This is a genomic window from Corynebacterium sp. HMSC28B08 (assembly GCF_001806865.1).
GTDB lineage: Bacteria > Actinomycetota > Actinomycetes > Mycobacteriales > Mycobacteriaceae > Corynebacterium > Corynebacterium auriscanis.
Genome location: NZ_KV786170.1, coordinates 1 through 42,478, shown reverse-complemented (window position 1 = coordinate 42,478; position 42,478 = coordinate 1). Strand labels below are relative to the sequence as shown.

Below are 42,478 nucleotides of genomic sequence, written 5' to 3'. Positions count from 1 at the left end.
CCGAAGATGTTGCATTCACCGCCTGACCCTTCCGTGCCAATTTGTCGGAGTTCTGCTGCACATTTGTGCGAGCTGCGGTGGGACGGTGCTGGGATGGGGTGATGTGCGGTTGCGCGGTGCTGCGGTGGGGCGACGGGGCAGTGCGGCGATGCTGCGGCGGAACGGCTGGGCGGCAGAGCGGCTGGGCGATGCGCGGTGGGGCTGGGCAGTGAGGCAATCCTGCGGTGGGTTCCGGGAACAGCCACGATGAGGGAGCAGCGGGGTAGAACAGAAACCGTGTCCGCCCTTCAAGGTGCACAGAACGCATACACGTGCTAGAAATCGAGAACAGATCGGTTCAAAGAGGGGGAATCGGGGGATTTTCGCATGCAGACGCAATCGCCACCTACGCTGCCCAAGGACAAGCAGCCGTTTATTAAGTTTTTGATGCCTGCAATCATGCTGATTGCCGTGGCGGGAATGATCGCCGCCATGGTGATGAGTGGGGCAGGGCGCAGCCCGATGACGTTCATCTTCCCGCTGATGCTGCTGGGCAGCATGGCCATGATGTTTCAGCCGGGACAGAATGTGGATGAAATCCGGCGGTCGTTCCACCGGCACATCGATGCGCTCAGCGATACGATTCAGCGCAAACGCCGGGACCAGCTGCGTTCCATGGAAGCAGTTCATCCGAACCCGGCGGCACTGTGGACGTTTCTCGCTCACGACGAAGTTTCGCAGGCACCACCGGGAGTGGTTCGGCTCGGTGTCGCCGTCCAGGCACCAGAGGATCCACTGGACATACCGGTAACCGCCCCGCCGGAGGATCTGGAACCTGTCAGTGCCATGAGCTTGCGCGACCTGGCCATTCGATCCGCGACTATCGAAGCGCCTGTGGCGGTGGACCTGGCAAGTTTTCAGTGCGTGGTCATCGTGGGGGACGGCGCGCCGGGGTTAGCTCGCGCCATGCAAGCGCAACTTGCGATGCAGGACCCAACCCAGGTGGGGATTACTGGACCGCACGATGAATGGTTGCCACATGATGGCCCGAAGCGCACTCATTTCGTTACTGGTGGCCATCCGGTGACGATGGGAGCGGTAGTGATCGAGCCATCCACGGAATGGGTCAGTGCCGCCAAAGCGCAAGGGCTGCTGTTGAAGGTGGACCCAGACCGGGTGATGCATGCGTGGACGGTTGATGGGTGGGCGCCCTTCGGTGTGGCGGATGCGCTCTCGGATGTGGAGCTAGCTCGGGTTTGTCGGGCGCGGGCAACGGTGAAGGGCAATACGTCACTACTGGAATTGCCCGGCGGCGACTTGCGGGCCCCGATCGGGTTTTCGTCCTCGCCGGTGTACTTGGACATCAAGGAAGCTGCGCTGGGTGGTATCGGACCTCATGGGTTGTGCATCGGCGCCACAGGTAGTGGGAAATCTGAATTATTGAAATCAGTAGTAGTCAGCTTCGCCCATCAACATTCGGCCGAAGAGTTAAACTTTATTTTGGTGGACTTCAAAGGTGGCGCGTCCTTCCTCGGGTTGGAACGTCTGCCCCACACCAGCGCGGTGATCACTAACCTCGCGGACGAGGCCGGGTTGGTCGACCGCATGCAAGACAGCTTGTTGGGGGAGATGCACCGTCGCCAGGAGCGCTTGCGGCAGGCCAACATGACTACCGCAGCGGAATTCAACCGGGCCTTTCCCGGCAAAATGCCGGCACTGTTCATCGTTGTGGACGAATTCTCGGAGCTGCTGCATGCCCGCCCGGAATTCGCGGAAGTGTTTGCCGCCATCGGGCGCCTAGGACGAAGTTTGCGTATGCACTTGCTTTTAGCCAGCCAGCGCTTGGAGGAAGGACGGTTGCGGGGGTTGGAATCGCACCTCAGCTATCGCATCGCGCTGCGCACGTTTTCCGCCGTGGAATCGCGGTCGCTGATCGGTTCCACTGCCGCCTATGAATTACCCAGTCAGCCGGGCGCGGCCATCTTGGCTGCGCAGGATCAAATTCGGTTCCAATCTGCGTATGTATCGGGCCCCGAGCTCCCTCGCGATCAGCGGTTGGTGCGCAAGTTGGGCACCACGGTGGAAGCCGAAACAACAACGCTGCAGTTGGTTGTGGATCGTCTAGCCGGGCCGAACCACAATCCCGTGTGGCTGCCGCCGCTGCCGGAGCAGCTCCCCGCCCCGGACATCATGGCGCCGGTGGAGCCTTTGGTTGCCCGAATCGCGCTGGAAGATCTGCCTTTTGAGGGCCAACAGTTGACCTACGATGTTGACCTCACTCGTCGTCATTGGGCCGTGGTTGGGCAACCACGTACGGGAAAGACCAATACTGTGCGAGCGATTGTCTTGGGTGCGGTGTGGAGTACCCCCGGACTGGCGGTGTACGTTTTCGATCCTGGCGGAGGGTTGCGGCACTTGCAACGATTACCGCAGGTGGCAGCGGTTGTCGGTACTGACGGTGTAGCGCGACTCTTCGATGAACTCGAACAGACCACCGGCCCGCGGTTGTTGATTATCGATGGGGTGGACCTTCTCGGTGACGAAGAGTATCGCCTGATCCAACTGGCCACCACCGGATTGGAACGGGACTTGCACGTGGTAGTCACCTCTTTGCGGTGGAACCTGCGGCCCTCTTTGCGCGATGTGCTTACTGGGCATGTGGAGCTGCGGATGACACCCCTTGATGCAGAATTTCGCGACGCCCAAAAATCTCTCCCCGACGTTCCCGGCAGGGGCGTAGGACACCGTGGCAAGCACATCCACATTGCCTTAACCACGGGCCAGGATGTGGAGCACATTCGAAAAGTCACCGCAGAACGGGGCGAACCAGAGCTTCGCATGCGTGTTCTGCCGCCGGTTTTGGATCACCACTCCCTCGGGGATGATCGCGCATTTGCCCAAGGCGGACCGCGGTTGGATCCAGTCCGGTGGAATTACCGCGAATTCCCGCACCTGGTGGTGGTGGGGCAAGCTGGCAGCGGAACGACCACTGCGCTGCGCACCATTATTCGCACACTGGAATCGGCTGATGTAGAGATCCTCATCACGGATACCCGTCGGGGCTTGTTGGGCATACCGGGATATGCCGTGCCGGAACACTTCCGCACCAGATTGGGCGAGTGGATTGACGTACTCACGGCCCGCATCCCCAGTGCTGATGTCACACCCCAACAACTGCGCGAACGCTCGTGGTGGACCGGCCCGGAATTGTTTGTAGTTGTCGATGATGCAGACAGTGATCCCGGCTTGGACGCGCTCGTGGATTTGTTGCCCTTCGCTGCTGATATTGGCCTGCACCTGGTGCTAGGGCGCCGCAGTGGGCAGATTCAACGTGCGGCATTCAGCCCTGTCATGGAGGCCACGAGGGATCAGACTGCATGGGTCGTGCTCTCGGCCCCGCGCGATGACGGGCCTATCGCCGGCGTGCGAACCACCAAGCGCTTACCGGGCAGAGCCATGTTTGTGCATTCCGAAACTTGGGAGATCCACGTGGCCCAGGTGGCGGATTCACCTGAAAATAGTGACCTCCCCCACGCTCCCGCCACCATTCCCAACGCCATCGAGGTTCCATTGTGACCAGCGCAATCCAATCCGCATCTGCCAATCACCAGCCACAGTCCCGAGAGTGGAGCATCCTCGCACAGGCCTTGGCCCTCCAGGAATCCGGAATTCTCGTCCAAGGCATGAGCGTGACTGACCTATCCACGGGGTTTTGCGTGGAGGGGCCGGCGGAAGCGATGTCCCCGGACTACCTTCTTGCGAACAGCAACGCTGGCTCTGGAAAGCACTCCCTTGGGGAGGATGTAGCGCTGTGGGGTACGAACATTAGTGTGGCGCGACTTGGGGAGCTGACGGTTCTGCTGGATGAGGTTGTCCAACAGCGCGAGGCAAACCCAGATGCTGCTAGCGTGAATCCTGCAACGCCCCGCGAGACTTTTCCGTGGGGTATTGGTCTGAATACAGTCGACATCCTGGTGGCAGGAGTGCACGCGCAGATTGTCGCGGCGTATTTGCGAGTCATGGGGTATCGGGCGCGGATGGTGAATGAAAACGAGGCGCTGCGCGTCGCGACGGATCGCACCGCTTCGCCTCATACGGCTGGTCTTAACCAGCATCTGGCTAGCCGACGGCCGGATCAGGGGCATTCCAAGGATCTTGAGGGATCCGACGCGCCCGAATCGCCCGGGATGCTCAAAGCAGTTATTGCCGTCGCTTTGGCGGTTGTGATCGTCGGCGTGGGGGTGGTCGCAACCGTGTTCGCCACGGGGCGCGACACGTTAAAGGTGGATGCGGGTGGGGACAGCGGGGCGTCGGATAAAGAAAAGCAATTAGGTAACAACGAGGAATCCGGCCCACCCCCTTCTATTGGTACGACGCCCAGCTCCGACCCACCACGGCAGCCCTTTGGCGAAGGTAAAGAACCAGGAGAGAAGGGGCCGGGGCGAAGCGCGGGGCAGTTTTCCGATCCGCACAAAATGGGCAGCGGGGAGGAGCGCCGGGCCACTCGCGCGGACGTGCCGATCGCCGTTGGAGTGCCAGGGTGGAAACGCGCGGGTGCGACAAAAGGTCGGGAGGAATACCGCTCGAACGACGCAGGGATGCGCGTTTTGATTGCGGCGAAACCTACGCCGTTGCAGCGGCAGGCGGACTTGGATCAGGCTGTACTGAAGGCGCTAGAAAAGGCTGAGGGTGTGCGAGTCGTGCAACAATCCCCGGTGGTGTACGAGGAGCGCTATCCAGGGTCGGTCACGCAGTGGCATGTGGTGTTGCGAGCGGGGCACCAGATGTCGGTGGGATGTCAGGTGAAGGAGCGCTCGCGTACGAGGGGTGAGCAGTGCAAACGCATCGTTAGTTCCGCGCATCCAGAGTGACAGTCAAGTGGTAGGGCAGGCTGTGTTGGCGCGTGGGGTGGCCGAAGGTGTTGGCGCGTGGGGTGGCCGAAGGTGTTGGCGTGTGGGGTGGCAGAAGGTGCTGGCGAGTGGGGTGGCAGAAGGTGTTAGTGAGGTGGTGCGGGTGGAGGAGGCGGCGAGAGGTTAAAAGATTTTGCGGCACGCTGAACCTTTTTGGCGGATGGTGGGTCTAATAGGTTGATGTCGGAAAGCCGCCGACATTGGACGCTCAGCCCACGGCATCAAGACCACGGTGTCAAGACCACGGCATCAAAACCACGGTGTTAAGACCATGGTGATAAGTCCAGGGCCGTGAGGCTGAGTTAGCAAGACCAGGGCCGCAAGGCTGAGTTAGCAAGACCAGGGCCGTAAGGCTGAGACAGCAACATCAAGACAAAGGGGAGGGGAGCTCGATGAGCTTTCGGACAGACGTTGCCACAATGCACAAGGCAGCGACCAATGTGGACGACACGAACAATGAAGTACAGATTGAATTGAAGCGCCTGCGCGGTGTGGTTCAGGGCACGACTGGTTCATGGAAAGGCGATGCCCAAGGTGCGTTCCACAACATGATGGAGCGTTGGGATACCAGCGCCCGGGACCTCAGCGAGGCTCTACGCAGCATCGCCGACAACATTCGCCACAACGCTGGCTCGTTCAGCACCACCGATTCCGAAAACGCGGACTCCATGCACTAATTGCATGGGGTCTTATCTCTAACATCACCAACTGGGGGAACAGTGATCCACTACAACTTTGCACAGATCGACCAAACGTCCATGGACATCAAGCGCTCCAGCGCCAATATCAACCGTTCGCTGGAAACCTTGAAGAAAGGCCTGCAGCCCATGGTCGCGGAGTGGGAAGGTGAATCCGCAGATGCGTACAAGGCTGCACAGGCGCGCTGGGACCGCAGCGCTGCAGAGCTAAACCGTATCTTGGAAGAGGTTTCCCGCAAGGTCACCCAATCCAACGACCGCATGCGCCACATCAACCGCAGCGCCGCCAACAGCTGGTCCTAGACTGACCATTGTAGCGAGAAGGTTTCGCCGGAAGTTTGGATGCACCCGCTTGGCGCCCCACGCCGGGGTTGGCAAGCGGGTTTTTCCTTGCCAATGGGGGAGCTACGCATAGCTGACCCGAGACACAGGAAACTCCAAGTTTTACATTTTCATGCATAATATGCATTAAAAATCCCAGTCTGACAGTCTGATTATTCAGCGGTGTCGCACAGCGTACCGTCAGGGGGCTCGCCATAGGGGGTAAATTCCACTGCGGGGGGCTGGGAATGTCCGTATCGTCGTTTCTTGTACGGCAAAGGCGTAACGGCTCGGCAAGCTCACCATTGCACTGAGTCGGTATTCCCCGCCCACCACTGGAATCATTTGAGGTTCCAACCACCCAGTGGGGGATGCTGCCATCACCAACGAGTCGTACGCCTTGCATAACCAGACACAACAATGCGCCTGCTGATTCATTCAGGAGCGGGCACGAAAGGAAGTTAGCTATGAGCAACATCAAAGATCTGTTCAACGCAACCGCATACGACAACACCGGCGACAAGCTGGGCTCCGTCAAGGAAGTTTTCGTCGACGACAACTCCGGCCAGCCAACCTTCGTAGAGGTTAACCACGGCCTGTTCGGCATGAACTCCTCCTTGGTACCACTGCGTGGACACAAGTTTGATGGCAAGGACTTGAACCTGGCTTTCGCTAAGGACCGCATCAAGGATGCTCCTAACCTGGACGCTGATCAGGCTCTGACCCCAGATCAGCAGAACGAGGTTCTGCGCCACTACGGTGTTGACGGCCTGGAGGACCAGACCCGTTACGAGGGTGTTCAGGGCTCCCGGACCGAGCGGGACCGCGGTGTTCACACCGAGGGTGCTGAGTTCGCTGGTCGCGACCGCGCTGACCTGAACGACCGCGATCGCGTAGCCACCAACGACGGTGAGATGATCCGTTCCGAGGAGCAGCTGGACGTTAGCAAGGAGCGCGTTGCAACGGGCGAGGCTCGCCTGCGTAAGTACGTCGTGACCGATTCCGAGACCGTTGAGGTTCCAGTAACCCGCGAAGAGGTTCGCGTTGAGCGCACCCCAATTAACGCTGACGACGCTGCGAACCACAACGCCCGCATCGGCGAGGAAGAGGCTTCCGTCACCCTTCACGAGGAGCGCGTAGACGTTTCCAAGAACACCGTTCCAGTGGAGAAGGTTAACCTGGGCAAGCAGCAGGTTACCGAGACCGAGCGCCACACCGAGGAACTGCGCAAGGAGCGCATCGACGTTGACGGTGTAGAGGGCGTTGATCCTCGCGACGAGCGTCGCTAAAAACCACGCCCCTTACCTCAACTCGCCGAACGCGGGTTGCATAGTAAAGGCATCGGTTAAACCATCCCCAACCTTGGGTTCTGCCCGAGGTTGGGGATTTTGGTATTCCCGAGACGATCAACTAGAGTTATTCAGGTTGTGAACTAGATTCTTGTAGCGGGTCACCACCGGCCGCCGCTACACACCGTAGGCGGGCTCAGCGGGGCGTCGGGTAAAAAGAAAAACCGACAAGCCGCAGCGAAAGGGCCCACTAGACCACGTGACAACACTGGCTGGCAGTTCCAAGACAAGACTTTTAAGGAGTCCAACGTGACGACTTTCCACCCAAAGAGCGGTGACATTACCCGTAAGTGGTACGTCATCGACGCCACGGACGTGGTCCTAGGCCGTCTTGCTGTTACCGCAGCTGACCTGCTGCGCGGCAAGAAGAAGCCTTACTACGCTCCCAACGTTGACTGCGGCGACAACGTCATCATCATCAACGCTGACAAGGTGCACATCTCCTCCAACAAGCGCGAGCGCGAGATGCGTTACCGCCACTCCGGTTACCCCGGTGGCCTGAAGACCATGTCCCTGGGCCGCTCCTTGGAGCTGCACCCAGAGCGCGTGATCGAGGAAGCTGTTCGAGGCATGATGCCGTCCAACAAGCTGTCCAACGCTTCCGTTAAGAAGCTTCGCGTCTACGCAGGTTCCGAGCACCCATTCGAGGACAAGAAGCCTGAGACCTACGAGATCAAGCAGGTGGCACAGTAATGACTGAGTACAACGAGAACAACGTAGAGAACTACGAGGGCGAGTACGCAGCTACCGACGCGGTTAACGAAGAGTTCGTTGCCACCATCGGTGACTCCGTTGCAGCTGAATCCGAGAACGAGGCTGCAGAGGCCGCACCGGCCCCAGTATTCGACGGCCCAATCCAGACTGTTGGTCGCCGCAAGGAGGCAGTCGTTCGCGTCCGCCTCGTTGCTGGTTCCGGCGAGTTCAAGTGCAACGGCCGCACCCTCGAGGAGTACTTCCCCAACAAGCTGCACCAGCAGCTGATCAAGGCTCCACTGGTGCTGCTGGAGCGCGAAGGCCAGTTCGACATCCAGGCTAACCTGCAGGGCGGTGGCCCTTCCGGTCAGGCTGGTGCGATGCGTCTGGCTATCGCCCGTGCGCTGAACAAGTACAACCCAGAAGAGCGCTCCGAGCTGAAGAAGGCTGGCTTCCTCACTCGTGACGCCCGTGCTGTTGAGCGCAAGAAGGCCGGTCTGCACAAGGCCCGTCGCGCACCTCAGTACTCCAAGCGTTAAACCAACGCTTACGGTTGCACTCGCTGGTTTCCTTTTATATCGACGCCACGCGTTGCAGCTGCCACGCAATGCCCCGTTCGGCCGGTTGTGCCGGGTGGGGCTTTGTTTGTGTTTCGGGGCGGGAGTGACAATTGGCGTGTCGGGGAGGGCTGCCAAGGTGAGTCGGGGCTGGGAAAGTTAGAATGCTTAACCATGGGAAAACTGTTCGGAACTGATGGGGTCCGCGGCCTGGCTAACGAAAAGCTGACCGCCCCGCTCGCAATGAAGCTGGGGGCTGCTGCCGCCTGCGTACTGGTTAATAAGGAAGGCGTAGGGCAGAGGCGACCTACTGCGGTGATTGGCCGCGACCCCCGCGTATCCGGTGAAATGTTGGAGGCGGCCATGGCAGCGGGGATGGCTAGCCAGGGCGTGAATGTGCTCCAAGTTGGTGTGCTGCCAACCCCGGCCGTCGCGTTTCTCACCGATGATTTCGGGGCTGACATGGGCGTGATGATTTCCGCCTCCCACAACCCCATGCCAGATAACGGCATCAAGTTCTTTTCTGCCGGCGGTCACAAGCTGGACGATCAGATGGAAGAAGCCATCGAAGAAATGATGTTGGATTTGCCCGAAACCGGACCAACCGGTGCGGCGATTGGCCGTGTACTGGATGAATCCGCAGAGGCCCTCGAACGTTACTTGGCCCATTTGCGTACCGCCGTGACCACTCCGCTAGACGGCATTCGCGTGGTGGTGGACTGCGCAAACGGTGCGGCTTTTAAGGCCGCGCCGGAGGCCTACCGCCAAGCGGGTGCCGATGTTGTAGCCATTCACAATGCGCCGAACTCCTACAACATCAACGAAGGCGTGGGCTCTACCCACATCGAGGTTATCCAGCAGGCTGTGATCGAGCACCAGGCGGATTTGGGTTTGGCTCATGACGGTGACGCGGATCGTTGCTTGGCCGTGGATTCCGAAGGCAACGTGGTTGATGGCGATCAGATCATGGCGATCTTGGCTATCGCGATGAAAGAAGATGGCGAGCTGAAAAAGAACACGCTGGTTGCAACCGTCATGTCTAACCTGGGATTGAAACTGGCGATGAAAGAAGCCGGTATTGAAATGCGAGAGACCAAGGTGGGTGATCGCTACGTGTTGGCAGAGCTGCGCTCTAGCGATCTTTCCCTGGGTGGTGAGCAGTCCGGGCACGTGGTTATCCCAGAACACAGTACGACGGGCGACGGCACTCTCACTGGTTTGACGTTGATGGCTCGAATGGCGCGTACGGGCAAAACTGTGAAGGAACTGGCCTCGGTGATGACAGTGTTGCCACAAACCCTGATCAACGTGCCGGTAGAAAACAAAGCCGAAGTCCTTGGCAATGACGCTGTGAAGCAGGCGATTGCCGGAGCCAATGAAGAACTCGGTGATACCGGCCGCGTGCTTTTACGTCCCTCCGGTACTGAGGAACTCTTCCGCGTGATGGTGGAAGCCAAGGATGCAGCTACGGCACGCAAAATTGCGGGTTCACTGGCTGCTGTGGTGGCACAGGTGTAGAGCTCGCTTCCCCTTCCTGTGGCTGCCGGAGAAGCCGGGGGAATCGTGTGCTGTCTCCGTCGTGGAGGCACAGGCTTAAAGTTAGATTCCCTGTGGGATGAACCTTCGGGCCGACTGTGCAGTCTAATGACTGTGTAGTCGGCCTTTTGGCTTCCGTATGCGGGGAAACAAACGGGGGAGAGGAACAAGTTGTGAATACAACGGGATCATTAACGACCGATCCGGTAACAGCGCTGGAAGGAGCGCGGAAACTGGAAATAGCGCAGCAACAATGGGCGCGGGCTCTGCAGCATATGCGGCCAACGGCATCAATAGAAGCGTTCGGTAGTGGTTATGGACATTTCGGTGCGAAGATTGTCGGGATGGCCACCAAGGCTCACGAAGTTCGGGAAGCTCACGCTCATCGTTTGATGGAAGGTGCACGGGCTGGTCGCGCGCTTATCAACGCCATTCATGGAGCGGATACTAATTCCGCGGATGACTTGGCTCCGGTTATGAAGGGGCGGTAACCCGGGATGAGCATGCAAGGACAAGCTCGGTTAACCATGGCAGTGAACACTCTGGGGTCTCTCGGGGCACCAGTTGAAGCTACCGTGCCCGCAGTACGGATGTCCGATGGGATGGACACCGTGGCAATTCGTCGGGGTTTGGGGCTCGGAAGCTCTCAGGGGCTAGGGGGCCGCAAGGTTGGCAAAGGGGGCACACTGTCAACACTGTTTGGAATTCTCGATGGGATCGGTGCAGTCTCCTCGATCGCGGCTTTTCTTCAGGGGATAGGGGATGGAAAACCGCAGGAATCCATCGATGCTGGTGGTCAAGAACAACACCGGCATGAAGAAGACGTGGAAGCCAGCAAAAAATGCGCTGGTCAAGCCCTCGATGTGATTGATCAGGCCCATGAAAAATGTGCAGGTGCAGCGGAATCCGTTGTGGACAAGGTTTTACTCTTCCTGAAGTTTGGTTTAGTTTTCGGTGGCTCCCCGCAGTTTGCAGCCCTTTTGCAGGTCATCTTGCGCGCAGCTGCGTCATTCGTCGATACCCTCGTGAGGGGACGAAATCTGACCGTGGATGGGTGCATGAAAACGCTGTGCCAGGATATGGAAAAACCCGCTTTGCCCGGTAACTCAAATAAACCATTGCATCAAGGCGGCGAGTCCGATGAGCACATTCCGGGGGCGGGTTCAAAGGGCTCCGATGAGGCTGGGGAGTGCCAGCACACTACTCCGCTAACGAAGACAAATGATTCACTGTGCGAGCCTCCGCCGGTGAAACCGGCGGGGACGTACAATCCACCGGTGCAGACACCCCAACCGATGCAAACACCCCAACCGGTGGAGCCGTCCTGCCCAGAGAAGGAACACTCGAGGGTGACGGTGCACACCGCGGGCGGAATTCAGACTGCAGTGCAACCGCCTGCTATTCCACCGCAACAGGTGCCGAATATTCTGTGCGGCCATTCGGGCGCGGGATCAGCCCAGTGGCACGGGTTTTTCCGCCTGCTGGTGGACCTGCTTTGTCCTTCGACGGATGGGACGGGAGTCCATGCACCGCACCCGCCAACAGAACCATCGGGGGTTACGCAGCCACCGCCGGACAAGGTGGCTCCACCATGTCCGCCGGCCGGGGCCGAGTCCGAGTGTGACCGGGTGCAACCCGAGCCAGCGGGGCACAAGGATGAGTGTCCTGAGGACAAGCCCAAGCCGCCAGTAACACCCGAGCCGGCGGGGCACAAGGATGAGTGCCCCACTGAGAAACCGTCATCCGAGAAGCCTTCCGCACCACCCATCAACGATAAAGCTCCGTCCGATGGCTACCACGGTTTTGATAAGACCCAGCATCCGTCGTACCCAGGGAGCACAGGTGAAGCCAGCGCAGGATCCGGACATCCCGGTGGTGTGGTTGTGGATAATCCATCGGCGGACAAATCTCCGTCCCCAGTCGCGCCCGCACCGAAGCCCGATCCAAGCCTCGGATTTGAAAACGCTCCGGGTTCTGAGCACACACCCGAGTCCAAGCCCGAACCGGCGCATAAGCCGGATCCCGTGCCCGAGCAGACCCAGAAAACTGAACCAGCACCCAAATCGGTCAATCCGCCTGCACCGTCTACGCCAGAATCGTGGTCACCAGATATATGGGTTAGCGCCGGAGTGAGCGCTGAGGTTCAAGCCGCGGGAAACGATATCTCGCTAGAACTGGCGGGGGCGGCTGAGTTTGGCGTCGATATTGAAAGGAGTGGAGCGTGGTGAAAACAAATAGCTACCAGCAGTTCCTAGACGACTATTTGGCAGAGGTTGCTGCGGCCGCGGTGCAGTTTGAAGATGTGCTGAAAGAGCAAACGAAGGCGCTGCAGCGGCTCAATGATGAACAGCGCCACGACGGGGACCGAGCACCTCATCACAACGGGGACCGAGCACCTCGCCACGACGGGGACCACTCCTTTGGCCTAGCCGTCGAGCGCAACGGCAGGCCCGCCAACGTGGTTTCTCTTGACCATCGCCACGAGGGGACAGGAGCCCGCCACCGCCCCAACATCTTCGACTAAAGCAAATGCAGCGTGTTTCACATCGAAATACGCTGCATTAAAGGGAGGGCTTCTGACGAGATTAAAGGGAAGGCTTCTGACGAGGAATTTAAAGCAGAGCCTTCAGCTGCTTTTGCAGATCCGCATTCTCCGGCAAACGGGAGAACAGCTCATGCTGAGTCGCAGTTTGCGTTCCCTTGAGTTTCACATTCGTCTCGCGGAACTCCTGGTACTTCTTGGAATCCTCCGCCAGAACGAAACCAGTCATCAACGCGCGAACCAAATCCTGCTTGGAGAATTCCAAGCTGGCGGTGCCGTACAAGAACTTGCGCAATACCTTCTCGTGGAAACCATCATGTGTGGCGCCCTCAATCTCGCGGTAAATTACGTCGCCTTCCCACTGCGCAGCCATGCGGGCCGCGTTACCCGATGGCACGTTAGTCAGCGCGCCGGGCTCAAGAACCAGGCCGGGAGCGCTGACACTCTTGGCGGCCTCATATGGGCTAGGGCTGGCATCGGATGGGTAGATAGCCATAACGCCCTTAAGAGTGGGGGTGCGCTGGGACTGGGCAACTTTGTCATAAGGACGGCTCGTTGCCGCCAACACAGCGGCAGATGCACCCATGCCGTGGCCAGCGAGGAACAAGTTGTTGGGCTGGACAACCACATTTCCGTTGCCCAGGCGCACACCGGCCAAAATCTGCAATGCAGTTTCCAAGTCCGAAGCAAAGCCGCGGTGGTTGGGAACCCAGCCCTTCTCCGTGTCCGGTGCAGCGACTGCAATGCCCCAGCTAGCAAGGTGGCGCAACGTAGCGTGGTAGGCATCTACGCCCAAGCGCCAGTCATGCCCGAAAGCTACACCGGGAATGCCCTTACCTTCGGCAGGGGTGTATACCTTGCCGGGAATACCAGCGAAATTAAGGTCGCCGATGAGAACGCGGTGCGGCCCGCGCTTCCCGAGAGTCGGAATGAGGTTTTTCAACTTGTCAGCCACGGTTAACCAGCCTACAAGAACCCTGGCGACGGGGTGCAACGAAGTCGCACGTTTCATTAGATAAGTTGGCAATCTTCTGGTAACTGGACAGTGTTGTAAAATGCGAACTTATGTGTGCAATCGTTGGCTATGTAGGTAAGGCGGATGCCCTCAAAATCGGGCTGGACGCGCTTGAGCGAATGGAATACCGCGGTTACGATTCCGCAGGTATTGCCGTCGTCGAACAAGGAGAAATTCACCTCGAGAAGAAAGAAGGCAAAATTGCCAATCTTCTCAAAAAATTGGATGAAGTAGGCCGTGAGGAATTCTCCGGCACCACCTGCATTGGACACACGCGCTGGGCCACTCACGGTCGTCCGAATGACGTCAATGCACACCCCCACCGTTCCTACGATGGCAAAGCCGCCATCGTTCACAATGGCATCATCGAAAACTTCGCAGCGCTGCGTGCCGAGGTGGAATCCCACGACATCGAGATGGCATCCGAAACGGATTCGGAAGTCGCCGCCCACCTGCTGGCTCTCGCCTACAACGAAGGTGAGACCAAGGGCGATTTCCAAGCTTCTGCCTTGGCAGTCCTCGACCGCCTTGAAGGCGCATTCACGGTGCTGTTCACCCACTCCGATCATCCAGGCACCATCATTGCCGGTCGCCGCTCCACCCCACTGATCGTGGGCGTGGGTGAAGGCGAAATGTTCATCGGATCTGACGTCGCAGCCTTCATCGACCGCACCAAGAACGCGGTGGAACTGGGCCAGGACAATGCCGTGGTTATCACCGAAGGTGGTTACGACGTTTACGACTTCAAGGGCAACCCCGTTGAGGGCAAGCCTTTCACCATCGATTGGGATCTCGAGGCTGCGCAAAAGAACGGCTTCGATTCCTTCATGATGAAGGAAATTCACGAGCAGCCCGATGCCGTCCGCGACACCTTGGCCGGACACTTCGTTGACGGCCGCATTGTGCTGGACGAACAGCGCCTGTCGGATGATGACCTCCGCAACGTGGATAAGGTCTTCGTTGTCGCCTGTGGCTCCGCGTACCACTCCGGTTTGCTGGCGAAGTACGCCATCGAGCACTGGGTGCGTGTGCCGGTCGAAATCGAGGTGGCCTCCGAATTCCGCTACCGCGATCCCGTGCTGGATCGCTCCACCCTAGTGCTGGCGATTTCCCAGTCCGGTGAAACGGCCGACACGCTGGAAGCTGTTCGCCACGCCCGCAAGCAGGGCGCTCGCGTGCTCGCAGTCTGTAACACCAACGGCTCGCAGATCCCACGTGAATCCGATGCTGTCCTGTACACTCACGCTGGCCCGGAGATCGGGGTGGCGTCGACCAAGGCCTTCCTAGCCCAGGTGGCCGCCAACTATGTCGTGGGCCTGGCGCTGGCACAAGCTCGCGGCACTAAGTACCCAGATGAGATCGCAGAGATCTACGAGGCGCTGGAATCCATGCCGGAGAAGATCGCGGAAACCCTGGAGCTGCGCGAGCAGATCGCGGGTTTGGCGGACGAGCTCGGCGCGGTGCGCACCATGCTATTCCTAGGGCGCCACGTGGGCTTCCCCGTTGCACTGGAAGGTGCGCTGAAGCTTAAGGAGCTGGCCTACATCCACGCAGAAGGCTTCGCTGCCGGCGAGCTGAAGCACGGTCCGATCGCCCTGATCGAGGATGACCTGCCTGTGGTCGTGGTGGTTCCTTCCGCTGTAGGCCGTCCGGTCCTGCACTCCAAGATCGTTTCCAACATTCAGGAAATCCGCGCCCGCGGTGCCAAGACGATCGTCATCGCCGAAGAAGGCGATGATGCCGTGAAACCATTCGCCAACTGGTTGTTGGAGATCCCGCAGTCGGGTACGTTGTTGCAGCCGATTCTGTCTACGGTCCCGCTACAGTTCTTGGCAGCCGATATCGCCCGCAAGTGCGGAAACGAGGATATCGATAAGCCACGAAACTTGGCGAAATCCGTCACGGTGGAATAGTTTGTTTTGCATGGAAAACATGCGACGTAAACTCTTCTCGGTGGTGATGGCAGCGACTGTCACTGCCGCCACCATCAACGCCGTTCAACCTGCAGCGGTCGCCGCCCCAGCGGGCAGCGATGAATCCCCGGGCGCTGGTGATGCAGGCCTGACGGCACTCAGTGTAGAAAACGAAACCCCAGATTTCTGGGATATGTTGTGGGGCCTTGCCGGCCAGTGGAACATTGCTCTATCCGGCCCCGGTGCAGATCAGGGTTCCCAGCAACTCTCGGATGCCACCTCCTCTTCTGGGCCGGCCAAGCTGAGCGCGGAGGGAAGTGTGGAAGGTGCAGCGCTCGGTTCGTTCGGGGCGTTCGGCGATAATCGCCTGATTTCCCGCGCGGTGCTGTCGCTGGCGGGTATAGCGGCTGTGGCTGGTGCTGTGGCAGCCGGAACGATTGCGTGGGCGACCCTGCGACGTTAAAGCGCTCGCGTGGGGACTAGGGTTAGTTTCATGTATCAGCCGCTGTCCGTCCCCGATGAGCATGCTCTTGCAGAGGTTGTCGTAGACCTTTCTGCAATACGTGCCAATGTTTCTCTTTTTGTCGACGCCGCCTCGTCGGCAGAAGTCATGACAGTGGTCAAGGCGGACGCATATAACCACGGGGCTGTATCCGTGGCCCGCGCGTGCCTCGAAGGGGGCGCCACTCAGTTGGGTACGGCCACGGTGGGTGAGGCGCTGTGCCTGCGTGAAGCTGGGGTTACCGCCCCGATTACCGCGTGGATGTGGATCCCGGGGGAGGACCTCAGTGCCGCTGTGCGGGCGGGCATTACCATTGGTGTGCCTTCGTTGGCGCATGCCGAATCCTTGGTTGCGTTGGCGCAGCGGATGGCGGCGGAACAATCAAGTGGCGTGACCGCAGGGGTGGAACAACCGGCCAATCCCGCTGCGGGGGCAGAACAAGCAGGTAGCGCTGCGGGGGCAGAACAAACAGGTAGCGCTGCGGGGTCCAACCGAGTGGTTTCCCCGAACCAGCCGATCCCCATCACTCTTATGGCAGATACGGGGCTTTCTCGGTCGGGGATTACCCCGGACCAATGGACGGCGGTGGTGGAGTTGATCGCGCAGCACCGCGATCTGCTTGATGTCAAGGGGGTGATGAGCCACCTCGCCAGCGCGGATGATTCCGCTCGCGCTGCTTTCACGGATGTGCAAAATCGCCGGTTCCACCAGGCAATTGAGGTGTGCCGGGAGCACGGGATTCATCCCGAAACCAATCACATCGCCAACACCCCGGCGGCGCTGACCCGCCCTGATTTGCATCATCAGATGGTGCGACCCGGGGTGGGGATCTACGGCATTGATCCCGTGGTGGGCGGATCGGGTGGAAACGCTGCGCAGTTGCGACCAGCCATCACGTTCCGCGCCAAGGTGATCACCACAAAGGTCATTCGCACCGGCGAATCTGTTAGTTACGGTGGGACGTGGACGGCCACGCGCGATACTCGAACCGCGGTGGTCGCAGCCGGTTATGCCGATGGTGTGCCACGGTCTGCATCGGGTAATTTCCAGGTGGGCATTGGGGGCAAGCTCTACCCGCAAATTGGGCGCGTGTGTATGGATCAAATTGTGGTGAACCTTGGCGATGCACACGAGCCAACCGAGGTGGAGCCAGGCCAATGGGCCACGATCTTCGGTGAAGGTGGAATCAGCGCCAGTGAACTTGCAGCTGCAGCAGGGACGATTGACTATGAAATCCTGACTATGCCCCGGGGGGCTCGAGTGCGGCGTCGGTGGGTGGGGGAAGAAAGAGAACAGCTCAGCCTTGCCTACAACAACGGGCATGCCACTGTCCCCACCCCCGATGACATGCGAGAAGTTGGTCGCCGGATTGGTGGACAGCTGGATGCAGGAACTGTTGTGGTGCTCACTGGCCCGCTGGGGGCGGGCAAAACCACGCTGACTCAGGGGATAGCCGGCGGTCTTGGAGTGAAGGGGCGGGTTCAGTCGCCTACGTTCACGATCGTGCGGACGCACAAGCCGGGAGCGGAAGATCGACCGGGCATGCTGCACATGGATGCTTACCGGCTGCTCGGGGCTGATGTCTCGGACGGGGTAGAACCCGGCCGGCACGCCAACCGTGAAGACGTGTTGGACGCGCTGGAGGCCTTGGATATCGACGCTGACTTAGACCGCGCCGTGATTGTGGCGGAGTGGGGCCGCGGTGTGGTGGAGGAACTGAGCAACAAGGTTCTCGACATTGAAATTGACCGGGCGGGCGACGAGAGAATTGTCCGCTGGGAGTGGCGCTAAGCGCCGCCAGCGTCCATGAGAACCCGGCACCCGGTGGCTGGATTACCCCCCCCTTTTCGCCCCCGACACCCTGAAAATTAAAATAAGTTAAGAGCAATACTTACCTTTTTCTCATCTATGTGGCACAATGAACGGGAATCACCGTGAGGGGTGTTTCACAAGAACAGCTGACCTGAAGGATCTGATCAATCCGTCGGCTGCTTACCGTCCCTGGGAGGTTAACTGCGAGAGCCTCCCAGGGATTTCTTGTGTCTAGCCCTCGCTCTAGAATGAGTATCCATGATTACCGTTCTTGCCGTTGATACCTCCACGAACTTTGTCACCTGTGGGCTCGTCCAGGTACGTGCCAACGGCAAAACGCGCGTTCTGTCTGAGGAATCCACGGATAATGTGCGCGGGCACATGGAGTTGCTGGTGCCACATATTCGCGCTTGCATGACCGTAGCCAACGTTGCGCCCGCCGATATTGCTGCCGTTGTTGTGGGCACAGGCCCTGGCCCTTTTACGGGGCTGCGGGTTGGCATGGCTACAGCTGCTGCATTTGGCGACGCCCTCGGGGTCCCCGTCCACGGTGTGGAAAGCCCGCTGGCTACTGCCTGGGCACAGCATGTGAAGGATCCCACGTGGGTGGGGGATACCATCGTGGTCACCGATGCTCGGCGGCGCGAGTGGTATCACGCCCGTTACCATGCCCGCATCGCCCCAAATGGTTTGCGCTTGGGCACTCTCATTGATCCGGGTGTGCATAAACCGGAGGTTGTTGAGCAGCTCAATGGCGAGGTCACTCGCGAAGTTCTGCAGCGGAATACGGGGGCCGGTGCCAACTCCACCCTGCGCGTACGCATCGCCGCGATGGCCGGTGCAGTCGCGGATCGCGCGCGCGAGGTTTTTACCGGGGATCGCTGGGACAACGTCTCTGTCATCGAGGGCACACATCCCACCCCGGAGGGATTGGTTGTGGCCGCTATGCAGCAGCAGGGTGGTTACTTGGGGCTTCTTCGCGAGGCACAGCCATTGCGCGCGCTTTACCTCCGGCGACCCGACGCCACCGTGCCAACCACCAAGGCCGTCAGCCAGGCGCTGGATTTCACGGCTGTCGCGGGGATTGAAGGGGTGCTCGGCCACGGCGGTGCCATGGATGCGCCCCAGCCCAGTACGGGTAACTCAGGCAATCTCGGGAACGGTGGTGCCCGTGGTGCGGCAGCTACGATTGAGTTCTCGCCGAATGGGAGTAGCGACAGCATCGGTGCCGGTGGTGCCCGTGGTACGTCAGCTACGATCGAGTTCTCGCCGAATGGGAGTAGTGACAGCATCGGCATCGGTGCAGCGCAGGGGCGCATCGCAGACGATGAAGCGCCCGCCCCTAGTTGGGACGGGAATGGGGATGGAGTGGGCGTCGGAATACTACGGGCCGAACATGCGGAAGCATGCGCAGCAGTAGAGATGACGTTGTTCGCCGATGAATCGCCGTGGTCGGCAGCATCTTTTGCTCAGCACGTGGAGGCACCGAACACGCTGGCCTTGGGGATGTGGGATAGCGGGCAGCTGGTGGGCTTCGCGATCCTAGCAGTCAACGGATCAGCGGCCGACCCCGAGGGGGAGATTCACACCATCGGACTTTTGCCTGCGTATCAGGGCCAGGGGTTATCGCATCTGTTGCTGCAACCATTGCTGACGGTGGTGGATCGTTTGCGGGCACCGGTGTTCTTGGAAGTGCGTGAGGGCAACGAACCCGCGGTGGGGTTGTATCAGCGCTATGGATTCGAAAAAGTTGGGTTACGCAAAAACTACTACCAGCCGTCGGGCGCCAATGCGTGGACGATGGTGCGGCCGGGAGCGGGAGCAGATGGGGCAGTAGGGTCGGCTGGGACTAAGACAAGGCCCGATGGGGTGAGAGTGACTGTGGCTGAGGCAGCGGAGACAAGGCCCGGTGGGGTGGGAGCGACTGTGGCTGTGGCTGAGGTGCCTGAGGCTGAGGCGCCGACGACGGGTGCGAAGGGAACACATCATCAAGCAGGTGCCAGCGTAATTCTAGGCATCGAGAGTTCGTGTGATGAAACCGGCGTGGGCATCGTTCGTATCAACCGCGAAGACGATCCCGAGCAGCCTGATCTGCACATTCTTGCTGATCAGGTAGCTTCGTCCATGAGTGAACACGCGCGTTTCGGGGGTGTGGTACCCGAGATCGCATCGCGGGCCCACCTGGAGGCCATGCAACCGACCATGCAAGCAGCCCTGCAGCAAGCGCGTGAGGTCGAGCCGGATTTCGTCAAGCCAGATGCCGTAGCCGCCACGATTGGCCCCGGGTTGGCGGGTGCGTTGCTGGTGGGTGCTGCCGCTGCGAAGGCGTACGCAGCCGCGTGGGAGGTCCCGTTCTTGGCGGTTAACCACCTAGGCGGCCACGTTGCGGTGGACACGTTGGTTCCTGGAGTTCGGTCTCACACCCTCGATAACGCGATCGCACTGCTGGTCAGTGGTGGACATACGCAGATCTTGCACGTCAATGGCGTGGGCAAGCCCATGAAGGAGTTGGGTAGCACGGTCGACGATGCAGCCGGTGAGGCCTATGACAAGGTTGCCCGATTGCTGGGTCTGGGGTATCCGGGTGGTCCGATCATCGACCGGTTGGCGCACAAAGGAAATGCGAAAGCTATTCAATTCCCGCGAGGCATGATGCGACAGCAGGATGCCGCCTACGATTTTTCCTTCTCCGGATTGAAAACCGCAGTGGCCCGGTATGTGGAAGCGCGGGAAGCAGCTGGGGAAACGATCCCGGTGGAAGACGTGTGTGCGTCCTTCCAAGAAGCTGTTGTGGACGTGCTGACGAAGAAGGCATTGCGTGCCTGCGCCGATAAGGGTGCGAAGGTGCTCCTTCTAGGCGGTGGCGTGTCTGCCAACCGGCGCTTGCGTGAATTAGCAGCGGCGCGATGTGCGAGCGCGGGCGTTGAGCTACACGTGCCACCGTTGAAACTATGCACTGACAACGGTGTTATGGTGGCGGCGCTGGCGGCGCACTTGGCGAAAGATGGGATTGAAGCCAGTGAGCTGACCGTGGGAACGGACCCTGGGCTGGAGGTCGAGGTTCCGCAAGTATTGCGCTAGGGCGAGGAGAGGGCTGCGCTGGTCCACGCGGAGTGCTGCCTAAACGCAAGAGCAGTGCTGCGTTAGCGCAAGAGGAGTGCTGCCTAAAAAACGCAGGGGCAGTGCTGCGTTAGCGCAAGAGGGGTGCTGCGCTGCGGAGATCGACGTTCCAAGGGGGTGGGTGCGTGAATTCCCTGTGCACTGCGCGAAGAGAGTTTTGCTGGCACAATTAGCCGTGACTTTCCATGTAAGGAGAAAATAATGGCACGTTGCTACCTTGTCACCCCTGACCTGCAGGCGCAGGAAGTGGATACCGATCTGTCTCAGGCTGCTGAACTACTGGGTGGAGGCGCTCAGTCCAAGCTGCATGTCGTATTTAACGAGACCGGCACCCGCGTGGCTGCCGTGTATTCTGACGACGCGAAGAAGGCGGATGTCCTTGAACCAAATCCGTTGGCAAGCATGGGACGCAAGGAAAGCGAGACCGGGGATTCCCGCTTCATCTCCGATCCAACCCGGGCCATCTTGGGTCCAGTGTTGTTCGTTGGCGAAGAAGGTGGCGATCTCACTGATGATGAGATCGAATCTATCGAAAACGGTATTCGCGCAGTTGAGAACTACCGCGAGGATCAGCCGGAAGAGTTTCGCTTGTGGCACGACGCCGTCGTGAACCTGACTCGCGGGGTTTAGGCGGAGTTAGCACTCGCTCTGGTTGAGCGTTAGCACCTACGCGGGTAGAGTGCCAGATAGGTTGTTTGACACACAGTTGTTCACCCGCGACGACGGCTGTGCGCGGAAAACACACCGGCACAATCGCAAAGAACCCGAATACTGGAGGTATTCATCGTGGCTAACGTAAACATCAAGCCTCTGGAGGACCGCGTCCTCGTGCAGATCGTTGAGGCGGAGACGACTACCGCTTCCGGTCTGGTCATCCCAGATTCTGCAAAAGAAAAGCCACAAGAGGCTACCGTCATCGCCGTGGGTCCTGGCCGTTGGGCAGACGATGACGATCGCATTCCAATGGACGTTAAGGAAGGCGACACCGTTGTCTTCTCCAAGTACGGTGGCACCGAGCTGAAGTACAACGGCGAAGAGTACTTGCTGCTGAGCCAGCGCGACATCCTCGCCGTCATCGAAAAGTAAGCGGGGGCGCGCATGTCCAAACTTATCGCTTTTGATCAAGAGGCCCGTGAGGGTCTGCAAAAGGGCGTGGATTCTCTCGCGGACGCAGTCAAGGTAACCCTCGGCCCACGTGGTCGCAATGTGGTTCTCGACAAGGCTTTCGGTGGCCCGCTGGTGACCAACGATGGTGTGACCATCGCCCGAGACATCGACCTTGAGGACCCATTTGAAAACTTGGGTGCCCAGCTGGTGAAGTCCGTCGCAATTAAGACCAATGATATTGCTGGCGACGGCACCACCACTGCAACCCTGCTGGCTCAGGCCCTCATCAATGAGGGTCTGCGCAACGTTGCTGCCGGGGCCAACCCGATCGCGTTGAACCGCGGTATTCAGGTTGGAACCGAGCGCGTCGTCGAACTGCTTAAAGAGCTGGCGCAGCCAGTAGCCGACAGTGCAGCAGTTGCCAATGTGGCGACCGTGTCTTCTCGTGATGAGAAGATCGGCGCGATGGTTGCCGATGCCTTCGAAAAGGTTGGCAAGGACGGTGTAGTGACCGTCGAAGAGTCTCAGTCCATCGAGGATGAGTCCATCGTCACCGAGGGTGTTTCCTTCGACAAGGGTTACCTGTCCCCATACTTCGTGACGGATACCGAGACCGGTCACGCTGTGTTGGAAAACCCTGCTGTCCTGCTGGTTCGAGAGAAGATCTCCTCCCTGCCAGACTTCCTGCCGATCTTGGAGCAGATTGCCAAGTCGGGCAAGCAGCTCATGATCATTGCCGAGGACGTCGATGGCGAGCCACTGCAGATGCTGGTGCTCAACGCTATTCGTAAGTCCATCAAGGTTGTCGCAGTGAAGTCCCCTTACTTCGGTGACCGCCGCAAGGCATTCATGGATGACCTGGCCATCGTCACTGGTGCCACCGTCATCGATAAGGAGCTGGGACACAACCTCTCCGAGGCCACCCTGGAGCAGTTGGGCTCCGCACGCCGGATCACCGTCACCAAGGATGAGACGGTCATCGTTGACGGCGCGGGTTCCGCAGAGGCTGTTGAAGAGCGCCGCAACCAGATTCGCAACGATATCGAGCGCACCGATTCCACGTGGGATAAGGAAAAGTTCGAAGAGCGACTGGCGAAGCTGTCCGGTGGTGTAGCAGTGATCCGCGCTGGTGGCGCCACTGAAACCGAGGTGAACGAGCGCAAGCTGCGCATCGAGGATGCTATCAATGCTGCACGTGCCGCCACCCAGGAAGGCGTGATTGCCGGCGGTGGATCTGTCCTAGTCCAGATTGCGGCTCGCATTGACGAGATGGCTGGGGATGCCGAGGGCGACGAGGCCATCGGCCTGCGTTCGCTGGCTAAGGCACTGCGTCGCCCCGCTTTCTGGATTGCGGATAATGCTGGTCTTGACGGTGCTGTGGTCGTTTCACACATCACCGAGCGGGAGAATGGCTCCGGTTTCAACGCTGCAACACTGGAGTACGGCAACCTGTTGGAGCAGGGAATCATTGATCCAGTGAAGGTAACCCACTCCGCTGTGGTGAACGCATCTTCCGTTGCACGCATGGTTCTGACCACCGAGACCGCAGTGGTTGATAAGCCTGAAAAGCCAGCCGCTAATGCTGGACACGGGCACCACCACCACTAGGCCTTTCCCTGTCGGCCATGAATGAGTCATGAGCCCGACGAATGGGTCCACGGACCGCACGGTTAACCCCGCTTTCTCCCGTGAAAAGGAGGAGCGGGGTTTGGTGCGTTACGGGACGAGAAGCCACCCGCGTTCGGCAATCATCGAGGGGATGTCGAAACAAATACCCTGAGAATCAACCGCGGTTGAAAACTGACTGTGCCCAAAACCGGGCGAGGACTGAGTGCTAGCTGGCCCGGCGAGAAGTCATTCCCACCCGTCGGCCCCTATTACGAGCAGTGGGGCGCAGGATCGCGTCTCGCTCGGATTCGGTCATGCCGCCCCAGATGCCGTAGGGCTCGCCAACGTTGAGGGCGTGGCTCCGGCAAGCTTCAATGACTGGGCAGGTATTGCAGATGGCCTTAGCGCGTTGCTCACGCATAGCTCGCGCACGGCCACGCTCGCCATCCGGATGAAAGAAAACGGACGAGTCCGCACCGCGGCAGGAACCCTTCAGCTGCCACTCCCAGAAGGAAGATGTAGGTCCTGGAAGTTGGTTTGGCTGTGGCATGTGGCTTTGCTCTCCTCGCATTGCTGTGCAACTTGATGACGAGGGGTAGGTTCGCCCGCACAGATGAACGTCAAGTAAAGCTTTGGTTCCCTCAGTATGTACCGAGTAGCCACAAGGTGGAGTAGGGGGTCGCCTCATGTTCTCTCACCTGTGAATATATAGCGATGTGAACGATGAGTTAATTTATCTGTGCTGCGCCGAAGTTTACCCATTAAGGGGTGAAAACTTGAGGTGATCGCCCAGATTTAACTTGACCGCAGCGTGTGGGGAGAGGCAGCACAGAGCGCAGCTGAGTACTCGCTGAACGCCGGCGGTGAAGGTGGAGTGTGATATTTTCGGATATACGAAACCGAGATCCCACCTTGAAACCAACCCCTCACGAATGCCGGCGACTTTTTCTACTCGCCGGCATCTGAACGTAGAAAGCGCCTCACTCAATGACCGCAGCACAGGATTTAGACACTGCCATTCAGGCAGCTGTCTCCCGTGCGATTGCGGGGGAGAGAAGGGCTCTCCAGGATGTAATCAACCTCATTCACTCGCCCGTGGTCCGCTACTGCCGTGCGCGTGTGACTGGAGACAAGTATCCAACGGCCGATGACATTGCCCAGGAGGTTTGTCTTGCGGTCGCTCGGGCACTGCCGAACTACGAGGATAAAGGACTGCCTTTTATGGCCTTCGTTTATCGCATTGCGGCGAATAAGGTGGTGGATGGTCGCCGTGCCCACGGTCGCGACCATCTGCAACCGACTGATGACGTGCCCGATATCGAGGTGATGGATAGCACACCTGAAGGGGAGGTTTTAGAGCTAGATGCCTGTAACGAAGTTGCGGGACTACTCGATTTGCTAGGTGACAAAGCACGAGAAATTGTCACTTTGCGCGTTTTCGGTGGTTATTCGGCCGAGGAAACTGCAGACATCCTGCAGATGTCCGCTGGAGCAGTCCGCGTAGCTCAATTCCGAGCTCTCGCGAAACTTCGAAAGCACATCGAGGAAAACGGATACAACTAAAAAGCCGGCGTATTGTGCGAAAGCTTCGCTTATAATCCGGACGACACTTCTTAGAGAAAAGGGCCCTGAGCATGACTCACAACGACGATTTTCACGGGACGGGGGACGACTTCGTGGAAATTCAGGCGGTAGACCGCATTGTCGACGCCCTCGGTCGCGGTGAAAATGTCTTTGAGCAGGGACACAGCGATCCTCTTTACGAGCTTCTAGCTCGTGCTCGCAGCGAAGCGGACACCTCAATTCCCCCTGCGCCGCAGCTTGATACAAGCGATATTGACGGCGAGGCGCCCGAAGAAACTGTGGTTCCCATTGCGGGGGCCGCTGCTGCTAAGAACAAGCGTCGTTGGAAGCGCCGCGCACAGGTAGCTGCTGCAGGTGGGGCATCCATGACCACCTTGCTCATCGCGGGCGGGGTGGCTGCTGCGATTGCCGTGGGTGGATTGGGTTACGCCGCCTATCAGCACTCCCAGCCAGTAACCGAGCATAAGATCACTCAGGCTGGCCCGGATAGTGACGTTACCTCGGAACAGACGTCCCCGCAGGCTACGAATGGGTCGGGTCAAGGCGCGAATGGTGCTAGCGGATCTCCTAATTCAGGCAAAGCGGACCGGCAGGGGCAGGGAGCCCCTGCAATGCGCGATAGGAAGGACCGCAAGGAAAGTCCATCGCCCACGAAGAGTCGAGAATCTGAAGTTAACCCCACCGAGAGCCGTACGGATGCCGAAAAATTGGCCGACGGATTAAACCAGGCGCTGGAGGATCCCAGGGTAACCAGGTTGCCGGGTTATACCCCTCCACCGGCGGTCGCCCAGAAGATGCGTGAGAAAGATGGTGGCGAGCATCCTGCGTATGGTGAGTTTACTGAGCCTGAGATCCCAGGTTTGAATGCACCGATGTTGGGCGGTTCGCCCACCAGCACGTCGAAGAAACCGACGGATACTAGTACTCCTAAGTCCACGACCCAGCCACCGGCGCCAGCTCCGGTGCCGGTGCCGGGGCAGCAGCACCCGCCACGTGGATCCTAGGAAAAAACCCTCATTGGGGACAGCTGCGGTGCGAGCTTAAGGTCAGAAGCTATTAAAAGCCACCAAGTCCCATGCGGAATGCAAAGCGGCACGCATCGGCATAACCTAGGCAGTAATCCCACGTAACGTAAAGATCGGGGTTTGGCTTCGCGCTGGGTTCGTGAACTGGCATGGAGTTATGCTCCAACATGCTGGTCAAGTTGGAGACAATGATTTCCCAATCATAGAAGTGGGGTTCTTCGCAATCCTCACACAGCATGGTAATCCCCTTAATCCCACGTGGTTCCAGCATTGCGCGGAATTCCCGTACGTTGGACAGGTCTTGCTTGAGTGCCGACTTTTCTTCCGAACTGAGGGGAGCGAATTCCTCGTCGGGTTCAAGAAACGAGGCGGGATCATTGGGATCGTCCGCGAAAGGATCCGGGGGCATCTCGAAGTTGTTGGTACTCACACTTCACACCGTACCTTCTGCGCACAGCTACGAATAACTGAATTGTCGATCGAGGGGTTATCCTAAGAGGCAGTCAGGATACCCAGCGCGATGTAATGAGGAAGGCAAGCTCACCCTATGACTAACCATCTTCCAGTATCCACCGGTGGAGATGATCCCAACAAGGTCGCCCTCGTAGGCTTGACCTTTGATGATGTGCTCTTGATTCCAGATGCCTCCGATGTGATTCCATCGGAGGTCAACACTTCTACGCAGTTCACCCGCAACATTCAGCTGAATATCCCTATCGCTTCCGCGGCAATGGATACCGTTACTGAGGCTCGTATGGCGGTGGCTATGGCCCGCCAGGGTGGCATCGGTGTATTGCACCGTAACCTCTCTATCGAGGATCAGGCTCAGCAGGTCGAAATCGTCAAGCGTTCTGAGGCAGGGATGGTGACTGACCCAGTAACGGCTTCTCCTGACATGACTATTCGTGAAGTCGATGAGCTATGTGCCCGCTTCCGTATCTCCGGTCTGCCCGTCACGGATGAAGAAGGCGTGCTCGTCGGCATCATCACTAATCGCGACATGCGTTTCGAACCGGATTTTGAGCGTCGTGTGGATGAGGTCATGACGAAGGCTCCCCTCGTTGTTGCTCAGGAGGGTGTTTCTACCGAGGCCGCGTTGCGCTTGCTCAGTGAAAACAAGGTTGAGAAGCTTCCTATTGTGGACGGTTCCGGAAAGCTGACCGGTCTGATCACGGTTAAGGACTTCGCCAAGCGCGAGCAATACCCGAATTCCGCTAAGGATTCTTCCGGACGACTGGTGGTCGCCGCTGGCATTGGTACGGGTCCGGATTCATGGAATCGTGCTGGTCAGTTGGTCGACGCGGGCGTGGATGCCCTCGTTGTGGATACCGCCCACGCTCACAACAAGGGCGTGCTGGACATGGTTGCTCGAGTAAAGAAGGAATTCGGTGACCGTGTGGACGTCATCGGCGGCAACCTCGCGACCCGCGAAGCAGCGCAGGCCATGATCGATGCCGGTGCAGATGCCATTAAGGTTGGTATCGGCCCGGGCTCTATCTGCACTACCCGCGTGGTCGCGGGTGTTGGTGCACCGCAGATCACCGCCATCATGGAAGCCTCCGTGCCAGCTCATAAGGCCGGTGTGCCCATCATTGCCGATGGTGGCATGCAGTTCTCCGGTGACATCGCCAAGGCTCTAGCCGCGGGTGCATCTGCCGTCATGTTGGGCTCGATGTTGGCTGGTTCTGCGGAAACCCCTGGCGAGATCGTCACCGTCTCCGGTAAGCAGTACAAGCGTTACCGCGGCATGGGCTCGATGGGCGCCATGCAGGGGCGTGGCCTGAGTGGTGAGAAGCGTTCGTACTCCAAGGACCGCTACTTCCAAGCCGACGTGAAATCTGAAGAGAAGCTGGTTCCAGAAGGCATTGAGGGCCGCGTTCCATTCCGCGGATCTATCGAGAGCATCTTGCACCAGCATGTGGGCGGTTTGCGTGCCGCTATGGGATACACCGGTGCGGCTACTATCGCCGATCTGCACAAGGCTCGCTTCGTGCAGATTACCGGCGCCGGTCTTCGCGAATCCCACCCACACGATGTGCAGGGAATCATGGAAGCCCCCAACTATAATCCAAACCGTTAGTTTTTCACTCACATCGCTAGCCGCCAAAGGAAGCTGACAAACCCATGCAGGATTACGTTGATATCGGCCGGGGCCGTTCCGCTCGACGTGTTTACGGCCTACATCAGATCGACATCGTTCCCACTCGGCGAACCCGGTCGTCGCACGATGTAGATACGACGTGGCGGATCGATGCCTATAACTTCGGCATCCCCGTCATGACGCATCCTACCGATGCCCTGGTCACGCCGGAATTCGCCATTGAATTTGGCAACCTGGGTGGCTTGCCGGTCATCAATGCGGAAGGCCTGTGGGGGCGAGCTGAGGATCTTGACGGTGCGTTGCAGCAGGTTATCGACGCCGCGGGGTCCCTAGAGGACGCTCTGACGGGGAACTTGTGCGGTGGCAACGAAGTTCTGCAGAAGCTGCACGCGCAACCGCTGGATCTGGATCTACTCACCGAGCGCTTGCAGATCGTTCGCGATTCGGGCGTTCAGTTTGGTGTTCGCGTTTCCCCGCAGCAAGCTCGTCAGCTGGCGCCCGCGATCATCAAAGGTGGAATCGACCTGCTGATCGTGCAGGGTACGCTGATTTCCGCGGAGCATGTGCATCGCGACGGCGAACCCCTCGATCTCCGTGAATTTATCGGTTCGCTGGACGTTCCCGTCATCGCCGGAGGAGTGGTCGATTACACGACTGCTATGCACCTCATGCGCACGGGAGCAGCGGGCGTCATTGTAGGATCTGGCGAAACAACCAACAACGACAGCCTCGGCATCGATGTCCCCATGGCTACGGCGATCGCCGATGCCGCAGCTGCGCGCCGCGACTACTTGGATGAAACCGGTGGCCGGTATGTGCACGTTATTGCCGATTCGGAATTGCGAACATCCGGTGATGTTGCCAAGGCCATCGCGTGCGGTGCAGATGCAGTGGCGTTGGGAGCTCCCCTCGCAGCGGCTCGGACCGCGGGTGGCAAGGGTGTTTACTGGCCATCTACAGCGGCGCACCCGAAGGCACCTCGTGGCCAGGTGCTGCCCACCGAACCCCGCGCGGACCTCAGCCTTGAGCAGGTTTTGTTCGGCCCTACTCCGAACCCATGGGGTGAGGAGAACCTCGTCGGTGGGTTGCGCCGTTCCATGGCAAAGTGTGGCTACACGGATTTGAAGAGTTTCCAGAAGGCCGAGCTGGCCGTTCGAGTATAGGGGCGCGTTACAACGTGAAAGATGTGTGGATGCGGCTGACGGCGAAACTGCCAGCCACGCTGGCTGCATTGTCGATGCTTGCAATCGCTATCGGTGGGATCGGCTTGGTGGGCGCCGTTGGGCTTTACGCGGGTTACCGTCCTATTGAGGGCGACGCCGGCGTGGAAATGAATGTCCCCGTAACCGGAGTAATGGTGGGGTTGTACTTCCTTATGTTCATTGTCTTCGGTGGACTGATCATCAAAGGCAAAACGTTCGGGCATTCGGGCCTCGTGCTGACCAATGTGATTTTGGCGCTGATTACTGTGACCGTGGTGAAATCCGGTGCACTGTGGCTGGCTGTTCCCATGGGGCTGCTGGCTTTGGTGAGCCTAGCGCTATGTTTCCACCCCGATTCAATGAATTGGTACAAAACTAAGTTCCAAGAGCGCTAGACGGGCCTCGTTTTCTAGTTAGGTATGGTGTTACACGTGACTCAGACAGAAAATCCCAGCACTCCACAGCCAGTCCTGGTTGTCGACTTCGGTGCGCAATATGCCCAGCTGATCGCCCGTCGCGTGCGTGAGGTCAACTTGTACTCCGAGGTTGTTCCGCACACGATGACCGCCGAAGAGGTCAAGGCAAAAAACCCGGCCGCCCTGATCCTGTCCGGTGGCCCATCTTCCGTGTATGCCGACGGTGCCCCGGCCCTGCAGGAGGGTCTGCTGGATCTGGGGATCCCCGTGTTCGGCATTTGCTATGGCTTCCAGGCAATGACTAACGCGCTAGGCGGAACCGTGGCCAAGACGGGCCTACGGGAATATGGTCGCACAGACATGTCCATTCGCGGCGGACAACTGCATGAGGGTATGGGTGCCACGCAGCCTGTGTGGATGAGCCACGGTGATTCTGTTTCGGAGGCGCCTGAGGGGTTCACGGTGACCGCCACTACTGAAGGCGCACCTGTGGCGGCGTTTGAATGCCCCGAAAAGCGCATGGCCGGTGTGCAGTACCACCCAGAGGTTCTGCACTCTCCCAAGGGACAAGAAGTGCTCCGCCGATTCCTGCTGGAAACCGCCGGTTTGCAGCCCACGTGGACCGCAGGCAACATTGCTGAGCAACTCATTGAGCAAGTACGCGAGCAGGTCGGCCCCGAAGGTCGTGCCATCTGTGGTCTGTCCGGTGGTGTGGATTCCGCTGTTGCGGCGGCACTGGTACAGCGCGCTATCGGTGATCGCCTGACGTGCGTGTTTGTGGATCACGGCCTGCTGCGCCAGGGCGAGCGCGAACAGGTGGAGAAGGACTTCGTGGCAGCGACGGGCGCGAAGCTGGTCACTGCCCACGAGAAGGAGGCCTTCTTAGCCAAGCTGGCTGGGGTGACCGAACCAGAGGCAAAGCGCAAGGCCATCGGCGCGGAGTTCATCCGTTCCTTCGAGCGCGCGGTTACCGAGGTTTTGGAATCGGCACCGGACGGCTCCACGGTAGATTTCCTGGTTCAGGGCACGTTGTACCCAGACGTCGTGGAGTCTGGCGGGGGCAGTGGTACCGCCAACATTAAGAGTCACCACAACGTTGGCGGTCTGCCAGACGACGTGGAGTTCGAACTAGTCGAACCCCTGCGCTTGCTGTTCAAGGACGAGGTTCGCGCGGTTGGTCGTGAATTGGGTCTGCCAGAAGAAATCGTCGCTCGCCAGCCGTTCCCGGGTCCCGGCTTGGGTATCCGCATTATTGGGGAGGTCACGGAAGATCGGTTGGAGACCCTTCGTGCGGCAGATGCGATTGCCCGCGCAGAGCTTACAGCCGCGGGCTTGGATAACGTCATCTGGCAATGTCCAGTTGTTCTACTGGCCGATGTGCGGTCGGTGGGTGTCCAGGGTGATGGCCGGACCTATGGTCACCCGATCGTTTTGCGTCCGGTGTCCAGTGAAGATGCCATGACGGCCGACTGGACCCGCGTGCCTTACGAGGTTCTGGAGCGTATCTCTACCCGCATTACTAACGAGGTGGAGGAAGTTAACCGCGTGGTCCTGGACGTCACTTCCAAGCCGCCGGGAACGATCGAGTGGGAGTAAATCCACGTTGATGTGACCCTTACCCCCCTTAAGGGGGGAAGTGTATGGTTTTCTCTTTCGAACAAAACCTTTTATTGAATTAATAACTTTGTAGGTTGTATTGTCAGAGTTGAACGTGGTGCAGATCACAACTGTGGATTGCTGTGCCTTTCCCTTCTGACATGAGAAAGAGGTCGCTGTACATGACCCGCAAGATCGTTCGCTCACTTACTGCCGTCTCGGTATCCGCAGCAATCGCGATGGGTGGAGCCGGTGTGGCATCCGCTGCCGATGCAATGGGATCCATCAGTGGCCTCCTTGGTGGTGGCAGTGCCCTTGGCTCCTCTAAGCCTGATTTGGAGGTTCCGAAGGGGCGGCGTGACCTGTTGGGCGAGGTTGGAGGCCCAGCATGGAACGTTAACGTTTATAAGCAGACTTTCGGTGCTACCAAGGTCACCCCAGGTGCCGAGGTGAAGGTCCGTGTGGAGATTCAGGGTAAGAGCAATAATCAGACCCGTGTTGACGAGATCGTTAATGTAATGCCCAAGGGCTTCACTCTCACCAAGGTTGAGCGCATTAAGTCCGGCCTGCTCGGCGATTCCCCTGCGGTACTTAAGCAGAACGAGTACGCGGTAGTTCCTGCTGGTGACAACACTGAGGTCCGCGTGAGTTGGAAGGATGGCCTGATTATTCCTCAGGCTCCATTCGTTTCTCCTTCGAAGCCAGTGATCGTGGACTTCACTTACCGCGCGCCTTCTGCTGAGGGCACGTACAAGCACGGCGCGGGTGCTCGCGTTGGTTCTGCGATCACCCCATACAAGGTTTTCAATAACGCTACGCCGATCGAGGTATCCAAGGCTGCCGCTCCTAGCGGTTCCAGCTCCGGTTCTTCCTCCAGTTCCCCTTCGGCTATGGGTAGCTTGGGTAAGTAGTTGCCCTATGGGATCCGTGCCTGTCATGGGCCGGTTCTATCACCTCAGGTTGGGCTGTGGCCTGGCCTGAGGTTTTTGTTTTAACCCCGGCTGCGACTGGACTTCATTGCCGCTACTTTTCCTTGTCGTGGTCGTTCCCTGTTGGCCACCACCGTGATGTTGTTACTGCTACTTCCTGTGCGTTTCCATTAGCTTCTTTTCGCTGCCCTTATTTTTTATCGACGCCACCCCGGCCGGACCCCACCGGGCGAATGTGTTGGGTGCCATCGATGTGCGGGTACACCATCCATGCGTATCCGCCGGCGAGGATAGTAATCACCAGGGCAGCTATCCACGAATTAAGCATGAATGCAGGCAGGATCATAAGCGCCAGCCATAGTGGAAATAGGGGGATCAGTTGGTTAACGCTCGTGCGGTAGCGCTCCCCGCGCTTTTCTACCTCGGCGCGCACAGTGCGGCGATAGGGGTGGCTGAATGTGTACATCATGGCCCCACCTACGGCAAGAATGAGGATGACTACCTTGATTCCGTTTGGCAATGGCGTGGCCATGGAGGCGACGGCAAGTCCGAGTAATGCGGACCCAACTAGGCGAACGGGTAGTGGGGGTTGGATGACTGGGGCGCTAGCGTTCATGCCTTTCACTGTAGATCTGCTGGTTGCCCTGCACCAATAATGGCCGGTGCGGGTATCGGCGAGCTAGGGGGTGCCTGCAAGGTTCGTGAATGCCGGTGAGGGCTGGTATCGGGCTGCGGTGCGGGTATCGGCGAGCGAGGGGGTGGCTGCAAGGGGCACTGCGGGACTCTGCGGGGGTTTGTTGTTCTCAGTGGGGGTGTCGGACTCGGTGGGGTGTGCTGGTCTCTGCGGGGTTTGTCGGACTCTGCTAAATTCGGCTGTTCTTTGGGGGACTCTGTTGGTCTCTGTGGGGGCGTGTTCTCGAGGGTTGCGCTGGCCATGTGGCGGGATTACGCTATCTCTAAATGAGAACGGACGTTCGATTAATGAGGGTGTGGAAGCGCTTTTTATCCTTCGTTGTCTAAAGCGACTTTATAGTATGAGCTGTGGCAAGTAGGGAATGGGAGCACATCTCATGAGTCATAAAAACGCATGTGGAAACACATGAAGCCGGAAACAATCACAGTTTGCTAGCGATTATGAAATTAATCAGTGTCAAGGAGAGGGGTGAAGCGTGTCATGGTGAATGCTGCCGCGTTCGATAACGCTATCGATGATCTACGTGCAAAAATACAGCTGATTGAAGGTGGTGGTTCGGCCAATGCAACGGCAGCACAGGCGGGTATAGCTGAACCTACTTCTGTGCACGTTCCACCGTGGTTACGTGACGCGCTCGCTGGGCAAGGGTTCGCTCGGGGAGCAGTTAGTCAGGTCGAGAATTGCCCTGCAGCGCTGATCCATTGTGTGGCCGCCGCTACCGCACAGGGCAATTGTGTGGCGATTGTTAACTATCCTTCTTTGGCGCTGGCAGCCATCGATGCGGCCGGTGGCGACTTAGAGCGTGTGGTTTTTATTCCCGACGCCACGCCGCACACAGCTGCCGTCCTCGGGACTTTGGCTGAAGGTATGGACATGATTCTGTATCACCCGGTGGCTTCGGATGGAATGGATGCTGCGGGGCGGCTGGCCCCGACGTATGTGCGCCCCATTGAGGCGCGATTGCGTAAGAGCGAATGTGCGCTTGTGGTGTGTGGTGCACAGTGGCCGGGTGCGCGGTTGCATGTCAATTGGCAAATCACCGGTGTGCGCGGGCTAGGGAAGGGCTCGGGGCGGGTGAAGGCTGTGGAATTAACGGCGAAAGCGTGGGGCAAATCCCAGCCCCCGCGGACAGTACATGCGGTGATTGGCGAGAGCTGGGATGTGGTTGAGGCTGGGGAGCGCGAGGTGGCGTCGGATAAAAAAGGCGATGTAGCTGAGCGGGCGGTAAGTAGTGCACGTTACCTGAGAAGACGCACGGCGGTGCAGAGTAAAAGTAGTGACGTAGCTGCGATGCCGGAGCAGGTGGCGCAATGAGTAAGACGAGCGATGGTCAGCTAGGGCAGAGGGGGCAGGAGAGGTTGGGGGAGAGGAGTGCGGGGCGAGAGCCGAGTGGACGGGGTGTGGGGCGAGAGCCGAGTGGACGGAGTGGGCAACGGATGCGACGCGAGAAGAAGGGACAGCGCGGGCAGCGGGTGACGGTGCTATGGTTTCCGGATTGGCCGGTGTATGCAGCTAGCCGGGCAGAGGGCTGGGATGTGCTGCAGCCCGCGGCGGTGATAGCGGAGCATCGGGTGGTGGCGTGTAATGCGTCGGCACGGAAGGCCGGTGTGCGGGCAGGGATGAAGCAACGTCATGCACTCGCGGCCTGCTCGGTGTTGAATGTGGCGGCGGAGGACCCAGCACAACAGGCAGCGGTGCATGAGGAATTGCTGGTGGAATTGGAGTCCGTAGCTGCGCATATCGAAACTGTGCGCGCGGGGTTGTTGGCTTTTCCCATGCATGCGTTGGCCAAATTTTATGGCGATGAGGATCGTGCGGTGGAGTTGCTATTGAACGCAACGGCACGGGCAGAGGTGGATTGCCTTGCGGGGACGGCCGATGACCTGGTGACAGCCACGTGGGCGGCGCGCGCGGGCAAGTGTGTGGAGCCAGGGAAGTCCGGAGAGTTTGTTTCGGATCTGCCGATCGAGGCGCTGTGCATTGAACCTGCCTTGCATGGGCCACGCGAGATGATGGAGACGTTGCGACAACTGGGTGTGGCCACGATGCGGGATTTTGCAGCCCTGCGCAGGTCGGATGTGGCGGCCCGGTTTGGACAGGAAGCGGTGGAGTGGCATCGCATTGCTAGTGGCCAGCCCAGCCGAGAGGTAGCTCCGCGCCAAGTGACAGTGCCCATGCAGGTGGTGCATGAGGTGGAAAGCCCCATCACGAGTACGGAAACCGCGGCATTCGTGGCACGGCAAGCCGCCGGGCGATTACATGAAGAACTATTCGCAGCAGGTGATGTGTGTTTGCGGTTGGCGGTACGAGCGCGGATCAATGCACCAGCGGGATACACCGGACCAACCGAAATTGAGCGAGTGTGGCGCTGCCGGGAACCGCTGAACGAAAAGGAAACCGCCCAGCGCGTGCGGTGGCAGCTGGACGGGTGGATAACCCGGATGCGCGGTGCGCGGAGGACTCAAGGAGTCCCCGGGCGTGGTGGGTATGCCGGGAGAGAGGAGCTTGCTGGGCGTGGTGGGTATGCCGGGCGTAGTGAGTATGCCGGGAACAGTGAGCCCGAGGCGAGTGATGGATTCGACGGGGACGATTGGGACAGTGACGGCACAGTCGGCATTACTGCTATTGAGCTGGTACCGGTGGAAACTGTTCCGGCGGGAAGCATCATGCCTGGGTTGTGGGGAGGGCCGGATGAAGGTGTCCGTGCGGCACGAGCAGCGGCGGGGCGCGCACAAGCATTGATCGGAATTAACGCGGTGCTGCGACCGATTCCGTGTGGTGGCCGTGCCGTGGCGGGACGGGTGGTGACTGTGCCCTATGGTGAGGAGGACCCAGAGGAAGTGAAGGCACTCAGTACGCGATCCTGGCGCGGTGAACTGCTGGCACCATTGCCTTCGGTGATAGGAGCCAAAACGGCTAGGAAAGGTGCCGATGAACTGTCTGCACCTTCTGCTCGCCACCCAGCGGCAAGAGTGATGGTGTTGGATGGCGATGGTCAGGCAGTATACGTCACGGGGCGAGGGGTGCTCAGCGGAAAACCCGAGCACTTACGGTGGGGCGGGCGGAATTTTGCGATCACCGGTTGGGCTGGCCCGTGGCCTGTCGACGAGCAATGGTGGGCTGCGGGGAAGCGTTACGCACGCATGCAGATCAGTACCGATGAACCGGGAGCGTTTTTGCTGGTGTGTAAAGGAGCGCGCTGGCGCATAGAGGCAACATACTGAGGTAGCCACAGCAGGGCAACGAACCGGTGTAGCACAGCAGGGCAACGCGCCGGTATAGCACAGTGGGGTTACGAGCTGATGCCATGTATAGAGGCAACATACTGAGGTTTTCTCGCTGGTCTAGGTACGCTAGTGGTTATGTCCACTAAGAGGAACCCCGTGGCGGGAACAGCACCCCAGTCTCAGACCTCGCCGAAGGCGCTAGCCACGGAGAACGATGACGACCAGCTGGCAACCACCATTGATCAAACTCCCGTGGCGAAAGCAGACCTGTGCGCCAAACCCACCGCGGAGAAATTGCCCGGTACCGCGAAGACCGCGAAACTCGTGTTAGCAGTTGAATACTTCCGCGGGTGGGGCAAGGACATCCTCGACGGTGAAGCGCTCGGCAAAGAACTGGCGGGGGAACTGAAAAAATTCCTCAAAACCAACAAAGCTGAGCTGCACTTCATTCGCCGACCTGGCCGTGCGGGGCAAGAGCGCGAGCAGCTGGGCACGCGCCAACTGTTCATCGCGTGGGCGGATGCACAGCGCGCCGGGTTTAACCCTGACCAGCCGTACACCCCGATCCTGGAAGAAATGCAGATCACCGACGTGCGGCAGCTGCTGGACCTGGATCTCAGCCAGCCCGGGGTAAACCCCCAGGCAACCACAGTAGATCGCAACATCTTGCTGATATGCACCCACGCCCGGCGCGACCGCTGCTGTGCGATATTCGGACGGCCCGTGGCCGCCGAGGTTAGCAAAGACTACGACGAAGTGTGGGAATCCTCCCACACCAAGGGCCACCGCTTCGCGCCTTCCATGATTCTACTGCCGAGCAACTATTCCTTCGGCCGACTGACCAGCGACGAAACCCGGTACATGCTGGACGGCGCTCGTACACACAAGCTGACCTTCCACAACAACCGTGGTCGGGGAACACTCACCCCACCGGCGCAGGTAGCCGAATTGGAAGTAGCCCGCCGACTGCTGGGGCTGGGCATTGAGCCCGGACTTAACGACTTCGCCACTCACGAGACCACGGTGGAGGTGGTGCGTGATTCCCAGGGTGCCAAATCCAAGACAGTTAAGGTGGAGGTCCTACATTTCCCCACACAGAGGAGCTTCCGGGCGCACCTTACCCAAACCGACCCGATTGAAGTGCTGACCTCGTGCGGGGATGCCCTGAAAAAGCAACGCGGTTGGAGGGTTAAAGTGCTGGAGGAAATCTAAAACCGTCTAGAGCGTGGCGTCGAGAAAACAAAAAGGCACCACTAGCTTTTTTCCACATCGATAACTACCCGCGGTGGCGACTGCAAGTAGTTGATTTTGTACCGGGGGTTTTCGTCGCGCAAGCCCAGGACGTATTGGTGAACGGCCTCGAACGCGCCCTGATCCTTCACGGACTGGATTGCGTTTCCGTTAGCGTTGCCTCTGAGCGGTGGGTCGTAGAAACTGCCATCGCGCAGCCGTTGAGGCATCGAAATATAGTGCAGGGCAACAACGAGGGCGGTTTTGCCGGAGTACTCGACGGGGAATCCCGAACCATCAGCAAAAGGTTGCTTGGTGGTCTTCAACGTCCAGCCCGGGCGCCCGTGTCCACTCAGTTCAATGACAAGTCGGTCAAACCCATGGTGTTGCCCGATACGGGCTTCGATAACGCGGAGCTCCGAGCCTTTCGCGGGCTCCATGGCGAAAGGCAGGGACGAGGGGAACGGTTGGGCTCCGGATTCCTTGCCGGCACTGGGTTGGGTGTCCCTCGACTCGGGCGAGGCGGGCGAGGTGAGCGAGGGCTTCCCCGGCGACGGCGAAGTGGAATGCGTGGGCGACGCTCCGGAGGGGGAACCCGCTGCCTGAGCGTCAGTTGCGGAACCCTCGGCACCGCTAGTAGGGGTAGCACTATTGGTGGTGGAATCGCCGGTGCTCTCCGAAGGCGTACTTCCACACCCAGTGAGAAGCGCTCCCGCAAGGATGATGGGGATGAAGGGGCGCGAGGGGCGTCGGGTAAAAAAGGAAGTGGTACGGCGAGCAAACATAAAAACAGCCTAACTGAAAAGTTCAGTCAGGCTATCAGATTGGGCCAAAGTGGTGCAGCAAAGGCACTGCGCTAGGAACACCCGGAGGCAGGCGGCTCCCCACAGACCCCGGCCGAAGGGAACCGGCCAGGACCGGCCAGGACCAGCCAGGACCAGCCAGGACCGAGTAGGACCGGCCAGGACCGGGCTAGTGCCGCGAACTAGCGGCGCATGATCTTCTTCGCCAACCAGTTGCCGCCCAGCTGGGCGATCTGCACGATCACGATGATCACGGCCACGGTGATCCACGTGACTTGGTCATTGAAGGCGCGGTAACCGTAGACGATGGCGAAGTCACCCAAACCACCAGCACCGATGTAACCGGCCATCGCGGACATATCCACGATCGCGATGAACATGAAGGTGAAGCCCAAGATCAAAGGACCGAGGGCCTCGGGGATGATCACCGAGAAAATGATCCTTAAGGGGGAAGCGCCCATGGCTTTGGCGGCCTCGACCACGCCGGGGTCGATGGAAACCAGGTTCTGCTCCACGATGCGGGCGGCGCCGAATGTTGCGGCCAGCACCATACCCACGATGGCCGCTTCCGTGCCGATGCGGGTACCGGCGATCACTTCGGTCAGTGGCCCAATCGCGGTCAGCAAAATGATGAACGGGATGGGGCGGACGAAGTTCACCAGCACGTTGAGGAACCAGTAGACCGGCTTGTTGGCCAGCACTCCGCCTTCGCGGGTGGTGTACAACAGCATGCCGAGCACCAAGCCCAGGATTGCGGAGATCAGCAGGGTGACGGACACCATGTACAGGGTGGACGTCAGCGCCTTGGTGAACGTTGGGCCCAGGCGGTCCCAATCCATCTGCCCCTTCGCCAGGAAGGTCACGGTGCTGTTGGTGACAGTGTCGTTAGCTAATGCGTGGTGGGTGAGGTTCATCGGATCTCCTCCACTTCGGTCGTGGCGGACATGGTCTCGTAGAACTTCTGGATGGCGCGCTCGCCTTCTTCATCCTTGGGTGTGAGCCGCAGAGTGAGCTTGCCGAACGAGTGCTGCTGCAGCGTGGTCACACCGCCGTGCACGATATTCACGCTGACGTGGTTGCTGTCGAGCGCGGAAACGGCGCTGAAGAAGCCGATGCCCTCGGCCATGGTGACGGTGAATAGTCGGCCAGTGCCGGCCTGCAGCGCTTCGCTTTCCACCTGGTCAGGGGTGTTGCGCAGCGAGGTTGCCACGAAGTTCGCGGCCACATCGGTGGAAGGGTTGGAGAACACGTCGTACACCGAGCCCTGCTCGACGACCTTGCCGCCTTCCATCACGACAACCTGGTCGGCGATCGAGCGCACAACTTCCATCTCGTGGGTAATCACAACAATCGTGATCCCCAGCTCGCGGTTCACGCGGCGCAGCAGTTCCAACACATCGCGGGTCGTGGACGGATCCAGTGCAGACGTGGCCTCATCGGCCAGCAGCAAGCTGGGGTTCGTCGCCAGTGCGCGCGCAATACCCACGCGCTGCTTCTGACCGCCGGAAAGCTGCTCGGGGTAGGCCTTGCCTTTGTCCTGCAGGCCGACGAACTCTAGCAGCTCGGCTACGCGGGTTTGCTTTTCTTTTTTATCGACGCCCTGCAGTCCCAGCGGGTACGCCACATTCCCGGCCACGTTGCGTGACTGGAACAGGTTGAACTGCTGGAAGATCATGCCGATGTTGCTGCGCAGTTTGCGCATTTTTGATTCGGGTAGGCCCACAATGTCCTGTCCATCCAGCAGGATCTGACCCGACGTGGGGCGATCCAACCCGTTGATCTGGCGTACAAGCGTGGACTTACCTGCACCGGAATAACCGATGATGCCCACGATGGAGCCAGCGGGGATGGTGATGTTGACATCATCCAATGCCACAGTGTCGCGCTTGCCTTGGTTGAAGACTTTTCGGACATTGCGGAATTCGACCGATGTGCCGGTTTTCTGACGGGTGTCGTTGACAGCTGCGCTGGGTGCGCCAGTGGTGGAGGTGTTGGTCTCACCAGAGGTGCGTGCCGTGTTGTTGGCGCTTTCGGCGCCAACGGGGCGAGCTGCGGCGGCGTTGCCGAGGTTTTCGGCCATAGGAGGGGTCCTAACGTGGTGTTACTTCTGGGCCTTAGTTACTTCTGGGCCTTCAGCTTGTCCTGGGTCTCGGTCAGGATCTTCTCCAGCTCGGGACCGTCCATCTTGATCTCTACGGACGTGCCCTTGGACTCTTCGTTGAGAGCGTCCTGGACTGGCTTGGAGTGCCAGATCTCGACGAGCTTTTTGAACTCTTCCTTGTTTTGGTTTTCCTTGGTGGTCACGAAGCCGTTGATGTAAGGCTTTGCCTCATCGGCCTTTGGATCGTCCTTGAAGATGGCGGTGTTTGGATCGATTCCGGCCTTGGATAGGAAGGAGTTGTTCACAACGGCGGGCTTGCCATCCAGGTAGGAGGTCGCGGTCTGTGCTGCGTCCACGGTGGTGACCTTGATCTTGGACTTGCTCTCGTCAATGTCTGCTGGGGTAGGGGTCAGCAGGCCGTCCTTCTTGAGGGTGACCAGCTTGGCCTGGACCAGCACGTTGATAGCGCGGCCTTGGTTAGTGGAATCGTTAGGGATGACCACCTCGCCGGCCTTTTCTACGTCCGCAACGCTCTTGTGATCCTTGTAGTACAGGGCCAGTGGGACGATCTCGGTGGCGCCGACGGGAACCAGGTTCGTGTCGTTACCTACGTTGTACTCGGCCAGGAACTTCATGTGTTGGAAGTTGTTGATGTCGATCTGGCCATCCTTCAACGCCTGGTTGGGGATGTTGTAGTCGTTAAAGGAAACGACTTCGCCCTTGATGCCGGCCTTGTCCAGTTCTTCCTTGAAGACCTGCCACTGCTTCTGGTCGGAATCGGTGGTGCCGATCTTGATGGTTTCTTCATCATTGCCACCGCAAGCGGCCAGGCTGAAGGCGGTGGTGGCTGCCAGGGCGGCTGCTAGGGCTTTGCGTCCTAGGGACATGGGTTTCTCCTCTTGGGGTCTGTGGGCGCAATGTGGCGGTTTTCGGTGCCACGAAAGCTTAATGCGGTCAAAATAACACTTTGCGCGCAAGTGGACAACTTAGTCTATCCTAAGCGGTCTGCTCGGTGGGGAGGGTGGATTGGGCGGGCTCGGGGGGTGTGTGGGGTTGGGGTGCCCGGGGGTTGTCTTAGTTCGTCGTGCCCCCTGTTTAACCTCGATGCTGGGGAGGGAAGCACTAGAATAAAGCCCCATCCCGGGTGATCGAAAGGTGAAGGTGGGTTAATTGGCACGGCTGAGTCTCAAGGCAATTGAGGAGCGGGTAAAACCTCTGGCGGGGTGCGAGGTTTACGATCGGGATTTCTTCTTCGACCTTATGCTGGCTTATGGGCGTTCCAAAGGTAATGTCACCCGCCTGCAGTTCTGCTACTTCGCGGAGGACACGGGCATTTTCACTGAGAATCAGTTCACTAACGCAGTTGGTTCTCAGAATCAATTCACTAAAGCAGTTGGTTCCCACACTTTGGACGATGGCTCCGATACCGCCGAGTTCATTAGGGAGCTCTTCGCGGCGCTAGATGAGGCTGACCCGGCCAAAAGTCTGCGCATCTGCGGGGTTTTCCCTACGTCAACGGCCGTCTTTTTCATTCCGACGCCGCGCTGACCGTCCCACGCTTCTCCGCGAAAGCTCGCGAAATGTTGATTGGGTTAGGCAAGCAGATTTGGCTGGATATTAACCCCGATATTTTTGGCTCGATGTTTCAAGCGATCGTGACGCCAGGAAAGCGATCGAATCTGGGCCAGCACTACACCTCGGTGCCGAACATCTTGAAGACCATTGAGCCGTTGTTTCTCGATGAGCTCAAGGAAGACTTCGAGGCCGCCTTCGACAATTCGAGGAAGCTGGCCAAACTTCTGGATCGTATTGCGCGCATAAAGATTTTCGAAGCTTAGACGTCACGAATGATAAAAGCCGCATGAGCCAGTAAATGAACTGCTCCCCATTAGTTGGACTGAGAAATCA

General features: G+C 59.0%; 39 protein-coding genes and 1 pseudogene. 32 read left to right on the top strand and 8 right to left on the bottom strand.

Annotated features, from left to right (window positions below):
- The 12 genes from HMPREF3098_RS11695 to HMPREF3098_RS07845 all read left to right on the top strand — a co-directional run.
- Positions 1-250, top strand: a 250-nt coding sequence (locus HMPREF3098_RS11695) for a hypothetical protein (RefSeq protein WP_210385958.1), incomplete at its 5' end; no start/stop codon positions are given.
- A gap of 116 nt (positions 251-366) precedes the next feature.
- Positions 367-3,555, top strand: coding sequence for an FtsK/SpoIIIE domain-containing protein (locus HMPREF3098_RS07890; protein WP_070434687.1), 3,189 nt, complete (start codon positions 367-369; stop codon positions 3,553-3,555).
- The gene (locus HMPREF3098_RS07885) at positions 3,552-4,850 is read left to right on the top strand and encodes a type VII secretion-associated protein (RefSeq protein WP_083284341.1); all 1,299 of its coding nucleotides are present in this window, start codon (positions 3,552-3,554) and stop codon (positions 4,848-4,850) included. The genes HMPREF3098_RS07890 and HMPREF3098_RS07885 overlap by 4 nt, the downstream gene beginning before the upstream one ends.
- 431 nt (positions 4,851-5,281) lie before the next feature.
- A complete protein-coding gene (locus tag HMPREF3098_RS07880) occupies positions 5,282-5,566 on the top strand; it encodes a WXG100 family type VII secretion target (RefSeq protein ID WP_035113656.1) in 285 nt (94 codons plus the stop codon).
- 42 nt (positions 5,567-5,608) lie between these two features.
- Positions 5,609-5,890 (top strand): WXG100 family type VII secretion target, encoded by a 282-nt coding sequence (locus HMPREF3098_RS07875; protein ID WP_035113658.1) that lies wholly within the window; start codon positions 5,609-5,611, stop codon positions 5,888-5,890.
- A gap of 485 nt (positions 5,891-6,375) precedes the next feature.
- Positions 6,376-7,197 carry a PRC and DUF2382 domain-containing protein gene (locus HMPREF3098_RS07870; protein WP_070434686.1) on the top strand — a complete coding sequence of 274 codons (822 nt, stop codon included), beginning with the start codon at positions 6,376-6,378 and terminating at the stop codon, positions 7,195-7,197.
- Between the two features lie 309 nt (positions 7,198-7,506).
- Positions 7,507-7,950 carry a 50S ribosomal protein L13 gene (gene rplM / locus HMPREF3098_RS07865; protein ID WP_070434685.1) on the top strand — a complete coding sequence of 148 codons (444 nt, stop codon included), beginning with the start codon at positions 7,507-7,509 and terminating at the stop codon, positions 7,948-7,950.
- Positions 7,950-8,489, top strand: coding sequence for a 30S ribosomal protein S9 (gene rpsI, locus HMPREF3098_RS07860; RefSeq protein WP_035113664.1), 540 nt, complete (start codon positions 7,950-7,952; stop codon positions 8,487-8,489). Before rplM ends, rpsI begins: the two co-directional genes overlap by 1 nt.
- 192 nt (positions 8,490-8,681) lie before the next feature.
- Positions 8,682-10,025: a phosphoglucosamine mutase gene (glmM, locus tag HMPREF3098_RS07855; protein ID WP_070434684.1), complete on the top strand. Its 1,344-nt coding sequence runs from the start codon at positions 8,682-8,684 to the stop codon at positions 10,023-10,025.
- Positions 10,026-10,216: 191 nt separating this feature from the next.
- Positions 10,217-10,534, top strand: a complete 318-nt coding sequence (locus HMPREF3098_RS11360) for a hypothetical protein (protein WP_035113668.1) — start codon at positions 10,217-10,219, stop codon at positions 10,532-10,534.
- 36 nt (positions 10,535-10,570) lie between these two features.
- On the top strand, positions 10,571-12,271 hold the full coding sequence (locus HMPREF3098_RS07850; protein ID WP_070434683.1) for a hypothetical protein: 1,701 nt from the start codon (positions 10,571-10,573) through the stop codon (positions 12,269-12,271).
- Positions 12,265-12,567 carry a hypothetical protein gene (locus tag HMPREF3098_RS07845; protein WP_070434682.1) on the top strand — a complete coding sequence of 101 codons (303 nt, stop codon included), beginning with the start codon at positions 12,265-12,267 and terminating at the stop codon, positions 12,565-12,567. The genes HMPREF3098_RS07850 and HMPREF3098_RS07845 overlap by 7 nt, the downstream gene beginning before the upstream one ends.
- An 88-nt stretch (positions 12,568-12,655) precedes the next feature.
- On the opposite strand, the gene HMPREF3098_RS07840 is transcribed toward HMPREF3098_RS07845, so the two are convergent.
- Entirely contained in the window at positions 12,656-13,528 is an 873-nt protein-coding gene (locus tag HMPREF3098_RS07840; protein ID WP_070434691.1) for a dienelactone hydrolase family protein, read from the bottom strand.
- Positions 13,529-13,650: 122 nt separating this feature from the next.
- Here HMPREF3098_RS07840 and glmS point away from each other — a divergent pair, with 122 nt between their 5' ends.
- From glmS to groL, 8 genes and pseudogenes are all read left to right on the top strand, one after another.
- The gene (gene glmS / locus HMPREF3098_RS07835) at positions 13,651-15,513 is read left to right on the top strand and encodes a glutamine--fructose-6-phosphate transaminase (isomerizing) (RefSeq protein WP_070434681.1); all 1,863 of its coding nucleotides are present in this window, start codon (positions 13,651-13,653) and stop codon (positions 15,511-15,513) included.
- Between the two features lie 19 nt (positions 15,514-15,532).
- Complete coding sequence (locus HMPREF3098_RS07830; protein ID WP_141739715.1) at positions 15,533-15,976, top strand: hypothetical protein; 444 nt, start codon at positions 15,533-15,535, stop codon at positions 15,974-15,976.
- 30 nt (positions 15,977-16,006) lie between these two features.
- Positions 16,007-17,806, top strand: a complete 1,800-nt coding sequence (gene alr / locus HMPREF3098_RS07825) for an alanine racemase (protein WP_070434679.1) — start codon at positions 16,007-16,009, stop codon at positions 17,804-17,806.
- Between the two features lie 279 nt (positions 17,807-18,085).
- Positions 18,086-19,570: pseudogene (gene tsaB / locus HMPREF3098_RS11885) on the top strand (tRNA (adenosine(37)-N6)-threonylcarbamoyltransferase complex dimerization subunit type 1 TsaB); the annotation flags it as partial.
- A 264-nt stretch (positions 19,571-19,834) separates the two neighbouring features.
- Positions 19,835-20,908, top strand: coding sequence for a tRNA (adenosine(37)-N6)-threonylcarbamoyltransferase complex transferase subunit TsaD (gene tsaD, locus HMPREF3098_RS11880; protein ID WP_070434690.1), 1,074 nt, complete (start codon positions 19,835-19,837; stop codon positions 20,906-20,908).
- A 240-nt stretch (positions 20,909-21,148) separates the two neighbouring features.
- Positions 21,149-21,577 (top strand): hypothetical protein, encoded by a 429-nt coding sequence (locus tag HMPREF3098_RS07810; RefSeq protein WP_035113674.1) that lies wholly within the window; start codon positions 21,149-21,151, stop codon positions 21,575-21,577.
- 156 nt (positions 21,578-21,733) lie between these two features.
- Entirely contained in the window at positions 21,734-22,033 is a 300-nt protein-coding gene (gene groES / locus HMPREF3098_RS07805) for a co-chaperone GroES (protein WP_013889160.1), read from the top strand.
- A 12-nt stretch (positions 22,034-22,045) separates the two neighbouring features.
- A complete protein-coding gene (gene groL, locus HMPREF3098_RS07800; RefSeq protein WP_070434678.1) occupies positions 22,046-23,662 on the top strand; it encodes a chaperonin GroEL in 1,617 nt (538 codons plus the stop codon).
- Between the two features lie 226 nt (positions 23,663-23,888).
- Here the strand turns inward: groL and HMPREF3098_RS07795 are convergent, their stop codons facing one another.
- On the bottom strand, positions 23,889-24,212 hold the full coding sequence (locus HMPREF3098_RS07795) for a WhiB family transcriptional regulator (protein WP_070434677.1): 324 nt from the start codon (positions 24,210-24,212) through the stop codon (positions 23,889-23,891).
- A 437-nt stretch (positions 24,213-24,649) separates the two neighbouring features.
- Between HMPREF3098_RS07795 and shbA the strand changes: the two genes are divergently transcribed.
- Both shbA and HMPREF3098_RS07785 read left to right on the top strand, forming a co-directional pair.
- Complete coding sequence (gene shbA, locus HMPREF3098_RS07790; protein WP_070434676.1) at positions 24,650-25,225, top strand: RNA polymerase sigma factor ShbA; 576 nt, start codon at positions 24,650-24,652, stop codon at positions 25,223-25,225.
- A gap of 71 nt (positions 25,226-25,296) precedes the next feature.
- The gene (locus HMPREF3098_RS07785; RefSeq protein ID WP_070434675.1) at positions 25,297-26,250 is read left to right on the top strand and encodes a mucin-associated surface protein; all 954 of its coding nucleotides are present in this window, start codon (positions 25,297-25,299) and stop codon (positions 26,248-26,250) included.
- 52 nt (positions 26,251-26,302) lie between these two features.
- Here the strand turns inward: HMPREF3098_RS07785 and HMPREF3098_RS07780 are convergent, their stop codons facing one another.
- Positions 26,303-26,680 carry a DUF5319 domain-containing protein gene (locus HMPREF3098_RS07780; protein WP_070434689.1) on the bottom strand — a complete coding sequence of 126 codons (378 nt, stop codon included), beginning with the start codon at positions 26,678-26,680 and terminating at the stop codon, positions 26,303-26,305.
- Positions 26,681-26,818: 138 nt separating this feature from the next.
- Here HMPREF3098_RS07780 and guaB point away from each other — a divergent pair, with 138 nt between their 5' ends.
- The 5 genes from guaB to HMPREF3098_RS07755 all read left to right on the top strand — a co-directional run bounded on the left by guaB (position 26,819) and on the right by HMPREF3098_RS07755 (position 32,497).
- Positions 26,819-28,351: an IMP dehydrogenase gene (guaB, locus tag HMPREF3098_RS07775; RefSeq protein ID WP_070434674.1), complete on the top strand. Its 1,533-nt coding sequence runs from the start codon at positions 26,819-26,821 to the stop codon at positions 28,349-28,351.
- 44 nt (positions 28,352-28,395) lie between these two features.
- On the top strand, positions 28,396-29,535 hold the full coding sequence (locus tag HMPREF3098_RS07770; RefSeq protein ID WP_070434673.1) for a GuaB3 family IMP dehydrogenase-related protein: 1,140 nt from the start codon (positions 28,396-28,398) through the stop codon (positions 29,533-29,535).
- Between the two features lie 14 nt (positions 29,536-29,549).
- Positions 29,550-29,969: a hypothetical protein gene (locus HMPREF3098_RS07765; RefSeq protein WP_070434672.1), complete on the top strand. Its 420-nt coding sequence runs from the start codon at positions 29,550-29,552 to the stop codon at positions 29,967-29,969.
- Positions 29,970-29,993: 24 nt separating this feature from the next.
- Positions 29,994-31,586: a glutamine-hydrolyzing GMP synthase gene (gene guaA / locus HMPREF3098_RS07760; protein WP_070434671.1), complete on the top strand. Its 1,593-nt coding sequence runs from the start codon at positions 29,994-29,996 to the stop codon at positions 31,584-31,586.
- 182 nt (positions 31,587-31,768) lie between these two features.
- Complete coding sequence (locus HMPREF3098_RS07755; RefSeq protein ID WP_070434670.1) at positions 31,769-32,497, top strand: hypothetical protein; 729 nt, start codon at positions 31,769-31,771, stop codon at positions 32,495-32,497.
- A gap of 208 nt (positions 32,498-32,705) precedes the next feature.
- Here HMPREF3098_RS07755 and HMPREF3098_RS07750 read toward each other — a convergent pair whose 3' ends face one another.
- Entirely contained in the window at positions 32,706-33,131 is a 426-nt protein-coding gene (locus tag HMPREF3098_RS07750) for a hypothetical protein (RefSeq protein WP_035113695.1), read from the bottom strand.
- 546 nt (positions 33,132-33,677) lie between these two features.
- Between HMPREF3098_RS07750 and HMPREF3098_RS07745 the strand changes: the two genes are divergently transcribed.
- From HMPREF3098_RS07745 to HMPREF3098_RS07735, 3 genes are all read left to right on the top strand, one after another.
- Entirely contained in the window at positions 33,678-34,523 is an 846-nt protein-coding gene (locus HMPREF3098_RS07745; RefSeq protein WP_210385957.1) for a hypothetical protein, read from the top strand.
- A 122-nt stretch (positions 34,524-34,645) separates the two neighbouring features.
- Complete coding sequence (locus HMPREF3098_RS07740; RefSeq protein WP_070434669.1) at positions 34,646-36,433, top strand: Y-family DNA polymerase; 1,788 nt, start codon at positions 34,646-34,648, stop codon at positions 36,431-36,433.
- 138 nt (positions 36,434-36,571) lie between these two features.
- Positions 36,572-37,648 carry a sucrase ferredoxin gene (locus HMPREF3098_RS07735; protein WP_070434668.1) on the top strand — a complete coding sequence of 359 codons (1,077 nt, stop codon included), beginning with the start codon at positions 36,572-36,574 and terminating at the stop codon, positions 37,646-37,648.
- Between the two features lie 41 nt (positions 37,649-37,689).
- Here HMPREF3098_RS07735 and HMPREF3098_RS11355 read toward each other — a convergent pair whose 3' ends face one another.
- From HMPREF3098_RS11355 to HMPREF3098_RS07715, 4 genes are all read right to left on the bottom strand, one after another.
- Positions 37,690-38,451 (bottom strand): AMIN-like domain-containing (lipo)protein, encoded by a 762-nt coding sequence (locus tag HMPREF3098_RS11355; RefSeq protein ID WP_141739714.1) that lies wholly within the window; start codon positions 38,449-38,451, stop codon positions 37,690-37,692.
- 200 nt (positions 38,452-38,651) lie between these two features.
- The gene (locus HMPREF3098_RS07725) at positions 38,652-39,308 is read right to left on the bottom strand and encodes a methionine ABC transporter permease (protein WP_070434688.1); all 657 of its coding nucleotides are present in this window, start codon (positions 39,306-39,308) and stop codon (positions 38,652-38,654) included.
- A gap of 71 nt (positions 39,309-39,379) precedes the next feature.
- Entirely contained in the window at positions 39,380-40,549 is a 1,170-nt protein-coding gene (locus tag HMPREF3098_RS07720; protein WP_070434666.1) for a methionine ABC transporter ATP-binding protein, read from the bottom strand.
- Between the two features lie 38 nt (positions 40,550-40,587).
- Positions 40,588-41,457, bottom strand: coding sequence for a MetQ/NlpA family ABC transporter substrate-binding protein (locus HMPREF3098_RS07715; protein ID WP_070434665.1), 870 nt, complete (start codon positions 41,455-41,457; stop codon positions 40,588-40,590).
- Between the two features lie 283 nt (positions 41,458-41,740).
- Between HMPREF3098_RS07715 and HMPREF3098_RS12095 the strand changes: the two genes are divergently transcribed.
- On the top strand, positions 41,741-42,118 hold the full coding sequence (locus tag HMPREF3098_RS12095; protein ID WP_070434664.1) for a type IIL restriction-modification enzyme MmeI: 378 nt from the start codon (positions 41,741-41,743) through the stop codon (positions 42,116-42,118).
- 32 nt (positions 42,119-42,150) lie between these two features.
- On the top strand, positions 42,151-42,408 hold the full coding sequence (locus tag HMPREF3098_RS12090; RefSeq protein ID WP_070434663.1) for a type IIL restriction-modification enzyme MmeI: 258 nt from the start codon (positions 42,151-42,153) through the stop codon (positions 42,406-42,408).
- The last annotated feature ends 70 nt before the right edge of the window (positions 42,409-42,478 follow it).

Coding starts and splice junctions, on each gene's coding strand:
- glmS (WP_070434681.1), top strand. CDS start 13,651: ATGTGTGCAATCGTTGGCTATGTAGGTAAGGCGGATGCCCTCAAAATC.
- HMPREF3098_RS07750 (WP_035113695.1), bottom strand. CDS start 33,131: ATGAACGCTAGCGCCCCAGTCATCCAACCCCCACTACCCGTTCGCCTA.
- HMPREF3098_RS07880 (WP_035113656.1), top strand. CDS start 5,282: ATGAGCTTTCGGACAGACGTTGCCACAATGCACAAGGCAGCGACCAAT.
- HMPREF3098_RS07735 (WP_070434668.1), top strand. CDS start 36,572: ATGTCCACTAAGAGGAACCCCGTGGCGGGAACAGCACCCCAGTCTCAG.
- guaB (WP_070434674.1), top strand. CDS start 26,819: ATGACTAACCATCTTCCAGTATCCACCGGTGGAGATGATCCCAACAAG.
- HMPREF3098_RS07740 (WP_070434669.1), top strand. CDS start 34,646: ATGCGACGCGAGAAGAAGGGACAGCGCGGGCAGCGGGTGACGGTGCTA.
- HMPREF3098_RS07890 (WP_070434687.1), top strand. CDS start 367: ATGCAGACGCAATCGCCACCTACGCTGCCCAAGGACAAGCAGCCGTTT.
- groL (WP_070434678.1), top strand. CDS start 22,046: ATGTCCAAACTTATCGCTTTTGATCAAGAGGCCCGTGAGGGTCTGCAA.
- HMPREF3098_RS07795 (WP_070434677.1), bottom strand. CDS start 24,212: ATGCCACAGCCAAACCAACTTCCAGGACCTACATCTTCCTTCTGGGAG.
- HMPREF3098_RS07870 (WP_070434686.1), top strand. CDS start 6,376: ATGAGCAACATCAAAGATCTGTTCAACGCAACCGCATACGACAACACC.
- HMPREF3098_RS12090 (WP_070434663.1), top strand. CDS start 42,151: ATGTTGATTGGGTTAGGCAAGCAGATTTGGCTGGATATTAACCCCGAT.
- HMPREF3098_RS07850 (WP_070434683.1), top strand. CDS start 10,571: ATGGCAGTGAACACTCTGGGGTCTCTCGGGGCACCAGTTGAAGCTACC.
- guaA (WP_070434671.1), top strand. CDS start 29,994: ATGGTGTTACACGTGACTCAGACAGAAAATCCCAGCACTCCACAGCCA.
- glmM (WP_070434684.1), top strand. CDS start 8,682: ATGGGAAAACTGTTCGGAACTGATGGGGTCCGCGGCCTGGCTAACGAA.
- HMPREF3098_RS07755 (WP_070434670.1), top strand. CDS start 31,769: ATGACCCGCAAGATCGTTCGCTCACTTACTGCCGTCTCGGTATCCGCA.
- HMPREF3098_RS07720 (WP_070434666.1), bottom strand. CDS start 40,549: ATGGCCGAAAACCTCGGCAACGCCGCCGCAGCTCGCCCCGTTGGCGCC.
- HMPREF3098_RS11355 (WP_141739714.1), bottom strand. CDS start 38,451: ATGTTTGCTCGCCGTACCACTTCCTTTTTTACCCGACGCCCCTCGCGC.
- HMPREF3098_RS07810 (WP_035113674.1), top strand. CDS start 21,149: ATGGCACGTTGCTACCTTGTCACCCCTGACCTGCAGGCGCAGGAAGTG.
- HMPREF3098_RS07780 (WP_070434689.1), bottom strand. CDS start 26,680: ATGCCCCCGGATCCTTTCGCGGACGATCCCAATGATCCCGCCTCGTTT.
- alr (WP_070434679.1), top strand. CDS start 16,007: ATGTATCAGCCGCTGTCCGTCCCCGATGAGCATGCTCTTGCAGAGGTT.
- HMPREF3098_RS07785 (WP_070434675.1), top strand. CDS start 25,297: ATGACTCACAACGACGATTTTCACGGGACGGGGGACGACTTCGTGGAA.
- HMPREF3098_RS07830 (WP_141739715.1), top strand. CDS start 15,533: ATGCGACGTAAACTCTTCTCGGTGGTGATGGCAGCGACTGTCACTGCC.
- HMPREF3098_RS07725 (WP_070434688.1), bottom strand. CDS start 39,308: ATGGATTGGGACCGCCTGGGCCCAACGTTCACCAAGGCGCTGACGTCC.
- HMPREF3098_RS07770 (WP_070434673.1), top strand. CDS start 28,396: ATGCAGGATTACGTTGATATCGGCCGGGGCCGTTCCGCTCGACGTGTT.
- shbA (WP_070434676.1), top strand. CDS start 24,650: ATGACCGCAGCACAGGATTTAGACACTGCCATTCAGGCAGCTGTCTCC.
- rpsI (WP_035113664.1), top strand. CDS start 7,950: ATGACTGAGTACAACGAGAACAACGTAGAGAACTACGAGGGCGAGTAC.
- HMPREF3098_RS07715 (WP_070434665.1), bottom strand. CDS start 41,457: ATGTCCCTAGGACGCAAAGCCCTAGCAGCCGCCCTGGCAGCCACCACC.